The following is a 57,671-nucleotide window of genomic DNA, read 5'->3' as shown; positions in this document are numbered from 1 at the left end:
GCCGCCGCCAGGGCCCCTGCGGTGTAGGCCACGAAGGTCATCGGGTAGAACTGCAGGCGCAGTGCCTGCAGCCAGCCCCCCAGCTTGAAGGCCGCCCGTTCGCGCAGGCTCTCGCGGCCATGCTCCAGGCGCAGCCCTTCCTGTCGTGCGCGCTCGAGCCACGCCTCGCGCTGGCGGTCATCGGCCTCGCGTACCGAACCCAGCATCAGCGAGCGCACCGGGCGGATGCCGCAAAAGCCCAGGGTCGCGCGCGCCATCGCGTTGATCCCCGGCTGGCGATACAACAACTGATGGATCAGTACCGGGGTATCCATCGTGGTAATCAGCTGTGCGGAGCGTCCCTGCAGCAGCCCCTCGTATCCGGTGCCGCCCTCGCAGCTGCGAAAGGCAAACTCGGGCGTCATCACGCGATCGAGAAAGCCCTTGAGCAGCGCTGGCATGGTGCCCCACCAGGTGGGAAAGACGAATACGAGATGATCGGCCCAGGCGACCAGTTCGCGCGCCGCGTCCAGATCGTCTTCCAGCGGCTGCTGATTCGGCGAAGGCGTGTGAACGTGCGGGTCGAACTCGAGATTCGCCAGCTCCAGGGAGCGCACTTCCGCCCCGGAGGATCGGGCCCCGTCACGGTAGGCCTCGGCCAGCGCGCCGCACAGGCTGTCGGTACGCGGGTGGCCCAGGATCACGAGCACCTTCACGCGAGGTGGCTCCCGGAAAGGGCCTTGCGACCGCTACGCCCCGGAACAGGGCACGTGGTGCATACCGGGTTGCCTCCCTGCATACTCGAAGTCCTCCGAACCCCGTCTCTGATCATGCCCACGATCGAACACCAGGCACACATCCGCGCGGACCAACCCGATGTATTCGCCCTGATTACGCGGGTCGAGGAGTTCGTCCATTACAGCGAGGCCATCGAAACGATAGCGCGCGTCGGGGAGGCCCGCTACCGATGGGTCGTCCGCATCGCCGGCATTCCCCTGAGTTTCGATGTCGAGATCACAGAAACGGAACCACCGGAGCGCTTTTCCTGGCAATCGCTGACCGGCGTGCAGAATCGCGGCACCTATCACCTGACACCCGCGCAAAACGGCACGACGATCCACCTGCGTCTGGAGTACGAGCTCGACAATCCGCTGCTCGAAGAGACCGTCCGCCAGGCGGCCAAACCACTGATCCAGACCCTGAGCCGCGAGATCATCGACAACGTGGAAGCGGAGCTGCAGAAGTCACCGGGAAAAGGCATCGATCAGGAGGGTCCGCGCCCGGATCGTTAGACCCCGGTAGCGGACAGGCTCAACAAATAACGCTGCTGGTCCGGGCTCTCGATCGCGCCGGGGCGCGCCCCGCGCACCATTGCGATGGCCTCCTCCGGCGCGAGGCCCCGTTCGATCAGCGTCAAGGCCGCAATCGTCCCTGCACGACCAAACCCGCCACCGCAGTGAAAAATCACCCCTTCGCCCGCACGCAGCCGACGGTGTACCTCGGGGCCGACTTCGCGCCAGCGCAGCTCCCAGGGGCGATCCGGCGCCGCCATGTCACCGATCGGCAGGTGCAGCCACGCCATCCCCGCCGCACACACGGCCTCGCCCAGCTCGGGCACACCCAGCTTGTCCAGTTCATGCCCCTGGTTCAGCGTGACCAAGGCCGTCGCTCCCCAGTCCCGGATCGCTGCCAGATCCGCCGCCAGGTCCCGCTGACCACCGGGCGCCTCCGGCTCGCACTTGCCGGGGCAAAGCGTCATCCCGATCGTTCCGCCTTCGGGCAGGCTCACCGTGCCGATCTCCAGGGAGCGTGCGGGATTGTCGCTAGTCTGAGTCATCAAGCCTCTCTCAATCGTCCGGCGCCAAGGCCAGTCGTTCCGATCTCGGGCCCGCAAGGGCCCTTTCTGCGAACCAACGCCGCATCTCCCAATCCTACCGGTATGGACACCCCGTTACTCATCCTGGGCCTCCTGCTGATCGCCAGCCTGGCCGCATTCTTTACCGGCGTACTGCCCTATCCCATCGGATGGATCATCCTGACCATCGCCTTCATCGCACGCTTGCTCTTTCTGGCCGGCCGATAACATCCTTGCTGAAGCCGCGATGGAGAGCGCCCGCGATGTCTGAAGCCCGCAAGATGCCGGTACAACTGATCAGTGTGGACGCGGTGGTCGACGCCGCGGACCGCCTCGCCCGCCAGATCCTGGACAGCGGCTTCCGGCCGGACACGATCGTCGCCATTGCCCGTGGTGGCTTCATGCCGGCGCGATTCCTGTGCGACTTCCTGCAGGTGCACAAGCTGCTGAGCCTCAAGGTGGAGCACTACACCTCCGGCGCCCGCAAGAAGCAGGCCGCGGCCGTGACGGTGCCGCTGAGTGGTGATGTCCGCGGTGAACGCGTCCTGCTGGTGGACGACGTCAACGACAGCGGCGATACCCTGGCCGCGGCACGCCCGCATCTGGAGACCTTCAAGCCCAAGGCCGTGCGTACCGCCGTGCTGCACGAGAAGACCACGACCACCTGTCCGGCGGACTTCCGCAGCCACACCGTCCGCGAGTGGCACTGGCTGCTCTATCCCTGGGCGGTCGTCGAGGACGTCGGCCAGTTCATCCAGCAGATGGACCCGCCGCCCAGCCACCGTGTGGAACCGATCGAACGCCTGCGCCTGGACTACGGCCTGGAACTGCACCCCGGCGAACTCGATCGCGTGATTCGCTACCACAGTCTCGAGATCCGCTAGGCCGAACACCGCTATGGGGTTAAGGGCACCGGCCGAGGCCTCCTATTTTGCTCAGACCCGCCCGTTTTCCTGCCCTCTCGGGCCTACACTCCAGGACAGTTCAACTGCGTACTGACCGGAGGGCCCATGCGTTTTCGGGACCGTACCGACGCCGGCCGGCGGCTGGCGCAAGCGCTAAACCGCTTCCGCGGTCAATCCGGCGTGGTGTATGCCCTGCCGCGCGGCGGCGTCCCGCTCGGGGCCGAGGTCGCGCGGCACCTGGATATGCCGCTGGATCTGCTGATCCCGCGCAAGATCGGCCACCCGTTTCACCCCGAATACGCAATCTGTGCGGTCCCGGAACACGGCGAGCGCGTCTGCAACCCCCGCGAGGAGGAGCGCATCGACCCGGAATGGCTGGAGCGGGCCGAGGCCCGCGAACGCGCCGAGGCCCGGCGACGACGCGAACTGTACTGCACCACGCCCGCCCCGGACGTCGCTGGCAGACTGGCGATCATCGTCGATGATGGCATTGCCACCGGCCTGACCATGCGCGCAGCCATCCGCGACGCCCGGCAACGCCACCCCAGCCAGATCGTCGTCGCGATCCCCGTGGCCCCGGCCGACACGGCGGAGCTGCTCGAGACCGAGGTCAACCACGTGGTAACCCTGGACCGCCCGGTGTACTACCGGGGCTCGGTCGGGTCCTATTACGAATCCTTCGAACAGACCTCGGACGACGAGGTGATCGACCTCCTGGCCACCGCCCACCGCTCGCGCAAATCCGATGTCTCGCGCTGAGCAACACGATGTGACCCTCGCCCTGGACGGGCGTCCGCATCAGGGGATCCTCGGCCTGCCGGAGACCCCGGCCGGGCTGGTTGTGTTCGCGCATGGAAGCGGCAGCAGCCGCCTCAGCCCGCGCAACCACCAGGTGGCCCACGTGCTGCAGGCGGCCGATCTCGCCACGCTGATGTTCGACCTCCTGACCGAGACGGAGGATCGCACCTACGAGAACCGGTTCGACATCCCGCTGCTGGCCCGTCGGCTCGTACAGGCCTGCGAATGGGCCGCTTCGCAACCCCGACTCGCAGGGCTCCCGATGGGCCTGTTTGGCGCCAGCACCGGGGCGGCGGCGGCATTACAGGCGGCCGCGGCGGCCCCCGATACCATCCGCGCCGTCGTCTCCCGCGGCGGCCGCCCGGATCTGGCGGGCGAGGCCCTGCCGCGGGTGGCGTCACCCACCCTGCTGATTGTCGGGGGCGACGACACCATGGTGATCGAGCTCAACCGCCAGGCGCAGTCCCGCATGCAGGCCACCTGCAGGGTAGCGATCATCCCGGGCGCCACTCACCTGTTCGAGGAACCGGGCACCCTGGAGCAAGCGGCCGATCTGGCCACGGACTGGTTTACCCGGTGGTTGAATCCCGAATAGGGAGGGCCGGGTTTCCTTCCAGCAGCACCTTCAATTGGTCCAGGTCCTTCTCCACCGCGCACCGGTCCGAATCAAACTGCTCGTCGGACATCCCCGGCTGCCGGAAAAGGCTGAACACCAGCTCGCTCCCCTCGCCGTTCGGCAGGACACGCATGGGGTTGTGAACGATCACGCCCGAGGGGAGCTCGACATCGTGATCCATCACACCGAGATCGTTGGGCGCCGCAAACCGTACCGTCACCCTCCCAACGGGCCCTTCCACGACCCACGCATCCCCCTCCTGTCGAACCTCCGAACGCGCGAGCCCCTCGGCCCATAACGGGAGATTTCTCGGATCGGAGGCAAAGGCATAGACATCTGCGGGAGTGCGCGCGATGGATACGGTCAGGTGCAGCACCTCGGCCATGCTGGGCCCGCAGGCGTCCATTTCACCGGCCCTCAAAGGCTCGAACCAGGGCCGCGATGTCGAACTTCTTCATCTTCAGGAACGCCTGCGTGATCCGGGCCAGCGCCGCGGGATCACCGGGCTGCATCATCTCGTCCAGCACCGCGGGGACGATCTGCCAGGACAGGCCGAACTTGTCCCTCAACCAGCCGCATTCCACCTCCTGCCCGCCATCGGCCGTCAGCTTGTCCCAGTAGTAGTCGATCTCCTGCTGCGTATCGCACTTGACCATGAACGAGATCGACTCGTTGAACGGGACCAGCGGACCTGCACTGATGGCCTGGAACTCCTGCCCCAGCACGAAGAAGGTGACGACCTCCACCGAACCGGACGGGGTGTCTTCCAGGGTGACCGAGCTCTCGACCCACGAGTTCTCGAAGACCGAGGCGTAGAACTCGGCCGCCTCCCTGGCCTGACGCTCGAACCACAGGTGCGGAACGAGTTTGTGCCGAATGGTCGCCATCGCGTATCTCCCGCAAGGGCCGGGGCCTACTACTCTGACCTTACTCCCACGTGTTGGCTCCCTGCTCGAAGCCGCCCCGATAGGGACTGCCGACACAAAAACGATGCCCATTAGGGAGACACTGACTGAGTGGCGCATTCGCGTTGGTACCCCAGGTTTTCCGAGACCAGGCGCGCCGTGCAGCGGGTAGTGGTTCTACCCGCAAGCGGCGCAACGCCGGATCGGGGTACCTGGGGTGCCAACCCCGGAGGGGCTCGGCCGCTTTTGCGCGCGCACGGCGTTGCGGTTCCCTTGTGCAGAATGACTGCACGGCAGTCACCGCGCCTTGTTCGCACGCAAAAGCGACTCGAGCGCGAATGCGCCACTCAGTCAGTGTCTCCCTCAGCGCCTGCATCACCACCCACTCTGCATGGCGCGCCACCACGGTTGCGCCCAGACTCTGCAAACGCGCGACCTCCGCCTCGACCGAGTCGGAGTCGATATCCAGGTGTGCGCGCGGATTGTGATCCACGCGCTGGATGATGACCTGCACTTCCCCGGGCGGCGTGACGAGCTGGATAAAGCCGCTGGCCGCATCGAAGTCCTCGGGCATCGGATAGCCCAGTGCGCTGGCCCAAAAACGCGCCTCGGCGGCCAGATCCTCCGTCCGGCAGTCGATCACGATGTTTCCGAGTCGGCTCTTGTGCATGGTGTCAGGGGGAACACGGCACTCGCGTGCCCCCAAAGACCACCTTCGGTTCGGGAGAACACACTGACGTGCGTGCCCTCCCGCCCCGTTAGCGCGGCTTGCAGGCCAGGCCGAACTCGAAGGTATGGATCTTGAAGCCCTCGGGAAACGCGGCCTTGAGTCGGCGCTCGAACTCGGCGTAGATCTCGGCCTTGTGCTGCTGCACGTCCCAGTCGCGGCTGTCGCAGTCGACCCCCTCGACGTCCAGCTCCATGTTCAGCTCCAGATCCGGGGCCATTTGCAGTCGGATTGTCGGCATCTCGGTTCTCCTTGCGTTTCGCGGGCCCTACAGGACGGGCACCAGCAGCAGCGCCATGATGTTGATGACCTTGATCAGCGGATTGATCGCAGGGCCCGAGGTGTCCTTGTACGGGTCGCCCACCGTGTCGCCGGTGACCGCCGCGTGGTGGGCCTCGGAGCCCTTTCCACCATGGTGTCCATCTTCAATGTACTTCTTCGCGTTATCCCACGCCCCGCCACCGGCGGTCTGGGAGATCGCCACAAACAGGCCGGTCACGATCGTTCCGATCAGCAGCCCGCCCAGCGCCTCGGTACCGAGGAACACACCCACCAGTACCGGTACCAGCACCGGCAGCAGCGAGGGCAGGATCATCTCGCGGATCGCCGCGCCGGTGAGCATGTCCACGGCACGGGTGTAATCCGGCTTGGTGGTGCCCTCCATGATCCCGCTGATCTCGCGGAACTGGCGCCGCACCTCGTTCACGATGCCCGAGGCCGCCCGGCCCACGGACTCCATGGTCATCGCCGCGAACAGGAACGGGACCAGCCCCCCGATGAACAGGCCCACGATGACATTCGGGTTACTGAGCTCGAAGTTGTGTACACCGCCCGTGTGGCGCACCAGCTCGTGGGTGTAGTCGGCGAACAGCACCAGGGCCGCAAGCCCGGCCGAGCCGATCGCATAACCCTTGGTAACCGCCTTGGTCGTGTTGCCCACCGCGTCCAGCGCATCGGTGGTCTCGCGCACCTCGGAGGGCAGATCGGCCATCTCCGCGATGCCGCCTGCGTTGTCCGTAATCGGCCCGTAGGCGTCCATCGCCACGATGATCCCGGTCATCGACAGCATCGTGGTCGCGGCGATGGCGATGCCGTACAGGCCGCCAAAGGCATAGGCCACCAGGATCGCCGCGCAGACCGCCAGCACCGGCGCGGTGGTCGCCTTCATCGACAACGCCAAACCGGCGATGATGTTGGTCGCGTGGCCGGTGGTCGAGGCCTCGGCCAGATGGCGGACCGGGCGGAACACCGTGGAGGTGTAATAGTCGGTAGCGACCATGATCACCCCGGTCAGCACCAGGCCCACCAGCGCCGCGCCATACAGTCTCATCGCCGCGCCACTCTCGATGCCCATGCTGGTGGCCAGCGCGTTGTCCGGCACCAGCACCAGCGTAATCGGCAGGAAGGCCACCGCGGCGAGCCCGCCGGAGACCATCAGGCCCTTGTAGAGTCCCTTGATGATCTCGGAACCCTGCCGCGCCTTCACCGCGAAGGTACCGATGATCGAGGCCAGGATCGCCCCGCCGCCCAGCACCAGCGGATACACCGAGGCCATCAGGCCCAGCTCGGGGATCAGGAGGGTCCCCAGTATCATCGTCGCGATGATGGTCACCGCGTAGGTCTCGAACAGGTCTGCGGCCATCCCGGCACAGTCCCCGACGTTGTCGCCCACGTTGTCCGCGATCACGGCCGGGTTGCGGGGATCATCCTCGGGGATGCCCGCCTCGACCTTGCCCACCAGGTCCGCTCCGACATCCGCGCCCTTGGTGAAGATGCCACCGCCGACACGCGCGAAAATCGAGATCAGCGAGCCGCCCAGTGCCAGCCCCACCAGCGGCGAAAGCCCGACCTCGCCACCCTCCGGTGCAAGCCACCAGAGCACGGCAAAATAGCCTGCCACCCCCAGCAGCCCGAGCCCGACCACCAGCAGGCCGGTCACCGCGCCCCCGCGGAAGGCCACGTCCATCGCCGCTTCCAGCCCCGACTTCGCGGCCGCCGCAGTTCGCACGTTGGCCCGTACCGCCACATGCATGCCAATAAAGCCCGCCGCACCCGAAAGCACTGCACCGATCAGGAACCCGATCGCGGAGCCCACGCCGATCACCAGCCACAACCCGATGAACAGAACCACCCCGACCACTGCAATGGTCGTGTACTGCCGCTTCATGTAGGCCGATGCGCCTTCCTGCACGGCCCGGGCAATGCGCTGCATCTCCTGGCTCCCCTCCGACTTCGAGAGCACCCAGCGGATGGAAAACAGACCATAGGCCAGCGCAGCAACGCCGCACAGCAGCGCAAATACGAGGCCGAAAAATGGCATGGACATGGACTCCCCCTTCGATACGTCGTGACACAAAACATCCGGGGCGTCGGGCACCCGCGGCGGCCGACAAGCAGGCTGTCGACGCGACACGGCCGCCCGGCGCGAATCCGGGCATCCGGTTTGTGCTGCCGTCGCGCATCCGCGCGACCGTCGAGGCGCGCGGCCACCGCTGGCGCGGGGCGTACAGCCTCGACAAACGTATCGGGGGATGGTGGGTCTGGCCGCAGGACGGCTCGAAGGAAGGACCGCAAAAACCCCTTACAATGCTAGGGAACTTACGTGGTGACTTGCAGGTCGTCAAGCACGATGGGTGCAAACACGCGTGTGTTCGGCACCTTACAGACCCTGGACCGGGGCATACCCGTGAGGTGAACTTCATCGGCCGCAGGCGAACGAATAGGTGAAAATCCCGTAAGATCGTTGACTTACAAAACAAACCGATCAACCAGGCGTTTCGATGACCAGTGCCACACCCATCAAGGATTGTTACTTCTGCCGCGTCGCGGCCGGACTGGCCGATCCCCTCATCTACGAGAACCGCTCGTTCGTCGCCCTGTTCGACACCAACCCGGTCAACCCGGGGCACGCCCTCGTCATCCCGCGGCGGCATGTGGTTTCCCTTTTCGAACTCAACGAGACCGAACAGTCGGACTACTTCGACGCCATCCATGGCGTACGCCAGGTGATCGAGTCAACCGACCTGGCCAGCCTGTACCGCAGCATGCTGGTCCGCGAGGACCTGAGCGAGCGCCCAAAGGACCATATCGAAGGCGTGCTGGAACTCCCTTTTCTGGGCAATCCACCCGATGCCTACACCGTCGGCAACAACGACGGCCGCATGGCCGGGCGGAGCATCGATCACCTGCACGTAATCCTGCTGCCCCGCTACGAGGGCGACGTGGAAGACCCCCGTGGCGGCATCCGCAACGTGATCCCGGATCGAGCGAACTACCACCGACACGCCCACCCGGGCGTTCGCGCCGACCGCGCCTGACCCAGCCACTCGATCCGCCCGTACCATGCGACAGGGGCCCGCGCCCCTGATGGTCAGTCCGGCATAACCGACTTACCGGCTGGATCAAACACCCACCTCTCCTCGCCCAGGCGAAATACCAGCTTCCCGTCGACCCACTCGACCACCTCGTAGTCTCGATGCTCTGGCTCGCGGCCCTCATGCTCGGGGGCACGCACCGGGATCGTGTTCGCTTCCACCGAGTCACCCAGCGATTCGCGATCCACGACCGTCAGCGTGCGGTCCCCGGCAGGCCCTTCCTGCGCGAACACCACATGGCGCCCATCGTCGCTCCAGGGGCCGATCGTGACGCGGCCCCCGTACTGAAACGCCGCGGGGCTCGCCTCGCCGCTGTCCACTCTTACCAACCAGCCGCCGCTGTGAGCGGCACCGCTGGTAACCACCGCCACCCAGGCATTGTCCGGGGATGCGTGGGCCTCCCGAAACCGATTCGTTGCTCCGAAGGCGTTCTGCTCGTCCACCTGGATATCGCCGGGCAGATCTTCAATGCCAAGGAGCGTGGTGCCCTCCACCGTCCGAACAGACTCCTCACCAATGTCCAGCGGCGCGAGCACCGACGCCTCATCGGCCTCTGACGGTTGATCCTCCTCCCCCGACGGCACGCAACCACTGGTCACGATCAGCGTGACGACGACGCCCGCCGCGAGCCAGGACGCGATGCGTCGAACAGAGCACCTATGTCCGAGCCGCAATGCCCCCGCACCCGATCGCTCCGCCAGCGCATCCTCTCGTTCTCGAATGTTCACCGGACCTCGCATCACTCCACCATCGACGCACACCTGCATCCGGGTCAAACCGCCCATTGCGGCTAATGCCCAAGCCCGGAGCACGTTGTCACGTGTACCCCAGACAGGCCCGCCCGCCTTGTTTACAGGTGCGGAATGTGCCGGCAGCGGCTATCTTGTTATCGCGGGACAGGGCAGTCCCGCTGTCGGGCCGGCTGTCACGAGCCCGAACAAGCAACCGCAGGGGGAGAACATGCCAGGGAAATGGATCGTGGGCGGCCTTGCCGTGGTCGCCGCGGGTATCGGCTACTACCACTACGAAATCCGCCAGGTCGAACAGAAGCTCGACGATATGGCGCAGATGCTGGAGCCGCTCGGCACACTGCACTACGCCGGGGTGACTGTCGGCCTGGGCGGCGATCTGCACGTCAACCGGCTCCTGTTCGAGCCGCGCAATACGGCGATCGGCCGCATGCGGGCCGATCGCATCACCCTGGAAACCGGCAACCTGTGGCAGCTCCTCCGGCTGCGCCACACCCTGGATGCCCGCCGTCTGCCCCGGCAACTGGGCTTTGCGGTCAACGGCCTGACCCTACCGCCCGGCCTCGCCACCGGCGCGCAGGACGGCATCCCGGCCCTGTGGCTGGACACCGCCGGCTGCGGCGCCTACCACGCGGCCCCTGCGGACGACCTGCTGGCTGCCCTCGGCTATCGCGACATCCCGCTGGACATGAGCATCCGCTACCATCTCGAGGAGGACCAGAACCGCCTGACCGTGCACAGCACCTTTGGCATGGGTCCCCTGGGTCTGGGCACATCCACCGCGCATTTCAACATCCAGGCCGCCTCGAATCGGGCCCGTGACCTCGCGCCCGCCCTGATGGCCACCTCATTGCAATCCATGACCGTGGATTACGAGGACCGCGGGTACTATCCCGCCCTGATGGAGCTCTGTGCGGCCGAGATGGACATGGAGCACCGGGACTACCTCAAGCACCACCAGGCGGCCTGGGTCGAAGCCTGGGAACCCCTCGGCCTGCAGCCGGGGCCGCTGATGATCGAGGCCTATGGCCACTTCATCCAGGAGCCTCGAGGTTACTCCGTGCGCATCGGTCCGATCGACAACCCCGCCCTGCTCTGGGCCGGCCTCGACTCCCCGACGCAGTGGCTACGGCAGGTCGAATCCAGCCTGAGCGTGGCCGGCCGGCCCTTTGGGCGCGTCGACCTGCGCCAGGTCACGCCACGCCCCGGGAGGCTCGCCGCGACACCGAACGCAGGATGGAACGCCACGCCGGCCCTGCCATCCGATTCTGCCCGCCACCCGCATTCGGCGCGGGACCCGGTGATCGCGTTGAACGCACTGGGCGACCACATCGGCCGCAACCTGCAGATCACCCTCGCCGACGGTCGCGCCCGCAACGGCGAGCTGCTCGAGATCGATGAGGGGCATATCCGCGTACGCCGCCGCATCGGCAGCGGCTACATGGTGATGCCGATCGCCCTGACCGACATCAGCGAGGTACGGCGCCTTCGTTGATGCTTTCCCCGCGGCAACACGCGGACCGCACCGGAGCAAGACCTCGACGTTACGAGGTGGACGCATCCCCTTCGCGGATGACCTCGATCAACGCATTCAGGGCGTCGCTCGCCGTAAAGATACCCAAAAGGCTCCCGTCTTCTTCATTGACGATAACGCTGCCGATCTTCTTCTCGGACATGGCATAAGCCACCTCGTCCAGGGGCGTGGCTGCCGACACCGTCAAGGGGTCGGCTGACATGATATCGGACACGCTAACCTGGCCGATGTCCTCTATCGGCAAGCCCATCACGATGCTCACATCCCGGTCGCTGACCAGCCCGACCACCGACCCACCGCGGACCACCGGAAGATGGCGGACCCCATGCTGTTCCATCAATGCCCGAAGATCAGCGATCGTCATGTCTTCGTTCGCGGTGATCGGGTCGGGGGTCGTGAACTCTTCCACCGGCACACTCTTCGACACCATGGCTCCATCTCCTGTCCTCGTCGCAAGCCAGCAGCTCCGGCTCGCCTCCATCTCTGAATCTAGCAAATCTCCGCAAGCGGTCAGGCCATGAGGTTTTGCTGCGGCTACAGGTCCGATCCCGTTATCTGTTCGCCGTTGCTCATGGATGTCATCTTCTTCGCTCTTCATCGGTTTCCAATCGACTGCCATTTCTCATGCGATCCAGAAGACCGAACTCGGCTATAACTCATTGAACGGCCTCAGAACAGGGCTGCAAACCCATTAACCGCACCGGTGCAACAGGAAGGTGGCAGGCACATGCGTTATCTCGCCCTGGCGGCAGACTATGACGGAACCCTCGCCTCGGATGATCGGGTTTCGGAGGACACCGTTCGTGCCGTCGAACGGCTCAGAAAATCGGGACGACGGGCGATCCTGGTCACCGGGCGGCGGGTGGATGACCTGTTGTCAGTCTGTCCTTGTGCGCGCCTCTTCGACCTGGTCGTGGCGGAAAACGGCGCCATTGTCTACAACCCTGCGACCCGGGAGGAAGCGCGTTATGCCAACCCCCCGCCGAAGCTGTTGCTCAAGGGTCTCCGAGAGCGCGGCGTGGAGCCCCTGGAGATTGGGCAAGTGGTCGTCGGGACTCAGGCAGCACAACGAGCGGCCGTGCAGGACGTGATCTGGGAACTCGGACTGGAAGCACAGGTGATCGCCAACCGTGGCGCCCTGATGGTCCTGCCGGCCGGCGTCAATAAGGCCAAGGGACTGGAGCGTGCGCTGCGCAAGCTGGGGCTTTCGCGTCATGAGGTGGTGGGAATCGGCGACGCCGAGAATGACCACTCGTTTCTGGACTTGTGCGAATGCTCCGTGGCAGTCGCCAACGCAGTGCCGTCCCTGAAGGCGTCCGCCAGCCTGGAGACCGCTGGCGAGAACGGGAACGGCGTCATCGAACTGATCGACGACTTGATCGCAAACGATCTGCGCCGGCTGGACAGCCGGCTCGAACAGCACCTGATCCCGCTCGGCACAGCGGCAGACGGGAGGCTGATCAACCTGTCGCCATTCGGGCACAACATGCTGGTTGCCGGGCCCTCGGGCAGTGGCAAGTCCACGTTCGCCGCGGGCATCATCGAGCGGTTAATCGAGAAAGACTTCCAGGTCTGCATCGTCGACCCGGAAGGCGACTACGGAACGCTGGCCGACGTGGTGGCACTCGGCAACCAATGGCGTGCTCCAGCCGTCACGGAGATCCTCTCGATCCTCGAGGATCCGAAGATCAACCTGAGCATAAACCTCCTTGGCATCCCGCTTGGGGACCGGCCCCAGTTTTTTGCGCAACTCATCCCCAACCTACAGGCCATGCGCGCACGCACTGGTCGGCCACACTGGCTGGTGCTCGACGAGGCCCACCACATGCTCCCCGATACATGGGGGCATACCGGATCCGCGTTGCCGAAACGGATCGGCGAGAGTGCCCTGGTAACTGTGCATCCAGAGCATGTCGCATCGGAGATTCTGGCGCCGGTCGACATTGTCATCGCCATTGGATCTTCACCCGAGGAGACACTCGCCAAGTTCGGGCGGGCCACGGGCAGAACGGTCCCGTGGTCCGACAGCCTGACACGAGAGCCGGAGCAGGTGATCGCCTGGTTTATCGATGACCCCCCGTTCGCCATGCGCCCCATGCCCGGGCGCGCAGAGCGCGTGCGCCATCATCGCAAGTATGCCGAGGGCGACCTGCGGTGGCACAGCTTCTATTTCCGAGGGCCCGACAGCCGCCACAACCTGAAGGCACAGAACATGGCCATCTTTTGCCAGATCGCCCAGGGCATCGACGAACAGACTTGGCTATTTCACCTGCGCCGCGGTGACTATTCGCGCTGGTTTCGGCACGCGGTCAGAGACGAGTTCCTGGCGGATGAGGCACAGCGCGTCGAGCAGCGCACCGACCTGGCACCGGCACAGACGCGCCAGATGATCACCGAACTGGCGCAAGCCCGCTACACCCTGCCGCCATGAGCCGGCGGGACGGCCGGCGCAAGCGCACCACCAGTCGCGTCAGGCTCGAGCACGTCAGGTTTCTTTCCAGACAGGCGCTCGGGATCCGGGAATGCTGCGCTCGCAATCGTATAACTGACTGTTTGTTCTTGCTTCCCCTTGGTTGGCATGGGCTTCGCTTGGGCCGTGTCGTCGGGCGTTGGTGGCGGATTGGAGCCGCTCAAGGCCTGGCCAGCCAATCCAGGGAACCTATTGATGAAACGCGCCCACAATCACAGCCGCTTCCTCTTCTTCCTTGTCGGCATTGCGCTCGCCGCCTCCGGCTGTGGCCAGCCAGACGAAGCCGATGCAGCCAATGCGGCGGATCCGGAGGATGCAGAGGAAACCCGCAGCCTCGGCCCGCCCAACCCCTATCTGAAGAACCTGCCCGAACTCGAGCAGGCGCGCTTCGATGAATCCGCGCAGTTACAGCAGGAACTGCGACAGATGCAGGCCACCGACTGGGAGCAGGCCGAAGCGTTCCGCAGTCACGTCGCCGAAAGAGAACGGCAATGGGACGAGAAGATCTCCGCGTACGTTCACACGAACCTGGTGGGACAAACCATCCCATTGACGCCGATCGACGCCAGGCCATACACCGTTGACGAGCTCAGGATCGAAGGAAGAAGGCCCATGCCGTTCAATCACCTGATCCTGACCGGAACAGCCACGCTGACGCAGGACCTGACCGAACCGGACAGCGACGAACCTGCCCCGCCAGCCTTCACCCTGAGGGGGCCGCCGATCATCGGTGCGGGGGATTTCCTGGATCACCGAGGCCAGACGCTTACCCTGTTCGTCCAGGCAGCGGACCTGGATGGCAACAAGATCCCCGCGATCAAGGCACGACTGACATCGACCGGGACTGCACAACGCGAAGAGCTCGTCGCAGGCAAGACGTTCGAACTGCAGATGAGTGTCGACCGGAGCGACGTCGCCCGACTGCGCAGCTTCGGCCAGTTTGTGGAAATCACGCGAGAAGAATTCGACGCCAGGTGAACGCGCGCCGACATGCTCGTTGCGGGTCGCACCAATACACGGGCGCCCTCTTCCTACGCCGGATCACTGGACGGCAACACGGGCTGTTGGGCTGACCAGAGCCCCGCACTCGACGGGATGGGTGCCCGATCCACATACACCGGCTGTGCCGGGGAGCCTGTACCGGCTCTTCCTGTGCCAGCAGAGCAACTGGTATAGCCCGATGCCGCCTCTCGCAGCCCCGCCAAGCCCTGCCACTCCGGCAAGCCCACCGCCTGAACGGTATCCACCCGATTTGACTATTGCGCTGTCCCGCGCCAACCCTTGCCGGAGTCCTTCCGGAAACCTTGGCAGGCGGCCCCCATGACCGAGACCTCGGACATACGCAGAAAGGGCTTCATCGCCCACATGGCGACCGTCTTCATCAATGCCCTCAACGACAACTTCTTCCGGCTGGTGGTCATTTTCATCGCCATCCGCCAATTCGTCGCCGAGGGGGAAGGCACCTTCTACTACAGCCTGGTCGGCTTCGTTTTCCTGCTGCCATTCGTGCTGTTCTCGCCCTGGGCAGGCTATATCTCGGACCGCTACAGCAAGAAGGCGGTGATCGTCACCACGCGTCTGGCCGAGGTCGCGGTACTAATGGCCGCCGCGCTGATGCTGATCACCGAAAACTTCACCGGCTTGTTGGTGACGACCTTCCTGATGGGCCTGCAGAGCACGTTCTTCAGCCCGTCCAAATTCGGCATCCTGCCGGAGATCGTGCGCTACCAGCAGCTCTCGCGCGCCAACGGGCATATCCAGCTGTGGACGTTCCTGGCCATCATCCTCGGGACAGCTCTGGCCGGCTTCGTGATGGAGTTCGCCCGCGAGGACCTGTGGATACCGGCTGCACTTGTCGTGGCACTGTCCATCACTGGCCTGGTGACAAGCCTCTTCATCACCCCGACCGTGGCCACCGACAACCCCGCGCCGTTCCGACTCAACCCGTTTGCGACGATCGTACAGTCCATCAACGAGATTCGCCCGCATCGAGTCCTGTTCCTGGTGATTCTCGGCATCGCGTGGTTCTGGGCGCTGGGCACGCTGTACCAGCTGAACGTTCCCCTGTTCGCAGAAATCCACCTGGAGCTCGGCGAGCTTGCAACCGGCATCATCCTGACCACGCTGGCGCTGGGCATCGGTGCCGGCAGCATCCTCGCCGGCTATCTCTCGCGTGGGACCATCGCCATGCACCATGCCCCGGCCGGAATGATCGCCGCAGCCCTGCTCAGCGCACTGCTGTACTTCGCCGCCGACAGTTACCACGCAACTCTGGTGCTCATGGCCCTGCTGGGCGTCGCCTCCGGCTTTTTCATCGTGCCGATCACGGCCTACCTGCAGGGCCACAGCCCCGCCGAGCGACGCGGCCGCTTCATCGCCGCCAGCAATTTCCTCGCGTTCGCCGCGATGCTGGTGGCCCCGGTACTGTTCTGGCTGCTCACCGGCCCGGCAGGCATTACACCGGCACTGGTCTTCGTGACCGGCGGGCTGGCTTCGCTACTCGTCGGCCTGACGGCCTGGCGGCTGTATCGCCGGCACCAAGCAGAAGCGAATGCCTGACACCGCCAGACATCGGCATCGAACTTCGAACATCTGGCCCTGCCGGTTCTTCCAGTCAGCGTGACCCGACCTCATTCGTGCTTACCGCGTCGCACAGCAGGTGCTGGCACTTTCCGCCGGCCTTGACCAATCTCACCGTATGGACACGGAACAACCCTTGCGCCTCCACCTGCCGCCGGAACGGTCGCCCCCGCGGCGTAGCCGCCTGATTTCAGCCGTGCTGGCCCTGGCGGTACTCGGCAGCGCGTGGGTCCCGGCGTCTGCCCTCGAGTACGGACCACTGCCTGAGCGAATCGAGGACGTAACCGCGGGCATCGAGCGCACGCCTCTGGATGCCGAACCGATACGGCTGGACTCCGATCAGCAAAACGACACCGTCATGGTCCGGGTGGACGCCATCCTCGACCATCCCTTCCATCAGGTGTCCCAGGAATTCCACTCCGCGGCCGTATGGTGCGACTCCCTCTTCCTGCATATCAATGTGAAGGCCTGCGTCCACCACGGGGACGGCGAGCGGTCCGGCATCGAACTCTACATCAGCAGAAAGCGCTTCCAGCGCCCGGAAAACGCCTATCGGGTGGACCTGGACTTCCGGGTGCAGATCGCCGAGGAGGACTATCTGGCCGTGAAACTCGCAGGGGACCGGGGGCCCTACGGCACCCGCGACTACCGCATGACCCTGGAGGCCGTACCTCTGGATGCCGAGCGGACCCTGATCCACGTTCGGCATGCCGTTGATTACGGAGCCCTGGCCCGGGGCTTCCTGAACCTCTATCTCCGCTTCGGCGGCGGGGATCGGGCCGGCTTCACCGTGGTGGGGGAGGATGATGCCGGAAGGCCGATCTACGTCGACGGTCTGCAAGGTGTCATCGAGCGCAACGTGATGCGCTTCTACCTGGCATTCCAGGCCTATCTGGAGAGCCTTGAGGTCGCGGAAGAGGATCGTCTGGCGTTCCGCATGGCGCGCTGGTTCGAACTTACCGAGCGCTATCCCGAACAGCTGCGGGAGCTGGACCAGGACACCTACCTCCGGCAGAAGGAGATGGAATGGCGCGAACAGGAGAGGCTGCAGACACAGCGCGACCACCGCAATTGATCCTCCATCCGCCTCCTCGGGCTCCCTGAGGACAACCTATTGAGAGATCGCACCTAACGCTGGAGCTCCATGTGGATCTCGATCGTGCGCAGGAGCTGCTGGCGATCGATCCAGCCGATGGCTCGACCGGATTCATCCATCACCGGGATCTGATTGAGGTTGTGTTCGCTCATGACCTGCAGGATCTCCTCCGCCTTCGTGTCGGGCGCGACACGGCTCAGCGCATCCACGGGGGTCATGATCGCGGCGATCCGGGTGGTCGGCCACCGCTCCCGCGGCACCTTGCGGCTGTCGCTGAGGGTCACCAGTCCCTGAACCCGCTCCGCATCGCCCACCAGAAAGGAGCGGCGCCCACCCGGCAGAACAAAACGGTCAATCCACTCCTCGACCGATACATCCTGGCCGACAAATGGCGGATCCGGGTTTGCCAGATCCCGCGCACGGACATCCACCAGCCGCTCGCGCATGTCATACATCCGCCCCTGCATCTCGGCCATGTTCAGCAGGAACCAGGCGATCAGCATCACCCACAGGCCCCCGATCAGGTTGCCCAGCACCACGACGTTCCAGAAGGCGAAGCCGAACAGGAGGTAGGCCACCATCCGCCCACCCCGTACTGCGGCCTCGATGGCCCTGCGCGGGTCGCCCGTCAACTTCCAGATCACTGCCCGGAACACCCGCCCGCCATCCAGCGGAAAACCCGGGATCAGATTGAAGATGGCCACGATCATGTTGATCAGCGCGAGCCAGCCCAGCGCCACCGGTACCGGCTCGAACCAATCCGCGGTGAGCAACGCGAGCCACCAGAAGAGCAATGCCAGGGCCGCACTCACCGCCGGCCCGGCAATCGCTATCCAGAACTCGTCCTCTGCCCGCTCGGGGTCTCGCCCCATCTGGGCCAGTCCCCCGAAGATGAACAGGGTGATGGACTCCACCGGCACACCACGCCGCAGCGCTACCATGCTGTGGCCCAGTTCATGGGCCAGGATGGAAGAAAAGAACAGCAGGGCCGTCACCGCCGCGGTGCCAACCGCCATCGCCAGGCTCCACTCCGGATACTGGTGATAGAAGCCGGTGCTCATGCTCGCCAGCAGCAGGATCAGGATGAAGATCCAGCTGATGTGGATCTGAATACGGATGCCACTGACATGGCCCAGGACTAGGACGGTCTTGAACATTCTTTGGCTCCTTGCATCACAGTACCGCTACCGGCCAGCGTGACCGGTGCCGCCTCACTCGACCGGGCTTCTGACGTGCCGACCGGCCCTGTGAAACGCCCGTCCGCCTCGATTCCCGGCCCCACCGCGGACCCCCGCGCGGTCTACCCCATCCATCCTCTGTGACCGCTACTGACTCAATGCTCCTGCCGTGGCGCCTTCGGCGCACTGGAGGCCACGCTCCCCGCCGCCTCCGTCCTGGAGGCATTGATCGCACGCTGGAACACCCAGCTCTTGATCTCGCGGATCTGCTCCACCATCGTCCGCGACAGCGGCACGGTGTTGATCACGTTGCGGATCACGTCGCGCTGGTTGAACACCCGCCCCTCCTGGTAGGCGTCGATACGCGCCGACTTCACCGCCTGTTCGATCTCCGCCCCGCTCCAGTCCTCGGTGCTGGCGGCCATGTAGTTCAGGTTGAACTCCTCGATGTTGCCACCGTAGCGCTCGACATGAATCCGCAGGATTTCCTTGCGCTCCTCTGCCTGTGGCAGGTCCAGGAAAAACAGCTGGTCGAACCGACCCTTGCGCATCAGCTCGGCCGGGAGCTGATGGATGCGGTTCGCGGTCGCCGCCACGAACACCCGGGGCGACTTCTCCTGCAGCCAGGTTAGAAAGCTCGAAAAAATGTTCACGTTACCGGCGCTGCCCGGTGCCTGGCTGTCGAAGCCAAAGGCGTTCTCCAGCTCGTCCACCCACAGCACCATCGGCGCGATCTCCTCTGCAATCCGCGTCGCCCGGGCAAAGGCATACTCCGGCGTGCCAAAGCTGCCGGACAGCACCAGGCTCATGTCCAGGCGCACCAGCGGCAGGCCCCAGGCGGTCGCGATCGCCTTCGCCGCCATGCTCTTGCCGCAGCCGCTGACCCCCATGAACAGCACGCCGGCCGGGAGTGGCACGTTGTCGCGCCAGGCCTTCTCGGTAAAGAGGTCCGCGCGCGTGCGCACCCACTCCTTCAGGTTCTCCAGCCCGCCGATGTCGTCCAGCGAGCGCTGCGGCGGGTAGAACTGCAGGCAGCTCTCCTTGCGCAGGATCTGGCCCTTTTCCTCCTGGATTTCGGCCAGCATCTCGGCCTCGCCCATCGGCTTGCCGCCAAACAGCCGCGCACTCAGGTGCCCGACCTCGTTCAGCGACAGCCCGCGCATCCCGGCCGCCACGCGAAATAACTGCTCGCGCGGGACCCCGGACGCGCCGCTCGCGGCCTCCAGCTGCTCCAGCACCTCCTCCTCCGACGGCAGGTCAACCTCGATCAGGAAGACCTCCTTCTTCAGGATCTCCGGCAGCTTCAGCAGCGGACAGCTGAGAAACACCACGTCGCGGCTGTTCTTCAACCGGTAGTACAGGTCGCGCACCCCGCGGACCAGCGCCGGGTTGCCCTCGAACCCGGTGGGCAGATCCTTCAGCAGCACCATGCGCGGGCCTTCGGTGCGCCCCTTCGCCACACGTGCCACCGCCTCCAGCGGATCGGTCGTCAGGGCGTCGGGGGCATCGCTGTCGAACCCTGTACCCGCGGACCACACTTCCAGGTGCCCGTCCTCGCCGTAGTACGAACGCGCGACCGCCCGCAGCAGCCGCTCCATGCGGTCCTCGTCCCACCCTTGCAGGTAGAACACCGGATAGTGCGACTTGAGCCCGCGCAGGATCTTGCGCGCCGTCTGATTCTGAAGCGCCGTTGCCATTCACTCCCTCCGTTCCCAACACCGGCTCCTGCCTGCGAATGCCACAGACCCGTGACGCCCATGTTGTCGACTTCCCCGATCCGGGTCCACGCATAGTTTGAGCGATGCTGCGTGCCCCGTTCGCGCATGCCCCCGGTTCTCTTGCCGCGCCCGGCAGCTCCAGCCCCCCCTGCTATGATGCCGGAAGCAAAGGGGGGCCCATGAGCAGCAAGATCATTGAAGTCGTCGGCCCGGCCGGGCATCTGGATACCGTACTGGGAATCGCCGACGGGCTGGCCATCGATGTCCTCTGGCACGGGGTGGACGAAAACCGTGACCGCATGGCCGTGCACATGCTGGTCAGCACGGATTACCGCCAGCGCCTGCTGGACGACCTCTATCGTGTGCTGGGCGCGGTCGAGACCGCGCGCATCCTGGTCCTGCCGGTGGAGGCGGTCCTGCCCGACCCGTTGCAGGACTCCACTGCCGACGATAAGGATGCTGCACGCACCGGCAAGAAGGCCCGCGCCATCTCGCGTGAAGAGCTCTATACCAACGTGGCCGGGGGCGCCGACCTCACCGGCCAGTTCGTCCTGTTGACGGTGCTGTCCACCATCGTCGCGGCCATTGGTCTGCTGGAGGACAACGTGGCCGTGGTGATTGGCGCGATGGTTATCGCTCCGCTGCTGGGTCCCAACCTGGCACTGGCGCTCGGGACCTCCATGGCCGACACGCGGCTGATCGGACGCTCCCTGCGCACGAACGTGGTGGGACTCGGCGGGGCCATCCTGATCGGGATCCTGCTCGCCACTGTCATGTCGGTGGACGTCGGCGCGCGCGAACTGCAAATGCGCACCCAAGTCGGTCTCGACTCGGTCGCTCTCGCCCTTGCGTCCGGAGCCGCCGCAGTGCTGTCGCTCACCACCGGCCTGCCCACGGTTCTGGTCGGCGTGATGGTGGCCGTCGCCCTCCTGCCGCCGGCTGCTACCGTTGGCATCATGCTCGGCTCCGGCGAGTTCTCCGCCGCCTACATGGCCTTCCTGCTACTGGCGGTCAACGTGGTGTGCGTAAACCTGTCGGCCAAGCTCGTGTTTCTCTATCAGGGCGTGCGCCCGCGCGGACGCGCTCAGCGGGAGGCCGCTGCGCAGAGCATGGCCGGCTATCTGCTGCTTTGGGCCGTCACCCTCGCCCTGCTGGTGTTTCTGATCCTGGAAGCCGACATCACACTGTAGGCCGCTCCAGCCTCATCGGCATCTGAAACACGATAACCCGCTGCATTCAAAGTCTTTATTCAGAACCAACGCCTCCAAAGGGGGAGGCATTGGTCGTCCTTTTCTGGGTGCGCCCGCCCGTTTCATGCCTGCCCTGCTACAACCTTGCTTCTGGTTTAACTCATGCTTGCCCCGACCGGACTTTCTGGCATTCTGACAACATGGAGCGTGATCACTCGCCTGGCCAGGGGGCATCGATGGCGTATGAAGATCAGGACCCGTTCAACGCGCTGATCGTCGACAACGCAGCGGTCTGGATCAATTCACTGGATGTGGACGGCCGCATCACCTTCTGGAACCGTGCGGCCGAACAGATCAGCGGCTACTCCCGCGAGGAGGTGCTGGGGCACGACCGCGTGTGGGAATGGCTATATCCCGATCCCAACTACCGCGAGGCGGTCTTTGCCCGCGCGTGCCAGATCATGGAGCGGGGCCAGGGCCTGCAAGGGTTCGAGAGCACGATCCGCACCCGCACCGGCGAGGACCGCACCCTGGAGTGGCACTCCGAGCAGCTGTTTGCCGCGGACGGGCAATTGCTTGGAGCAAGCGCGGTCGCCGTCGACATCAGCGACCGCCGCCGGCTGGAGGCGGCCCACGATCGGCAGTATCGCCTGCAAGGCATGATCGCCGAGATCTCCGCCGCACTGATCAACATCACGGCCGGAGACGTCGACCGGGTGATGGAAGAGAGCCTGGCCCGACTGGGAGTCTTCTTCGGCCTCGGGCGCGCCTACGTGTTTCGCTTCGACCTCCCCGCCCATCAGATGAGTCTGGTCAACGAATGGTGCGCCCGCGGCGTACAGCCCTACCGGGAGCACCTTCAGGCGATTCCTCTGCAAGAACATAACTGGGTCACCTCACAGGTCCTCGCAAGAAAGGTCGTGCACGTGCCAGACGTCGACGAACTGCCGGCGGAGGCGGCGGTGGAACAGGAGGAGTTCCGCCGTGAGGAGATCCGCTCCCTGCTGCTGATCCCCCTCGTCAGCGACCAGAACGCCTTCGGCATGCTCGGGTTCGATGCCGTAGAGGCGCCGCATTGCTGGACCGACGACCAGATCACCGCGCTGCGGCTCGTCGCCGACATGATCGCCGGCACCCTGGCACGCAAGCAGGTGGAGCAGGAACTGGCCCGCCAGGCGCGCGTGGACGGGCTGACCGGCCTCGCCAACCGACGCGAGTTCGACCACCAGCTCGAGCGGGAATGCGCTGCCCGGCGCGAACGCTCCCTCTCGCTGTTGATGATCGATATCGACCACTTCAAGCCGTACAACGACGCCTTCGGCCACCAGGCCGGGGATGACTGCCTGCGGGCAGTCGCCGACGTCATCCGCTCGGTACTGAACCGCCCCGCCGATGTCGGCGCCCGCTACGGTGGCGAGGAATTCGCCTGCGTATTGGCCGACACCAACCCCGAGGGCGGGCTGCGGGTCGCCGAACGCATCCGCGAGGCGGTGTACGGGCTCGACCTGAAACAACCCGACACCGACGAAGGACGCGTCACCATCAGTATTGGCGTGTGCAGCGTACACACCCGGTGGCCCGTGGAGCCCAGGGCCCTGCTGCGCCAGGCGGATGAGGCGCTCTACCGCGCCAAACGCGCCGGCCGCAACCGGGTCGAGACACTGACGCTACCCGAGGCCTCCTGGTAGCGCGGGCACGCCCCTCGCCGGGCGGCTCGCTCAGCTCGCGAAGGTTCGCATCGGGGTCGCCCCAGGTGCCGCGCACATGACCCGAGCGCAGCCACCGCTCGATAGGCGGCAAGTCGTAACTCGTGACCGCGTGAAGCCCGACATTCATGACAACTCCCCCGCAATACTCAGCCAATTGGAGCTGTCCGGATTGTTCGGCTCCAGGGCTCCACAGGCGCCGGGACCATGACTTCAGCGGAACGCCCGTTCTCCTTGCCACGTCCTGCAACTCGGGCATCTTCTTGGCGCAATCATGGGTGCCCCCTTCGTCGCCCTTCTTCGGTTCGTAAATCATGCGACTGCGCGGGCGTTCCGGATCCAGGCGTAATCGCCCCGCTTCCCGCGCGAACTGCTATAAAACAAGCAAGGGCGACATCCCGCCCCACCCGCGCCAGCAGTCGCGCTGACTGGCAGGCCCTTGCCCTACTCTCGCGGCACAGGGACTGCCGCCAGACAGACACTGCAGCGCAGCACCGTGTCGACGGACTCGGCCGGAAACGCCTGTCCGCATCGACTCCAATCGCAAGGAGCAGGACAGAATGGCTACCGGTACAGTGAAATGGTTCAGTGACGAAAAGGGCTTCGGTTTCATCACCCCCTCGGATGGTTCCAAGGACGTATTCGTGCATCACAGCAATATCCAGGGCAGCGGCTTCAAGACCCTCGCCGAGGGACAGAAAGTCTCCTACGAGGTAGAACAAGGCCCGAAGGGCCCGAGCGCGACCAACGTGATGCCCGAAGCGTAGGCACCAGTTTCTGCAAACGCCCAGAAAACAAGGCGTAAAGGGCCAGCTCCTCCGCGCGTAGAGGCAATCGGGCCTGGCCCCGAACAGGGCAGCCCGGGAGAACGCCTCAGCAGGTCATCGGTGTCCGGGTCGTGTCCTGAGCAAGCAGCGTTTCCCTGGAAACCATGCGTGGCCGTTTTTAAGGCACGAGCCCGTGCCATCGGCCGCGACCACGGCATCCTCGACTAACGGGGACAAAAGTCTGGTCCGGCATCCCGCCCGGTTTCCTCTTCGTCCTGCGCGCCGTGCTAAAACTCATGGGTGCCCTCTTCCTGGGCATCGCTCCGACCCATTCAATGTCTGATAGCGGCGCCACCGGACGGCCCAAGCGACCTACAGCCACCCCTGCCCCAGGCACACGCGCAGGAGCCCAGCCGCCCTGGACGATGCGGCGCCGGACACACCACTCAGCGAGCCAAGTCATGGGTGCCCCCTACTTCGCCATCCCCCTTCTCGACTGGTTTCCCGAGATTCTCCCAACGTTACCGTGGTCCGACCCCGTCATTAATGCGTGTGGCACGAGATGCCCCCTTGGCACGGCCTCGCCGCGTGCGCGCCCCTACCGATTGTCTTCGGCCGCGGGCTCCCCTCCCAGCTCCCCGAGTGCGGCCTGAAGGGTCTGCACGATCTCGCGCTCATTCTGGCCGCAGGCATCGACCGAAATCGGCTCGCCAATGATCACGCGCACCCTCTTGCCAGGCCGCGGGAAGATCCGACCCGGGGCCATCACCTCGCGTGTACCCTCAATCCATATCGGCACCACCGGCACGGGCTGTGCTGCGAGCACCAGCCCGATGCCGGGCCGCAGGCGCTGGAGACTGCCGTCCGGGGAACGCTGCCCTTCCGGAAACCAGACTAGGCTGTGGCCGCGCCGCACCGTGGCGGCGGCCTGCAGGAGACTGCGCCGCGGTGCCGCGGCGGGATCGACCGGCAGAATGCGCGCGACGCGGCTGAACGCGCGGGAGAACCGGTTGGAAAACAGATAGGCCTCCAAGCCCGCCCAGTACAGCGCTTCCAGGTGTCGCGTGCTGAACGCCGGCAGCAACGCCAGCGGGTCCACGAAGCTCAGATGGCGCGGTGCAAGGATATGGGGACCCGCATCCGGATCGGGGAGTCGGCCCCGCACCTCCACGCGCATCAACAATCGGCTCAGCAGCCGCGCACCTCCCAGGAGCAGACGCCCGGCCACCCGGCCGGCCGTCCCCGGCGGCTCCAGAGCACTCTGCTGAGCAGGATCGAGCAAAGACTCGGGATCCTGGAGCTGCTGCTTGAGCTCCCCTCGCCCTTCCTTCGCCTCCGCGGCTCCGGCCGCCTCCTTCAGCAGGTCGCGCACCGTCTCCACGCGCTCGATCGCCGAATCGTCGAGGTCGATGCCCGCGCGGTCCTCCAGCGCAAGCGTCAGATCCACCCAGTTGAGCGAATCGATCCCGAGTTCGTCCGCCAGCATGCTGTCCGGCGTCAGACGCAGGTCATGAAACCGTTCGGCAAGATAGGCCCATGTCTGCTCCGCTGCAGGATCCGACAGCAGCTGCTGGTCTTCCGGCGCCCAGGATTCGGGCGAAACCGGCTCCGGCAGCGCCTCGGAGACCGTGTCCTCCCGGCCCAGCTCCTCGAACAACTCTTCCAGCTTGTGCCGACGCAGCTTGCCCAGGCGCGTGCGCGGCAACGGGTCGAGCGCAACGCGCACCGTGCCCGGGCGATGATGGCTTGGCAGTTCCTTCGCCGCCCGGTTCACCGCCTCCCTCAGGCGCTTCTCGAGATCGTCGCCGGTCACCTCGCGCAGCAGACCCGATTCGGGCACAACGACAGCGGCCAGGCGATCTTCGTGCGCCAGAATACCGGCCTCGCGTACGTCCTTGATCGTCTTCAATGCATCTTCCACCCGTTCCGGATCAACGTTCTCGCCGCCCGAGAGGACGATCATCGAAGATTCCCGCCCGAGCAGGTGCAGGTAACCGTCATCGTCGATCTCGCCGGTATCGCCGGTGCGGAACCAGGCGTCTTCCTCCAGGACCTCCTGGGTCTTGTCCGGCAGGTTCAGGTAGCCGGAGAACACGTTCGGCCCGCGCGCCATCACCTCGCCACGCCCGTCGCCAGACTGCGAATCGTCGATCTTGAGCTCGACTCCGGGCAACGGCAGACCGGCGGCCTCGATTTTGAGCCGATCCGGCGGGTTGTAGGTCAGGATCGGGGAGGTCTCGCTGAGGCCGTAGCCGGTCGCCACCTCCCAGCCCAGCGCCTGCAGGTTGCGCGCCAGCTCCGGATCGAGCGCCGACCCGCCAGCGACGACCAGCCGCAGGCGCGGGGCCAGGCGACTGTGCAGGCCCTTCAGCAGCCTCCGGCCGAGGTTGAGACCGAGCCGGCGGCGCGCCAGCCTGGAGACACCGATGATCCGCCGGAACACGAACGCCGCCAGCCCGCCGCGCCCCGCGACCCGATCTTCCAGGGCCTGCCACACGGCCTCGTACAACCGCGGCACCCCAAGCATCACCGTGGCCTCGCCCTCGCGAAGCGCGCGCACGATCTGCGGACCCACCAGCGAGAACGGCACGATGATGGTCGCGCCCAGGGTCAGCGGAATCAGGATGCCCACGGTAAACGGATACACATGGTGAAACGGCAGGGGCACCAGAACCCGATCGCGATCGTCCGCGAGTTCCTGGCCGCACAACGCCTCCACGTTGCTGCTCAGGTTGGCATGCGTCAGCGGGACCCCCTTCGGCGGCCCCGTGGTGCCGGAGGTATAGAAGATCGCCGCGATATCATCCGGGCCCGCAACCGGGTCTGCCGGCGCCTTCGCGAGAAGCCCCTCCCAGGCATCCGCAGCATCGGCGTCCGCATCGAACCGGTAGATGCGTACCTCGCCAAGGGCCTCGGGGAGCCGGTCCCTGAGCTTCGTGGTGGTAAAGATGAAACGCGGTGCGGAATCCGAAATCGCGTGGTCCAGGTCCTCGCGCGGCATCTGAGTATCCAGGGGCACCAGGACCGCCCCGGCATTCATCACGCCCAGGGCCGACACCACCCACTCGGCGCTGTTGGGAGCCAGGATCAGGACCCGGTCGCCCTGCTCGACTCCGGCCTGCTGCAGCCCGGCCGCCAGGCGCCCCGCCCGTTCGAGCAGTTCCCCCCGAGCGAGGGCATCGGAGCCATCGCGGCTCATGGAGACGACTGCGTCGTGGTCCTCGCGAACGGAACGGGAAGACAGCAGTTCCCCGATGGTTTGCGCACTCATCCTGAACTCCCCTGTACCGGAGCCGGCTCCCCCCGCCAGGCCGTGAGGCGGCGGCACGGTAGCCTCGCCAGCAGGGCCTCGCGGTGTCCATCACTGCATCGTCGAGGCATGATTCGCCGTCTCTGTCATCCCCTCGAGTCTGGGAGCATAGAACACAGAGGAGGATCCCGAGTTTCACAATCCCCGTTCTGGCCGGGCTGACGAGTGCGCCAGGTCCTCAAGGCCCCCGCGCCTTGATGACGCCGCAGAACAAGAAATCATGGATGTCCCCTTCTGCCCGCCACCGAACAGAAGATTCGTCCACTCATGCAGGAACTCGTCACCGGCGAACCGGCCGAGGAATAACCGCCCGCGCGGGACCGGCCGGCCCTGTCCGGGGCACGCCCCCGCCTTCATCCCTTCAGCGCCGCGATGGCCCGAACCGTGTTCTCCTTCACCGGGCGCGGGCGCTCGGGGCGGAAGCTGCGGATGTACTCCACCAGCTCCGGCCCCGTCAGCACCGGCACCGACAGCTCGCCCGCACGCCCAAGCGACACCTCCGGGTGCGTGAACAGCACGATCGGCTGGATCCAGCGCTTGGCCTTGCGGCCCTTCAGGTACTCGCTCAGTAGCCACACCTGCTTCTTCACCTGCCGCACCGGGTTGCGCATCTGCTTGGTGTAGCGGCTGCCGCGCCGCCCGGTCTTGCTCACCGTCCATCGCGAAGCCTGCTCGTCGCAGTCGATGGCCCCGCTGTTGTGCTTCACCTCGATCACGAACAGCGCCTCCGGCCCCACCACCACCAGATCCGCCTCCGCCACGCCGGTACGCGAGCGTTCATCCGGCAAATCCACCTGGTTGAAGACCGTGAACGAGCCGGGAAGCTCCGCCAGGTACTCCAACGCCGCATCTTCGCCCCGCGCACCCGCCTCGATGACCGCGCTGCCGCCAACCAGGCCCACCAGCGCGACCACCCCTGCCAGTGTGATCAGGCCCACCAGCGGATGCACGAAGAACCCACCGAGCGCGACCGGCAACCCCAGGAGCAGCACCAGGTTGCGCCCGCGCCTCTGGATCGCCTTCGACTCCTCAGTCAGACGGTTTGCGGTGACGTAGCGAGTGTCTGCCATTAGCGTTGGGGTGTTGAGGACTTAAGGTTCGGGTGTTCGACGGCCATCCATCAGACCATGCTCGGTGAAATCCACAGACGCAACACGCTCATCCGCGTTCGTGGCCAAAGAACCTCATTCCAGGCCTCCAACAGCCCCGGCTGCCGACCCTCGAAAACTTGCCGAATTTGCCACGATTCGTGCTCCGCTCTCTCAGGATCGTGCTTGCACGGGGTCGGGGTTGCCTGTCTCAGGGGGTGCCAGAGACTCCGGTGTTGCCGGACTTTTCGGCTGCGGGCTGCCCCGGCCCGTACTGGTCGACGATCGCCTCGATCTCCTCGCGGGTCAGGGTCTCGTGCTCTTCCAGCGCGCGGGCGAGGGCATCCAGGGCGTCGCGGTGATGTTCCAGCGTGGCGCGGGCGTTGCCCTCAATCTCCTCCAGCAGGTCGCGCACCTCTTCGTCAATCAACGCCGCGGTGGTCTCGCTGTGTTCGCGCGGGCGCGCGATCTCACGCCCGAGGAACACATGCTCCTCGCTCTGCGGCAGCGACACCGGCCCGACGCGCTTGCTCATGCCCCAGTGCGCCACCATCCGCCGCGCCAGCTGGGTCGCCTGACGCAGATCGTTCTCCGCCCCGCTGCTGACCTCGCCGAACACCAGCGACTCCGCCAGCCGCCCGCCGAACATCACGCCGATCCTGTCGCGCAGATAGGACTCGTTGTAGGTGTGGCGTTCCTCGTCCGGCACCTGCGAGGTCACGCCCAGGGCGAACCCGCGCGGGATTACCGTGACCTTCTCCAGGGTGTCGGCATGCGGTAGCAGATACGCCAGCAGCGCATGCCCGGATTCGTGATAGGCGATCACGTGGCGCTCGCGCTCGGAGATCTTCTCCTCGCGCTTCTCGCCCAGCATGATGCGGTCGCGAGCATCGAAGAAACAGGCGCGATCCACCTGCTTCAGACGGCGCCGCCCCGCTAACAGCGCCGCCTCGTTGACCAGGTTGGCAAGCTCCGCGCCGGAAAAGCCGATGGTCGAGGCAGCAACCTGGTCGAGATCGACGTCGTCCGCCAGCGGCACCTTCCGGGTATGCACGCCGAGAATCGACCGGCGCGCCTCGCGGTGCGGGTTTTCGAGGGTGATCTTGCGGTCGAAACGCCCGGGGCGCAGCAGCGCGGCATCGAGCACGTCCGGGCGGTTGGTGGCGGCCAGCACCACCACCGACTCCTCGTGCTCGAAGCCGTCCATCTCCGACAGGATCTGGTTCAGGGTCTGCTCGCGCTCGTCGTGTCCGCCGCCGACGCCGGCCCCGCGCGAGCGGCCGATCGCATCCAGCTCGTCGATGAAGATCACTGACGGCGCGTTCTCCTTGGCCTGGCGGAACAGATCGCGCACGCGCGAGGCGCCGACGCCGACGAACATCTCGATGAACTCCGACCCGGTCACGGTGAAGAACGGCACCCCGGCCTCCCCGGCCACCGCGCGCGCCATCAGCGTCTTGCCGGTGCCCGGCGGCCCCATCATCAGGATGCCGCGCGGGATGGTGGCCCCCAGGTCCTTGAAGCGGTCCGGCTCCTTGAGGAAGTCGATCACCTCCTGCACCTCGCGCTTGGCGTTGTCGCAGCCGGCCACGTCGTCCATGCGCACGCGACTCTTCTGCGGCTCCACTCGCCGCGCGATGGACTTGCCGAACTGCAGCGGGCCGCCGCCCACACCTGACATCGCCCGTTGTTGCATGCGAGACCAGAACCACACCAGCAGTCCAAGCAACAGCAGCAAAGGGAGAAAACCCACCAGCAGTGCCTGCCACCATGGCGGGTCCGCGGCCTCAGCCGAGATCTCCACCCCGCGGTCTTCCAGCTTGCGCAGCAGCTCCTCGCCGGTCAGCTCCGGGGTGAAGGTACGGAAGTGCCCGGGATCGTCGATGCCCAGGTCCTGGCGCCCGACCACAGTCAGCGTGCCCTGCACCTCGTGGCCGCGCATCTTCACCTCGTGCACCTGACCCTGGTCCACCGCGCGCACGAACTCGCTGTAGGTGAGTTCCGCTCGGTCCGGCTCCTGCACCAGCGTCAGGAGCTGGAACAGCACCAGTACGCTGATCGCGATCCACAGCACGAACAGCCACTGTGGCCGCCCACCCTTGTTGCCCGGGCCGTCCGGTTCGGGCCCACCCGGGCCGGGACCGAGGTCGGGGCCGCGACGCGGTGGCATGCCGCCAGGTGAGTCGCCGGGTCGCTCCCCGCGCGACGGCTCGGGCGAGCCTCGGTCTTCCCGGTCGCGGTCTTCCGAGTCGCGATCGTCCCCGCCGGGGTGTCCCGGCTCCTGGTCCTCCTGGTCCTCCCGGTCACGATCTCCGTTGGAACGATGGTCAGTCATCTCGTCCCTAGGGGGCGGACTCGCAAGCACGTCGGAGAGGATCATCTGGGTTCGTTGCATGTCCCGCGCACCCGGCATTCCCTTAAGCCTCATGCCTGAATGCATAGCGCGACTGGACGGCCTCGATGATGGCTTCATGGATGTCGGCTATGCGCCCCGCCCGATAGGCGTCCTCCAACTGACGGATTCGGGCGGCCAGGGGCCGATCTCCGAACACCCCCTCGATCCAGTTCGAAAAGTCGCGGCGCTGCAGGTGGCCATGGAACCGCTTGGGCTCCATCCACGCCAGCGTGTCCACAAACTCCTTAAGCGTATGGGCGCGCTGGCCTGACGGGTGGCCGTCTGTCGAAAACACAAACGCGTGATGCGCGGCCACCGGGACATCGATGTACTTCATGCGATGGCGGACGTGGGGTGTCAGGCGCTCGGCCAGACGCATGATCCGCAGCCGGCCTTCGGCCTCCTCTGGCCCCGGCAGGAGGGCGACCTCATTGACCGCCAACCCCGCCAGGAGGCTCTTCCATTCCTCCAGATCCACCGATACCCGGGCGGCCCTTGCCAGGGCGGCCACTTCCTCAGGATCGGTCGCCCTCGAGACCAGCATGACGTCGGCCACCTGCAGGACATCGGGGTGCAGCTGTGATGCCCGATAGGTCACCATCGTGCAGCCTCCCGCCCCCACGTCCAGCAGCGACATGGCCTGCGGGTCGCAAAGAAAATAATGCGCCTCATCGACCAGTACCCGATGCGGCAGCCCGGTACTGTGGCGCACCACTTTGATCTCCGGAAGAATGTCTCTGAGGTAATCGAGCTTTTCCAGATGAGAAAGCTGCGACAGGTTAAGGATGACGCTGCGGTCCGGATACCGCAGCAACCGCGTCAGCTCATGCGGCTTGGGCGGCGGATCATCGCCGCCGGTCATCAGCACCCGGGGCAGCCCCTCCAGGCCGGCATAATCGCCTTCAGGGTCAACGATGCACAGACTGTAGCCATGCAGGATCAGCTGCTCGCACACCAGACCGGCCACCCATGACTTTCCGGATCTCGGATCTCCGCTGATAACCACGTTCCGACCCGACACCGCCAGCGACACGTCATTGCCGCCACGCGTCGTTCCCAACACCAGTCTTCGACGGGGATAGCCCGAGCGGAGCGTGTCCGGCCCCTCCAGAATTGCATCGATGTAGTCGGCCACCGCGGCCGGCCCTTTGCCCGGCAACACCTCGTCGGCGATCGACTGGAGCGCGGCACTGCCCCACTCGACCGCCACTCCGACCTCGGCGCTGCGAAGCAACTCATGATCGTTCTCCGCGTCGCCGATCGCCAGGACGTTATGAGGAGAGAGGCGAAAGGCCTCAAGGGCGACCGCAAATCCCGTGGCCTTGCTGATCGCCTGGGGCAGGATCATCATGCGCCCGCGATTGAACAGGATCGCCAGCGGTAGCTCGAGCCGCCGGATCAGTTCCAGGGCCTCGGGGGCAGCGGACGCGGCGGCCTCCACCACAACCTCGCCGCACTTGAACTCGACGCTGCGCTCACTCAATCCATCGAGAAACGCCGGCGGCGGCGGTTCGTGCAAGGCCGTCGAGCGCCCGCTCCGGGGAAAGGTGATTACTGCGCCGTTTTCACCGACGACCGCTTCGGCGAAGGTGAGATCGCCAGCTAAATGCCGCAGCTCACCAATAATCCGCCCCGTAACGATCAACACCACCAGGCCAGCCGAACGCGCACGCTCCAGCGCCCCGCGCACGGCAGGGTTCAGCCGCCCGTCCTCGGCGATCGTCCCATCGTAATCCAGGGCCAGGGCTTTGAGTTTCATGGGGTTGCGGAACCATAGACCGAATCCGAGGGAACACCCGCCTGACAGACGCATGCAAACGAGAACGGAGAGATCGGAAACGACCCAATCATCTCTTCATCCCTCGGTACCCCGAACACATGGGAGGGAGGCATTCGTGCCTCGCCATTATGTTTCCAATGTAGACGATGCCGCGCTTCAGTGCCGGTCCGGGCCGGTGATCCTGGCCCCCATGTTCACCGCTTGGGACGGACCAGGGAGAAGGGCGTCGATGTCCCCTTCTTGTCTGGATAGATCCCTTGCGCCCGGCCGCGTACGGCCCAGCGGAGATCGGAAACCGCTCCGTGCCGCGCAGCGGAAACGAAACAAAACATGGGTGTCCCCTTCTTCCGGCACGGCACGGGTCCCCGAGATGCCGAACAGCTGCGCTCGCGCTTCGAACGCGAGCCCCTCCCCGACGACGGCTCGGGGCACCCCCCTGTCCCCCTGACCGTCTCGATCGGCATCGCGAGCCAGATCCCAGAGAGCCCGGAAGCGCTGGACACGCTGCTGACCCGGGCCGACGATGCCATGAGCACCGCCAAGCGTCATGGCCGCAACAAGGTCGTCCTGGCACCATCACAACGATACTGACCGCCCATTGAGTACGCCCTGCACCCGCCCGGCTCGTAACATCAAGAAATTCTAGTTGCCCCCTACCCTAGGTGGTTCCCCGGCCTGGCTCGGCTTGTCGGCCGGCCCGGGGCTGGCACAAACTGCCTGTATCGCCCGCCCATCGAGACCCGACGCGTTGGCCCGCCTGCTCATCCCCATCGTCGCCCTGCTCGCCTCCGTCACCATCCTGGTGATGGGCAGCGGCCTCATGGGGACGCTAGTCAGCACACGCCTGAGCCTCGAAGCCATCGACCCCCAGCTCAAGGGGCTCATCATGTCCGCCTACTACATCGGGCTGGTCATCGGAGCCCAGCAGGGCGACTGGGTAATACGGCGCACCGGCCACATCCGCGCCTTCGCGATCTTCGCGGCGATCGCCACCGTCGCGATCCTCCTCCTGGGCCTCCATGTTGACGTCTGGGCCTGGTTCGCTCTGCGCGTGGTGATCGGGTTCTGTCTCGCAGGCGCCTACCTGGTGGTCGAAAGCTGGCTCCATGCCCGCACGGAGAACCGAACGCGCGGTCGAGTCTTTTCGGTCTACCAGTTTCTCGCCTACCTGGGGCTGGCCGCCGGCCAGCCCCTGCTCAACCTCTACGAACCCGTCAGCACCGAACTCTTCATGGTCGTGGCGGCACTGTTTGCCCTCTGCCTGGTGCCAGTGGCCCTGACACGCACAGGGATGCCGCAGGACACCCCTGGCCACAAGCGCATGAAGTTGCGCCAGGTGGTGACCGCCTCGCCCCTGGCGGCAACGGTCTGCGTCGCCGCCGGACTGGTCAGCGGCGCCGCCTTCACGCTGACGCCAGTCTTCGCCCTGCGCATGGGCCTCGACATCGCTGGGGTATCGCTGGTCATGACCAGCCTGATTCTCGGTGGAGTGGTGCTCCAGTGGCCGATCGGCTACTTCTCGGATCGCTTCGGCCGCCGGACGCTGATGATCGTGGTCGGTGGTGGCGTGGCACTGATATCGCTCGCGCTCGTCGCCACCATCGGCGCTGTCCCGCTCTGGGCCATACTCACACTTACAGGGGTGTTCGGCGGGCTCGCGTTCACCCTTTACCCGCTGGCCGTCTCCCACGCCAACGATGTCCTCCAGCCCAACGACTTCGTGGCAGTGACCGCGGCCCTGCTCTTCCTCTGGGGCCTGGGGGCCGTCGCGGGCCCGATCCTCGGCGGGTGGGCCATCGCCTTGCTGGGCGGGCCCGGGCTGCTGGCCTACATGGCCACCATCGGCGCGCTGGTCGCACTGATCGCATTGCTGCTCAGGCGCGACACGGCCGAGGCCCGAGAGCCCTTCCGCACCCTCACCCGCACCACCCCGGTGATCCACCATCTCGACCCGCGGGCGCTGCCCCAGACCGAAGGCGAGGCCGAGGAGGAAGCTCGCACGCAAGCGTCAGACAACCCGCCGCCGAAGGGCCCACACGGTCACTCACCTTCTTCGACAGAACAGCGGGGACAGGGCGGTTTTGGTGGCACGGGACCTCCCTGAGGCCGAAGACTCAGCAGATACTCGTGTCATCCATTGCGGGTGGGTCGACGCACCATTCGGCGTCCTCAAACTCGCCGATGACCCGCACATCCACGCAAGCCGCCTGCTCTGCAATGATGCGGCGCACGTGGTCCGGCTGGTCCGCCTCCATCGCATCGCGCTGGCCCTTCGAGTCCCAGTGCGCGATGGCCAGCAGTACGTGCGGATCGCCAATCTTCCGGTGCAATCGGGTGCCACGAGCACCTGGGGCCTGCTGGATGATCCGGCTGGCCCGCACCCAGGCATCCGCATACTCCTCGGCGGTACAGCCGGGCCGGAGATGGATCTCGAACACAAAGATCATCCGCCCCTCTCCGCAGTCAGCAAGGCCATGCGGTCGCAGCGATGCGTTACCGGACGGGTCAGTCGTGGAAGATGATGCGCGCGCCGGCGGGGTCGATATCGACGCGACAACTCGCGTACTCGCAGGCGTCCGCAATGTCGTTCAGCTTGGGCATGTCGTTGAGCTCGGCCAGCTTCCGCACCAGGCCTGCACCCTCGCAGCCGCGCTGCATTCCGCTGTCCGGGTCCGTCTTGCACCCAAATTCGCTGCCATCCACCGACCAGTCCATACCCGCTGGCATCATCAAAACCACCGGCTCCTCGTGCATCACCTGGAATTTCACCCTTTCCGCGTTCCGTCCGTCCTGCCAGTCCACGGTCGGAATGTTATCGCTGGCCATGAGGTCACTCCTTCCCGGTATCCCGGGCGGTCTTTCGGCCTTCCCTGTGACGCTAGACGGCTTGCCGACAATGCTCAAGCAACGACGCCCCGTTATTGGGCCTCGCGAGCTCATATCGAGACGAAATCACGGCTGTCCTCTTTTCTTCCGCAGGCGGTCCGTCCTTCACCCCCCGCGCACGTTCACCAATAGCCCGGTCCCGCCAGTAGACGAACGCCCAAACAGGGGTATGCTGCAAGCATGCCCCCGGCCGTCGCCCGCAATCGGCGGCGCCCGGGATTCATGTACCCGCAAGGCACCGGGGCACATCCCGCACTACCCGGCAGCGTGCGCCGAGTCCAGCCGCCAGGTGCCGTCACCAGGAGCCACACCATCATGGGCATGGCCTGTTGTGCACCGCACGGCGCGAACGCCGACATCAACCCCTGCCACTGTGGCGCGGCCCATACCCAGGCGGCCCTCCGGCGCATCGAGGCCGACCTGAACCGGCGCCAGTTCCTCGGCGGTGTCGCCGCCGTACTGGGCATGTTCGCGGGCTTCGGCCTCGCCCCGCGCGAGCTCAAGGCCGGCGCGCCCGGGCAGCCGCTGCTGCTCACCCACCTGCGGCTGTTCGACGGCGAGACCCTTTCGCTGCGCGAGGACGTGGACATCCTGATCGAGGACGGCCGCATCGCCGCGCTGCCCCGGCGCGGCGAGGGCCCAACCGGTGCGCGCGCAATCGACTGCGGCGGGCGCGCGGTCATCCCCGGCCTGATCGACGCCCACTGGCACAGCACGCTGGTCGGGGTCAGCCAGATGACCGCCATGACAGCGGACATCGGCTTCCTGCACCTGATGGCCGGGCGCGAGGCCGGCGCGACCCTGATGCGCGGCTTCACCACCGTGCGCGATCTCGGCGGCCCGGCCTTTGGCCTGAAGATGGCCATCGACCGCGGCGCGGTGGCCGGCCCGCGCATCTTCCCCTGCGGCGCGATGATCTCCCAGACCTCCGGGCACGGCGATTTTCGCCAGCGCCACGAATTGCCGCGCATGCCCGGCACCCCGCCGAGTTACATCGAGAGCAGCGGCGTCGCCGCGATTGCGGACGGCGTGGACGAGGTGCTGCGGCGCACCCGGGAACAGCTGATGCAAGGCGCCAGCCAGATCAAGATCATGGCCGGGGGCGGCGTCTCCAGCCTGTACGACCCGCTGGACACCGCTCAGTACCTGGAAGAGGAGATGCATGCCGCCGTGCGCGCCGCTGCCGACTGGGGCACCTACGTGTGCGCCCATGTCTACACGCCGCAGGGCATCCAGCGCGCAATCCGCGCCGGGGTGCGCTCCATCGAGCACGGCCAGCTGGCGGACGAGGAGACGGTGCGCATGATGGCGGACGCCAACGTGTGGTGGAGCATCCAGCCCTTCCTGGACGACGAGGACGCCAACCCGAAAACGGACCCCGTCTCCCGGGCCAAACAGCTCCAGGTGAGCGCGGGCACCGAGCAAGCCTTCGAACTGGGCCGCCAGTATGGCGTGCCCATGGCCTTCGGGACCGACATCCTGTTCAGCCCCGAGGGCGCCGCCAGCCAGGGCCGCCAGCTGGCCAAGCTGACCCGCTTCATGCCCCCGCTGGAGGCCCTGCACATGGCCACCGGCGCGGCCGGCCAACTGCTCGCCCTGTCCGGCGACCGCGCCCCCTACCCCGCCCGCCTCGGCGTGATCGCCGAAGGGGCCCTGGCCGACCTGCTCGTGGTCGATGCCGACCCGGCGGCCGGGCTGGACTGGCTGGATGCACCCGACGACCACCTGCACCTGATCATGAAGGGCGGCGCCATCGTCCGGAACAAACTGGACCGCGCTGAATAGCTCAATATCCTTCGGTCTGCCTGAAAGTCGATTCTCGGGTGCACCACCAATCGCCCATGGAGGCATGCACGAATTATGGAAAGAATGTTCACCAGCAGCCGGCTGCTGGTACTGGTGACGGTCGTGGTCAGCACCATTGCGGCTCTCCTGCTGTATGCCGCCAACGTATTCATTGTGTTCAATATCTTGGTCGATTTTGTCCAGCAGGTGCCCAGCACGGTCGATGAGGGCAAGAGCCTGGCGGTGAGGTTCCTCAAGGTCCTCGACATGCTGCTGATCGCCGTGACCTTCCAGATCATCGCGGTCGGCTTGTTCCGGCTGTTCATCAACCCGGATTCCCGCGGAAAAAGCAGCTTGCTCTCCGTGTTGGAGATCCGGCATTTCCATGACCTCAAAGTCACGATCATTCAGGTCGCGATCGTGATTCTGGTGGTGCTTTTCCTGGAGCAGGCAGTGGAGGTTGGCGCATCTCTGGAAACGCTCTACTACGGCCTCGCCATCGCGGTGATCATCGCCAGCGCCGTGTTTGCGTTCCGTAACATGACCCATGGCGGGGACTGACTCACCCAGCGCTTTAACCGTGCAGGGAAAATTATGGGTGTCCTCTTCTCTCCCGCAATCAATACCTGGCACTGCGGATCACGGTTCATGGCGCTTAAACCACTCGAGGATGAGCTCCAGGCGTTTGACCAGGTTCACCGGAGTGCCGTCCCGGGACAGGTTGTGGCCTTCGCCATCAAATACCGCCAGCTCGGTCTCCACGTCGTTGTTGAGCAGCGCGTAGAACCACTCCTGGCCCTGTCCGATCGGCGTGATCCGGTCATCGGTAGAATGGATGATCAGCGTCGGCGTACTCACCTGGTCGGCGTACTTGAGCGGTGAACGTCCCCAGTAATAGTCGTAGTTCGTCCAGATCGTGCCGCCAAACTCGGCATTCATCCGTGCCGGCACGTAGTCCTGGGTGCCGGCCTCGGAGATCCAGTTGGAGACACTGCGCTGGGTGACCGCCGCGCGGAAGCGATCGGTCTGCGTGGTGATCCAGTTGGTCAGAAAGCCGCCATGGCTGCCGCCGGTCAGAAACAGGCGCTCCTCGTCAATCCAGTCGAAGCGCTCCAGCGCCGCGTCCAGGGCCCGCATGTTGTCGCGATAGTCGACACCACCGTAGTCCTGGTACACCGAGGCCTGGAACTCGTGGCCATAGCCGGTCGAACCCCGATAGTTGGTGAACAGCATCGCGTAGCCCGCGCCCGCGATCATCTGAAACTCGTGGAACCAGCGATGACCCCACATATGCGCCGGGCCGCCACGAATGTTCAGTACCAGTGGCCAGTCATCGCCGGCGTCGAATCCTTTGGGCCGCAGCAGGAACGCATCCACCGTACGGCCGTCCTCGACCTCGTAGCTGAAGCGTTCCAGCTCGGTCCGGTACCGCGACTCCAGCAGAGTGTCGTTGAAGCCCGTCAGGCGTCGCGACTCGAACCCGTCACTGTCGGCGACGTGCACCTCCGGCATCCGGGTCTCGTCTTCGACCAGCAGGGCCAGAGACCCGCCGTCGGCGGCAAAGTCGATATCGCCGAGAGCGGCTTCGTCACCGAGGACCACCTCGCTGTCACCATCGGCTTCCAAGCGCATCAGTGGGCGGCTGCCGCGGAAGTCCGCCCATACCAGGGGACGATCGAACCCCTCGGGCCACCAGGCCTGCGTGACGGAGAACTCCATGCCATCGTGCAGTACCTTGTGGTCGTCGTTGCCGATCCCGATGCGGTGCAGTTCCACGGGACGAAAGCGGTCGGACTGATAGAGGAAGGCGACCTGGCGCCCGTCGGGCGAGAACAGTGGGTCGGTGGCACGCCCGTCGGGCGCGGTCAGCTTGCGTTCCTCACGGCTTTCAAGGTCGAGAAGGTAGATGTCCTGATTGAAGCTGCCGTCGTACTCGCCGCCGCTGCGATCGGTATTGAACGCCAGGAAGCGACCATCCGGTGAAACCGTCGGGTTGTTGTAGTTCCACTCGGCGTCCCCTGCCAAACGCTCGAGTTCGCCGCTTGCCGAATCCAGCAACCACAAGGTGCGACGACTCTCATCCAGCCAACCCTGCGACTCACGACGGCTGAGCGCGCGCGAGTAGACCTTCACATCCGCCTGCGGTGCATCATCCCCCTGCTCTTGCTGCGCGGGATCTTCGACGGCCGGGTCGATGGTCAGGGTTACGACCAGGTGCTGACCATCGGGCAGCCATGCAAAGTCCGAGATACTGCCCTGTTGAATCTCGGTGATGGCATGGGCTTCACCACCGTCAACAGGCATCAGATGGATCTGGGCGTCCTCGTCGACGGTTCTCAAGAAGGCCACTTGCCGCCCATCGGGAGAAAAGCGGGGATGACGATCGGACTCACCCTGGGTGAACGGGCGTGCCGATTCCGAGCCATCGGCTGGCACCATCCAGATACTCGATTCCCGATTGCGGCGTTCATCGTCCACGCGACTGCGCACGAAGGCGACATGGCCCGCATCCGGCGAAAGCCGCGGCTCGGTCGCGAACACGAAGTCGTAATAGTCGGCGGGCACCATCGGCTCCGGCGCCTCCGCCCATACCGACGGCGTGTAGAAGAGGACGATCAGCAACAGTGTTCGGGTCATGGAGTCCTCGGGGGAAAGGAAATGCGCCCGAGTTTGCCGCAACGAGATCATGGGTGTCCTTTTCTCCTCGAAGAACTCTGGCGAGAAGACCAGGCAGTAACGGCCGTTTTTCGGCAACTGGTGCGCCAGCATCAACGCGTCGATGTCGGCCTCCGAGAACCCGGCTAAAGCGAACAACGCGTCATGGTCGATCATGCCTGCACCCGGCCGCGCCTGCCCCTGACTGGCCTCCTGTATGCATCGTTCCTGACTGTTCGCGTCCCCTGAATAAATCAACGTGCTGACGGAAACGACCTGTTTGCAAAGCTCCGGGCGAGCCGCACGTTGCGCTACGGTCGCGAAGCAGCGCGAACGAAGCTGGCTTGCCCTCGTTCCTCGCGAATTCAATGGCGCGACCGAGACACTGTCCGGCGAAATCAGATAACAGGACTTTTCCGAAGCAATCTGCCGGGCCAGATCCAGGTACAGGTATTCCCTGGCGTCAGGCTGTGAAGGGAACAATACCCGTGCATCGGGTTCCCCAACCCAGCCACAGCCGGCCAACAAGACCGGGCCCGCCAGGTACATCGTGATGTGTCGCCACGTCATCCGATATATCCCATGGGGGCTCCCTGCCGGTGTCCCAGGAAATCAAGGGTGGCCACGCCTTGTGCTTCCGACCGGGTTAATCGTCATTCTCAAGTCGCAAGAGATCATGCGTGGCCTCTTATTTCCGCTGTCAACCTTCACAGCGAATCAGAGGCGCGGATTCCGGCGGCCCAGGCTCCCCGAATCTTGTGCCTTGGAAGACGAGCCGAAAAACGTGGCGAGAAGCATGCGCGTGGAGATCGCGATCAGCACCACCCCCAGTAGCAGCATGCCATCGACCACCCAGCCGTTCTCGAACCACGGCAGGAGCGGATCCGAATTTCCGAGTCGTTCCGCCAAGCCGAGTCCCAGCAACATCGCTCCGGGCGTATGCACCATGAAGGCAAGCCGCATCGCCCGCGCCCGGTCATCCTGCCTCGGCACCACATCGTTTCCATGCCGCGAATCGGACTCGTGCCCAGCGCCATCAGACTCCTGCCCCGCGACGTGGGTCACCAGAGGGTCCCGCCTCGGGTTCAAATTCGTCTCCTGCGTTGGCGATACGGACGGGTATCGCCGCACGAACATCCGACCAAGACCGGCGGGAACGACCACAAACCCCAGAAACAAGACCGTCAGCGCCATTCCCATCGACGGGTCGCCACCGGCGATAGCCCAGCCTGCAAAGAGCACAACAACGGGCAGAATCAGCGTTGCGAGGGCGTACCGCACCCGAGGCCCCAGTGCGGCCCGCCTGGCGAGAAACAGGATTCCCAGTGCGACCAGCACTGAGGGGATATACAGAATCAGTAAAACCATGCGCGCCTCCATGCGTCGCTTATCACTACTATTGGCCCGAGTCCGATCAGGCCTATTAATCCAGGGACAGAAGCCGAGCCCACAACTCCTTCTCTCAGCCAGCCCCGTGATCGATCCGGGGGCGCGTCCTCGCGCAGTGACAAAAAGCCGTGAAAGTCGTCCTCAGGTTTAAAAAGCTTTAACGAGCGGGAGCAGGTGCGCCCCGCAACAGCCCTTCGGTGCTCAGGTCCTCGTCGAGCTCTGGCCAGTGAATTCCGTAGCCTCCGGCGGAGATCTCCCAGATCCGTAGCTGAGCGGGCGTTGCGTGCGCGAGGCGTGGGTACCACTCCAGCGGAACCGAGATTCGGCGGCCATCCATCAGGCCAACCACCAAGTCATGCTCGGTGAAATCCACCGACGCAACACGCTCATCCGCGTTCGTGGCCAAAGAACTCATTCCAAGCCTCCAACCGCTCCGGCTGCCGACCCTCGACAACCCCCCGAATCCGCCGCAATTCGTGCGCCGGAAACCCCATATTCCGCGCCAGTGCCACACGGCGCAACCGGAACTTGGCCGAGCACTTTCCACGGTCCACATGCACATACGGCGGCTCGTCCGGCTAATGGCTGAACCAGTAGAAGCGGTAGGGTCCACCCCTGAACACCGTCGGCATCCGCGCCTCCCCTGAAACCGAAATGGTTCAGCGACAACCGGCTGGCGCCAGAAACATCCGGCCCGATATCCCCACACCCTTGATGCTGCGACGGCCGAGCTGCTTCACCGCCTCGCGAAAACGCTCGACGTGGCCCAGGGCCGCTACATGGTGCGACCTCTGCCCCCTTCCGACATGGCGCAGGAAATGCACTGGATCGATCCGCAGGCGTTCCAGGATCGGCGGAATGGATTCCGGGATCGCCCCGCGCTTGTCCTCGCGGATCGCGCGCCCGGTCCAGTCCACCAGCTCCAGGTAGTCCTCCGTGGTAAACACCACCGCATTGCCATGCGGATCGTCGCCTTCCCGCCCCAATACCGTCAGGCGAGGCTCGTCTCCCTCGCACGCCGGACCTTCATGCCCCTGATCCTTACGAGCCAGTGCCCGAATACGCTGCTGGATCGACGTGAAATCGGAAGCCTCGGGCGTATCCGCCATCCCGGCGCGCACCGGGTTCAGATCCACGTAGCTCATGCAGGTCAGCACCGCCGCGTCGTCCAGCAGCGCCTGGCTCTTGTAGCGGCCTTCCCAGAAGCGGCCCTTGCAGCCATCCTCTGCATTCGCCCGCCGCGCCAGATGTTCGTTCAGGCTGCGCATGAACCAGGACAGGTTCTGCAGCCGATCCCGCCACTTGGCAATCTGCACCTGCGCCCGCTCGCGCTCCGCGACCGTCTTCGTCTGCGCCGCCCGATAGCGGGCTACCAGCACCGGCAGCGAGAACAGCCGCTCCCAGCGCTCCATCACCTCGTCTTCGCGCCAAGCCGCCGCCCGATCCGCATCCAGCCGCACCACCAGGTGATAGTGGTTCGACATCACCGCATACGCGCAGACGTCCACGGCAAACACGCCCTGCAGCTCACGCAGGCGCTCCAGCACCCAGCCACGCCGGTGCTCGTAGTTCTTGCCCGAATAGAAATCCTCGCCACACAGGAACGCGCGGCGAACACAGCGACAAATACAGTGGTAATACGGCGTCGTCTCGACCGAGACGAGCTCCTTCCTGGCTCGCGTCATCTCCGGACCCTCCCTGGTCCATGCACTCCCCTGAAACCTAGACAGCCCACCTCAGACCGTCAAGAAATCATGGGTGTCCTCTTCTTCCTGCGGCAGCTCACGCAGACGCTCCAGCACCCAGCCGCGCCGGTGCTCGTAGTTCTTGCCCGAATAGGAATCCTCGCCACACAGGAACGCGCAGCGCACACAGCGACAAATACAGTGGTAATACGGCGTCGTCTCGACCGAGACGAACTCCTTCCTGGCTCGCGTCATCTCCGGACCCTCCCTGGTCCACGCACTCCCCCTGAAACCTAGACAGCCCGCATCAGACCGTCAAGAAATCATGGGTGTCCTCTTCTTCCTTCACCAACCTAGACAGCCCGCCTCAAACCGTCAAGAAATCATGGGTGTCCTCTTCTTCTTCCGGAACCAGCTAAACCACCCCTGACCTCAGCCACCTGCGCGCTGGCTCAGCGGGAAATCATGGGTGTCCCCTTCATTCGTCAGCACTCCCCCTGAAACCTAGACAGCCCGCTTCAGACCGTCAAGCAATCATGGGTGTCCTCTTCTTTCTCCTGCAGCTCACGCAGGCGCTCCAGCACCCAGCCGCGCCGGTGCTCGTAGTTCTTGCCCGAATAGGAATCCTCGCCACACAGGAACGCGCGGCGAACACAGCGACAAATACAGTGGTAATACGGCGTCGTCTCGACCGAGACGAGCTCCTTCCTGGGTCGCGTCATCTCCGGACCCTCCCTGGTCCATGCACTCCCCCTGAAACCTAGACAGCCCACATCAGACCGTCAAGAAATCATGGGTGTCCTCTTCTTTGCGCTGGTCCCCTGCTTATGGCACCGGTGCGTGATATGCCAGACATGGCCTGGCAAGTGATGGCGATTCGCCCGTGGCATGGCTTCCCTCCCTGGAAGGCCCATTTCCTAGTCAAAATGGCCGCGATAAGCTCGAATTACACCCTTTCTCGACCATTTTCCTTCGATCTTTCCGCGGGTTACCGTGGTCCGACCCCGTTATTTGCAGTCGATAAGCTCCAATTACACCCTTTCTACACCATTTTCCTTCGATCTTTCCGTGGGTTACCGTGATCCGACCCCGTTATATCTTGGGTCTCCTTCTTCATCCCAAGAAATCATGGGTGTCGTCATCTTCCCCGTATCAACGCCAACCTAATAGCCTGAGTAAGTCGATTCAATCTAATCTCGCCGCCACGTGGCTGTGGCCCATCAAGTAAACTCCCAAACTTTCGAATTCTCCGTTCAGCCTTATTAGGTCCTGCATAACGTAGCGCGTAAACAATATTCGCCCGCAAGGCCTCACGAATATCCACCATATACTCTTCTCTACCACATGATAATGACTCAAATACCCGATTGTAGTACTCATGCAATACACTTGGTGAAACAGATTCAACCGCACCAGCAAGAAACTGAGATGCCACAACTACGCCGGAACGCAAATCAAGCGTTTTGCTTCTGAACGCCTTTATTGCTAATTCAGCCGCCTGAGACACATTATTTGGTGTGAGACTCGCTGCCCACAAAACATCAGTAGCCGAAAAACTTGTAAAGCTATGTCGACGTTCCAACTTATTCAGTATAATCTGTGAATATTCCGGTCCCGAGATAACCCCCTCATCTCGCATAACCATCAAAATCGGTTGCAACCAAGAAGTCGCCTCAACGCCCATACCTACAGCAAGGGCTCTAAACCCTCCATCCTCCGCCACAAGTATCGCATTTCTTTCAAGGGACAATAAAATTGCATCACTGCACGCTGACCCGATATGTTGTTCTAGGCTTAGCTGTTGCTCGGTCACGGCTTCTGGCCCAATAACAGGCACGACATCGCAATAATTGTCAATAAACTGCATTAGATCATTGAGCAACTTACTGCGATCATCAAAGAATGCTTTCGGTACATTCTGGTAACACAGTTGCCCATCGATTTCCGATGCAACGCCAGATGGCTCCATTTTGCCATGAACCCGAAGAATCTCTTGCAAGCTCTCTTTTGTAGAAGAAGCCACCAATGGCTTACCAAGAACTTGCACGCTCTCATAAAGAACACCAAGCGTGTGCAATTCTACAAGCGCTGTAATATCAACAACATACGCCTTGTCTCGTCTTTCTATCTGTTCTTTTATACCATCTCGCTCATCGCGCAGCCCTGAACTAACAAATAAGTCATATTTTATATATGGCCACTCCAAGAATAGACTGACAATATCTGTACCCAATGCTTTAGCCAACATCTGGAGTGGTAGCTTTTTATCGGCATATATACCAAATACATACTCTACGCGTTCCGAACGTTTCTTTAGTGTTTCGAGAATTGGTGTAAAATCCAACTCGCCGTCAGATTTCTGTACATTGACACTCCAGATAGGTCCAGCTGACGAAGCGTTATCTGCCACTACCCCTTGGGCGATCGACAAGGCAAACGTGAACATGCTATCGATCTTCGTAATTTTCCAATGCTTCGTAACAATACCAATATCGAGCTCAATCTCATCCCCAACCTTTCGGTCCAGAATTCTTTTCGCCAAGTCGGAATCTTCAGATATACATTGGGCCCACCCAGATCCTTGTATTTCCTTAGGCTCAATGACTACGGTCTTGACATCATTTCCTGATTGCAGGCAAACAACACAACAAACGCCCACCCTCTCAATTCCACTTAGACGATCGAGATCATTTGCTAACAACATCAACAGCAAAAAATAGCCCGCAACCTCCGAGTCACCTGGCTTTGCCCTGAACAGACGGTATACCCTTAATAGAGCACTGTCCTGATAACCCAGCTCCATTTCATATTTTGCAATTTCTATCTCGTTCTGCTCAACAACGGGAGCGTATGTCGAATTAGTTTCTAAATACTCGTGCAACTCATCGAGCTTCTTCTTCCGATATAGTGTTGCTATGTAACCGAGCGCGATATACGAATCTGAAGGACTATCGCGAAGCTCGCGCGATAATATTTCCTCTAGTTTGTCGAGGTCACCCGTCGCGCGAGCAAGATTCGCCTCTATACGCTTAAAAACCGACTTGGCCCTAACATCCGGCGAGAGCTCATCTAAAACCGTCGATGCTTTAGCTCGTTGGCCTGATTTTATGAGCGAATCGACATATCGTTTCGTAAGGTAGTCATCGGACGGCGATTCTATCAGGAGTCTATATGCCTTAGATGCATCAAAGTATTCATCAAAGTCATAGAGAACATCTGCAATCTGAATTATTTCAATAGAAGTAGCGTTTTCAGGAAGTTTTCGGCATTCCTGTAAGAGCCTGTCACGCTCCGCAAGGTCGCCTTGATCGTCGAGCATACGCACATAGAAAGAAAGCAAGGATGGCGATGATGTTATTCTTTGCCAGTTTTCTTCTGTCACCCTCAATGCAGCTGATCTATCGCCCCCTTTCCACATGGCGCACAGCTCCAGCCCAAACAAGTCTTCTTTTTCACGGTCGTTGAGGCCTTTTAACTCCAACTCATGAGCTATCGCTTCGACCCAAACAGAGTCTCCTGTATTGGCTCCAGCCTCGGCGATAGAAAAAAGAAGCGGCTTATCGAGCCTCTCAAGTATGTCATCCGTTAATCCATGCAGAGCATCCGTATCTCCTGCGTCTTTCAGCTCTCGCACCTTGTACCAAATAAAAGCATCATCATCAGGATGCATAGACGATGCTAACGCGATGATCTTGCCCTTAAGGCGATCATTACCTATTAGCTCAGCCGCAAACGCCAAGTTATGCGCGAGCTCCGTGAAAACATTTTTGCTCTGAATCCCATTGAGAAGTGATACAACATCTCCGAAGCAATCAAACGCCTCAGTTAGGGCCTGTAGTTGCTCAGATGACAGTTGCTTATAATGTGCTTTCACCACATCGGATGTCGCCCAAGACAAAGCTGCTGCAAGCATGGCCCGCTTTGCATCAATCGATGATTTGTCTTTTTGAAACGAAGCTCTTGCAAGGTGATAGGAGTCTTTGTGGCTCTTTTCGCGCGACCTTAGATCTGAAAGAACCAAAAGAACCGATTTGTCGTTTCTCAGTTCAGACGCAAGCTCAGACTCCTCAATAGGTCTACCCATCAAGCTTTTCGCATTTATGTGCAACGCGCATATAATTCCACTTTTTGGGTACCCGCGAACAGCGGCCTCTGACTCTGCAAAAGCGGCACCCAAGTCTCCTAACAAAAAGTACGCCCTAATTTTATTTGCAACAGCCTTTTCTTCATTTTTCGATAGGTCGTATGCAATCAGGTATTGTTTGGCAGCACCCTCCCTATCGCCGCAGGCGAGCAAACAAGCGCCTTGATTTGTGTGCCATCTAAAACGGGTATAATCATCTGATCCCTGAACTTCATCGCTAATTGTCTCTAGTAAATTGTGCGCATCCTTAACTTGACCAGCATTTATTAAATTGCTCGCTTTATCCAGTTGCTTGGCAAGCAGCTTATTTATTTCGTCGCCTTTCGAGAACGGTGAGTTCTCGAGTAGATTTTCTATTTTTGCTAAGCGCTGCTCATTTTGAGAGTAACGGGAAATTAGCTCCTTGTTATCCTTGCTGGCTTCCTCTTGCTGAATAACCAAGCTATGGAGCCCATCCTCCAAGGCCTTAGAGTGCGAACTTTGCCTGGCACTGATATCCCGGGCAAGCTGATATGTTTCTTCGATTTGACGATTGTTGATTACTTCTTGAAGGATTGACTGAGACTTCATGGACTCTAGTATCATCTCGAAGAAGTCCGCGAGCTCATCTTTAAAGCCCGATTCCGACGAGAATAATGCTATAGCAGGTAAAGCCTGACCGACCCCGTCTAAATTCGGTTTTTGATTCCTGGTTAGATACTTCAGTATTTCAGGGCACGCGTGATTTTCAATAAACGTTTTGTCAAAGAACGGTTCAGATTCTTCGCCGTATTTCAGCTGGAATTTATTAAATGCCTGCTCTATAGATTCTTGCAAAGCGTTTTTGACGGCCCATTCGTTGTCTTTTTCTGCGGCCGCATCGGCTAGCTTCCCCCATAGCCAGCTAACTGCTGTCCCAACTGCTATTTCAACTACCATTAGATAGTGACCTTTCTCATTAGTCGATCTAACTACTTATAACCGGCGGCATAGCCATGCACGGTTAATGGATAGACGCGGAGGTTGACTCATGGCGACAGGGAGTCGCGCCGACAGAGAGCGACGATTCTGCGATTGATGCCGGCTTGTGTCGATTTCTTATGGGGTACGAAATGGCGGCACGCTGGGCCTGGCGCTTCGGTCCACAAAAAAGGGCGCCGTCTCCCGGCGCCCTCTTCTGTTGCTTCATGGCCATTTCCCTGGCTCCGCTTCGTTGGGCCTCGGCCTCGCCGCCTCAATCCCAGCTCAACGCCCCACCCGTCTGATACTCGGTGACCCGCGTCTCAAAGAAGTTCTTCTCCTTCTTCAGATCAAGCACCTCGCTCATCCACGGGAACGGGTTATCAGCCCCCGGGTACAGCTCGGCCAGGCCGATCTGGGCGCAGCGGCGGTTGGCGATGAAGTGCAGGTATTCCTCGAACATCTGGGCATTCATGCCGAGCACGCCGCGGGGCATGGTGTCGCGGGCGTACTGCGCCTCCAGCTCGACGGCATCCGAGATCAGGGTGCGCATCTCGTTCTTGAAGTCTTCGGTCCACAGGTGCGGGTTTTCGAGCTTGATCTGGTTGATCACGTCGATGCCGAAGTTCATGTGCATGGACTCGTCGCGCAGGATGTACTGGAACTGCTCGGCGACACCGGTCATCTTGTTGCGCCGGCCCATGGAGAGGATCTGCACGAAGCCGACGTAGAAGAAGATGCCTTCGAACACGACGTAGAAGGCGATCAGCTCGCGCAGCAGCTTCTGGTCCGCCTCCGGGGTGCCGGTGCGGAAGTTCGGGTCCGCCAGGTGCTTGGTGAACGGCAGCGCCCACTCGGCCTTGGTGGCCACGGAGGGCACCTCGCGGTACATGTTGAAGATCTCGCCTTCGTCCAGGCCCAGGGATTCCACGCAGTACTGGTAGGCGTGGGTATGCAGCGCCTCCTCGAAGGCCTGGCGCAGCAGGTACTGGCGGCATTCGGGGTTGGTGATGTGGCGGTACACGGCTAGCACCAGGTTATTCGCCACCAGCGAGTCGGCAGTGGAGAAGAAGCCCAGGTTGCGCTTGACGATGGTGCGCTCGTCCTCGGTCAGACCATTCGGGTCCTTCCACAGGGCGATGTCCGCGTTCATGTTGATTTCCTGCGGCATCCAGTGGTTGGCGCAGCCGTCCAGGTACTTCTGCCAGGCCCACTTGTACTTGAAGGGCACCAGCTGGTTGAGGTCCGCGTGGCAGTTGATGATCTTCTTGTCATCCACGCGGATGCGCTCGGCACCCATCTCCAGGTCTTCCAGACCGGTGCCGGTCAGGGCGTCTTCGTTCGGCTCGGCCAGCGGCTGGCCGGCGTTCTCCGGCTCCGGCGAGACGCTGGGCGCGGCGCCGGCGGTGCTCATCAGGGCTTCGTTCTCCTGAAAGCCCATGCCGGGGCGGACGGCGGGTTCTTTCTGGCCTTCGCCTTTGATGGCTGCGATCGGATCGTCCCAGGAAAGCATAGTGTCCCCTCTTCTTTCGGTGGCGGCCCGGCGCGGTGGCCGGGCCTTTTGTTCAGTGCGTTGTGATCAGTGCGTGGTGCGTATTCGGTGCCCGTGGGCGGGGCCGCCTTACTGGCAGGCCTCGCAGTCCGGGTCGAGGATGGAGCACGCCTTGGGTGCTTCCGGCTCGGCCGCCTGCTGGCCGCCGGAGACGGCGTTCAGCTTGTTGGCGCGCGAGGAGTCGGCCACGGTGCTCTTTTCCACGTGGGTCGCGCCCATGGAGCGCAGGTAGTAGGTCGTCTTCAGCCCGCGCACCCAGGCCAGCTTGTACAGGGCGTCCAGCTTGGGCCCGGAGGGCTCGGCCATGTAGAGGTTCAGGCTCTGCGCCTGGTCGATCCACTTCTGCCGGCGCGAGGCGGCCTCGACCAGCCAGCGGGTATCCAGCTCGAACGCGGTGGCGTACAGGGCCTTGATGTCCTCCGGCACGCGGTCCAGCGGCTGCACGGAGCCGTCGTAGTACTTGAGGTCGTTGACCATCACCTCGTCCCACAGCTCGCGGTCTTTCAGGTCGCGCACCAGGTACGGGTTGATCACGGTGAACTCGCCGGACAGGTTCGATTTGACGAACAGGTTCTGGTAGGTCGGCTCGATCGACTGGCTGACCCCGCAGATGTTGGAGATGGTCGCGGTCGGCGCGATCGCCATGGTGTTGGAGTTGCGCATGCCGACCTTCTTCACCCGCTTGCGCAGCTTGTCCCACTCCAGGCGCTGGGTGGTGTCCATCTGCAGGTAGTCGCCGCGGGTCTCGGCCAGCTTGTCGATCGAGTCGATCGGCAGGATGCCCTGGCTCCACAGGCTGCCGGGGAAGCTCTCGTAGCGCCCGCGCTCCTCGGCCAGGTCGGTCGAGGCCTTGATCGCGTAGTAGGACACCGCCTCCATGGAGGTGTCGGCAAACTCCACCGCCGCCTCGGAGGCATACGGCACGCGCAGCTTGTACAGCGCGTCCTGGAAGCCCATGACCCCCAGCCCCACCGGGCGGTGGCGCAGGTTGGAGCGCCGCGCCTGCGGCACGGAGTAGTAGTTGTAGTCGATCACGTTGTCGAGCATGCGCATGGCGGTGTTCACGGTCTGCTCGAGCTTGGGCAGATCAAGCTCGCCGGCCTCGTTCACATGCGCGGCCAGGTTGATCGAGCCCAGGTTGCACACCGCGATCTCGTCATCCGAGGTGTTCAGGGTGATCTCGGTGCACAGGTTCGAGCTGTGGACCACGCCGGTGTGTTGCTGCGGGCTGCGCAGGTTGCACGGGTCCTTGAAGGTCATCCACGGATGGCCGGTCTCGAACAGCATGCCGAGCATCTTCCGCCACAGGTCGACGGCCTTCATGGTCTTGTGCACGCGCAGCTCGCCGCGCGCGGCCTTCTCTTCGTATTCGCTATAGCGCTTCTCGAACTCGGCGCCGACCAGGTCGTGCAGGTCCGGCGTCTCGTTCGGGGAGAACAGGGTCCAGTCGCCATCCTCGGCCACGCGCTTCATGAACAGGTCCGGGATCCAGTTGGCGCTGTTCATGTCGTGGGTGCGGCGGCGGTCGTCGCCGGTGTTCTTGCGCAGCTCGATGAACTCCTCGACATCGATGTGCCAGGTCTCGAGATAGGCGCACACCGCACCCTTGCGCTTGCCGCCCTGGTTCACGGCCACGGCGGTGTCGTTGGCGACCTTGAGGAACGGGACCACGCCCTGGGACTTGCCGTTGGTGCCCTTGATGTGGGCGCCCATGCCGCGCACGCGGGTCCAGTCGTTACCCAGGCCGCCGGCAAACTTGGACAGCAGCGCGTTGTCGCGGATGGCGCTGTAGATGCCGTCCAGGTCGTCCGGGACGCTGGTCAGGTAGCAGCTGGAGAGCTGCGGGCGCAGGGTGCCGGAGTTGAACAGCGTCGGCGTGGAGCTCATGAAGTCGAACGAGCTCAGCAGGTTGTAGAACTCGATCGCGCGCGCCTCGCGGTCGATCTCGTTGATCGCCAGGCCCATCGCCACGCGCATGAAGAACGCCTGCGGCAGCTCGAAGCGGGTGCCGTCAGAATGGATGAAGTAGCGGTCGTACAGGGTCTGCAGGCCCAGGTAGGTGAACTGCAGGTCGCGCTCGGGCTTGATCGCCGCGCCCAGCTTGTCGAGGTTGTAGCGGGTCAGCTCGCTGTCGACCAGCTCCAGGTCGGCGGCGCGCTTGATGTAGGCGCCGAAGTACTCGGCGTAGCGCTCGGCCAGCTGGGCCTGGGTGGCCTCTTCCGGACGGCCGTGCACGAAGCTCAGGGCCTCGCGGCGCAGCGCGTCCATCAGCAGCCGCGCGGTGACCTCGGAGTAGTTCGGCTCCTTCTCGATCATCACGCGGGCGGCCATCACCAGCGCGGTGGAGACGTCCTTCTCGGCGACGCCGTCGAACAGGTTGCGACGCGCCTCGGTCAGGATCTTCTCGCCATCGACTTGCTCGATGCCGTCACAGGCCTCGGCGACGACCGCCTGCAGGCGCTCCTCGTCCAGCGGGGCCTGGGTGCCGTCGGCGCGGGTCACGTTCAGGGCCGGGGCAATCTCCTGCTCGTCCAGGCCCTGCTCGGCGGCCTCGGCGGCGCGCTTTTGCGCCTGCTGTTCGCGGTAGATCACATAGGCCCGCGCGACCTTGTGGTGGCCGCCACGCATCAGGGCCAGTTCCACCTGGTCCTGAATATCCTCGATGTGCACCGTCATGCCCTGGGTGCCGGCGCGACGGAACAGGCTGTCCACCACCTGCCCGGCGACCTCCTTGGAGATGTCGTGGATGCGACGGCTGGCCGCGGCATTGCCGCCCTCCACCGCGAGGAAGGCCTTGGTGACCGCGACCTCGATCTTCGAGGCGTCGAAGCCGGTGACCTTGCCATTGCGGCGGATCACCTGGTGCTGGCCCGGGCTGGTGGCCAGGACCTCGGCCGACGGCTCGGCTTGCGGCGGGTACTGGATGCCCTCTTGGGCTTCGGCGGTCTGGGTGTCGCTGTACATGGTGGCGGCCTCACGCGTAACTGTGGGTAATGGACGTGAAGTACTATAGATCGGGGATCCGGAAGTGCATAGACACAATATCTTGTGCCTCCCACCCGAATAACCCCGCGGACAACCCGTGGGCAAGCTGTGGATAAAAACGCCAACCCGGCACTCTGTCGCCATTCTTTGCGCGTTCGCCCGGTGGTGGATAAATCGGCCTTGTTGTGATCGTTCGGGCCAATCATCAGCAAACTCGAACATGAAAATGTTTTATGGCCCGCGATTACCGAATCGGTATCCGTCGATGGGTCTTCTCAAGGCCGACTCCGGGTGGACCCTCGCGCGGGGTGGCGGTGTTGGACAAAGCCCCGCCGGGTACCAATAATCCCCGCCTTATCGAACCAGATTCCGCGCGGCCGGGACGACCGGCCGCGCCAGCCGTATTCATCGAATCGACAGGGAGTACCGCATGAGCGACGCCAAGGACCCATCCGACAAGAAGAGCAAGAAGGCCGAGAAGAAGGACGCGCCCAAGGCCGCCGTTGCCACCGGGGCCGTTCAGGCGGCCGCGGGTGCCGTATCGCTCTCCAGTGGCGGCGAGACCGCGCCCAAGACAAAGAAGGGCGGCGAGAAGCAGCCGCGCCACTGCCCGCTGCTGATCCTGGGCTCCGGCCCCGCCGGCTGGACCGCGGCCGTCTACGCCGCGCGCGCCAACCTGAACCCGGTCGTGATCACGGGCCTGGAGCAAGGCGGCCAGCTGATGACCACCACCGACGTGGACAACTGGCCGGGCGACAACGACGGCGTGCAGGGTCCGGAGCTCATGCAGCGCATGCAAAAGCATGCAGAACGCTTTGATACGGAAGTGATCTTTGATCACATCCACACGGTGCACCTGAAGGACAAGCCCTATCGCCTGGTCGGCGATTCCGGCGAGTACACCTGCGACGCGCTGATCATCTGCACCGGCGCCTCCGCACAGTATCTGGGGCTGGAGTCCGAGACCACCTTTGCCGGCAAGGGTGTCTCCGCCTGCGCCACCTGCGACGGCTTCTTCTACCGCAACCAGAAGGTCGCGGTGATCGGCGGCGGCAACACCGCGGTCGAAGAGGCCCTGTACCTGTCCAACATCGCCTCCGAGGTCGTGCTGGTGCACCGCCGCGATGCGCTGCGGGCAGAGAAGATCCTGCAGGACAAGCTGTTCGAGAAGGAAAAGAACGGCAACGTCACCATCGAGTGGAACCACACCCTGGACGAGATCCTCGGCGACGACTCCGGCGTGACCGGCATGCGCATCAAGCACGCGCAAAGCGGCGATACGAAGGACGTCGAGCTGATGGGCGTGTTCATCGCGATCGGCCACAAGCCGAACACCGACATCTTCAAGGGCCAGCTGGACATGGAAGGCGGCTACATCAAGGTGCAAAGCGGCCTGGAAGGCAACGCCACCGCGACCTCCGTACCGGGCGTGTTCGCCGCCGGCGACGTGATGGACCATGTCTACCGCCAGGCGGTCACCTCCGCCGGCACCGGCTGCATGGCCGCACTGGACGCGGAGAAGTACCTCGAAGAGAACGGCTGAGTCGTGAGCGCCGAGGGCGACACCCAGGCAACCCCGCCGGAAGAACACGCCGAGCGCATCGAGCTGCGCGACGGTCTGGCCGACGTGGACCCGGCCGCCTGGGACGCCCTGACCGGCGGCACCGAGCCGTTCCTGCGTCATGCCTTCCTGGAGGGCCTGGAGCGCCACGGCTGCCTGGGGCGACAGTTCGGCTGGTTCCCGCAGCATGTGCTGATCTTCCGCGAAGACGAGCTGGTCGCGGCCGCGCCCGCCTACGCCAAGACCAACAACTACGGCGAGTTCGTGTTCGACTTCGCCTGGGAGAGCGCGTGGAGCCGCCACGGGCTCAACTACTACCCCAAGCTGGTCGTCTCCGTGCCCTACACCCCGGCCACCGGGCCGCGCCTGCTCGTGCACCCGGAGGCGCCGGACTTTGATCACCTGCGCACCCTGCTCGTGCGCGCCCTGGTCACCCGCGGGCGCGAGCTGAACGCCTCGGGCGTAAACATCCTGTTCCCGAATGCGGACGACCTCGACGTGACCCGCGAGATGGGGCTGGCCGAGCGCATGGGCTGCCAGTACCACTGGAGCAACGCGGACTACGGAAGCTTCGACGACTTCCTGGCCGCGCTCAGCTCGAAAAAGCGCAAGAACATCAAGCGCGAACGCCGCCGCGTCAACGAGGCCGGCATCGAGTTCCGCACGCTGACCGGGGCCACCGGTTCGCCCGAAGACTGGGCGCGCTTCCACCGCTTCTACGTCGACACTTTCGAGAAGCACATGGGCATCCCGACGCTGTCGGAGGCCTTTTTTGTGGAGACGGCGGCGGCGCTGGGCGACCAGGTGGTGCTGTTCGAGGCCCGGCGACCCGGCGAGGCGGGGGACGACGAGACCATCGCCGCGGCCCTTTGCTATCGCAGCCACGACACCTTGTACGGGCGCTTCTGGGGCTGCACCGAGGAGCTGGCCGATCTGCACTTCGAGACCTGCTACTACCAGGGCATCGCGTTCTGCATCCGCGAAGGCCTGGCCCGCTTCGAGCCCGGCGCCCAGGGCGAGCACAAGATCCCGCGCGGTTTCCTGCCCACGCCCACCTACTCCGCCCACATGATCCTGACCGAGGGCTTCGACCAGCCCGTACGCGACTTCTGCGAACGCGAAGCCCAGCTGATGCGCACCCAGTGCGAACGCCTGCACGAACACTCGCCCTACCGCCACGTCGAACCCGACGATGACCGCCCCTGAACCACCCACTGTAGGAGGCCAGCCCCCTGACCGATGGGGCCTATCCCCGCGCCCAATCGCGCAGAGGGCTGCGCTCCTACGGCCGGCCCAGCCTGTAGGAGGCCAGCCCCCTGGCCGATGGAACCTATCCCCGCGCCCGATCGCGCAGAGGGCTGCGCTCCTACGGCCGAGCCAACCTGTAGGAGGCCAGCCCTCTGGCCGATGGAGCGCCACCCCATGACCGGCGGCCCGCAGATCACGCTGCCCTGGCTGGACCCCGAGCACCCGGAGGCGCCGTTCCCCGACCCGGGGCATGCCCTGCGCGACCCGAATGGCCTGCTCGCGGCCGGCGGCGATCTTTCCGTGCCGCGGCTGCTGAACGCCTATCGCTCCGGCGTGTTCCCCTGGTTCGAGGCCGGGCAGCCGATCCTGTGGTGGAGCCCGGACCCGCGCGCGGTGCTGGAACCGGGACACTTCCGGATGCACCGCAGCCTGAAAAAGGCGATCCGCAATCGCGGCTACACGGTCAGCTTCGATCGCGCCTTCGAGGCGGTGATCGAGGCCTGCGCCGGGCCGCGCGAGTACGCCGCGGGCACCTGGATCACCGGGAGCATGCAACAGGCCTACATCGCGATGCACCGCACGGGGCACGCGCATTCGGTGGAGGTCTGGGACGGCCCGCGCCTGATCGGCGGGCTCTATGGCGTCGCCGTGGGTCGGCTGTTCTGCGGCGAATCGATGTTCTCGCGTGAGCGTGATGCCTCCAAGATCGCGCTGGCCTGGCTGTGCCGCCACCTCGTCGCCTGGGGCTGGCCCCTGGTGGACGTGCAGATGGAGACCGAGCACCTGCGCAACCTCGGCGCCATCACCCTCCCCCGGCGCGAGTTCATCGCACGCATCCGCGAGATCGCGCACGCGCCCGAAGTACCCGGGCCCTGGCGGGTCGATCCTGCCCTGAGCCCACTCGACCCTGACTGGAACACCACCCCGTAGCACAAGTGTGGCCCAAGCCCCTTGTGGGAGCGGGCTTGCCCGCGAATGGCTTTTACCCAGTTCCGACGCGGGCAGAGGCTTCGCGGGCAAGCCCGCTCCCACAGGCCACTGCCACAGCCCCCGCCCCCGTCACTGCGAGGAGGCGCAGCCGACGTGGCAGTCGGTTGGGGGTATCCCGGCGCCGAGGACTGCCTTGGGAGATTGCTTCGCGATGCACGCAATGACGGGATGGTGAAGCAACCGGGAGTCCGTATGCGCGTCACTGCGAGGCGCCGCAGGGGCCGGGGCAGCCTCCGAAACCGGGCACGTCACCCGGCGCGCCCTTGGCCCCCGTTGGGGGTGCTTTATACTCCCGGCCATTGGGGAACCGAACGGGAGATTTGGGGTGTGCAAGGCATATCAGGGGGACTGGCGGGCCATGGCGCTCAATGGGCTGCGCGCGGGCCTGCTGCTGGCGCTGGCCGCAATCACGGCGGGCTGTGCGACGCTGGCGCCATCGCCGCCGTCGGATCAGAGCAATATCTGCGAGATCTTCCGCGAGCAGCCGCGCTGGTACGACTACGCCCGCGACTCCGAACGCGAATGGGGCACGCCCATCGCCACGCAGATGTCGTTCATCCAGCAGGAGTCCTCGTTCCGCAGCCATGTGCGCCCGGATCGCGAACGCCTGCTCGGTGTCATCCCGTGGCGCCGGCCCTCCTCTGCCTACGGCTATGCCCAGGCGCAGGACCCGGTCTGGGGCGAATACCGCGAGGATGCCGGCAGCCGGATGGCACGGCGCACGCACATGAAGCACGCGACCGACTTTATCGGCTGGTACAACGCGCGCACCCAGCGCATCACCGGGGTCTCATTGAACAACCCCGAGCACCTCTACCTCGCCTATCACGAGGGCCAGGGCGGCTATAACCGCGGCAGTTACCGCAGTAAACCGCAGGTCCAGGCGGCCGCGCGCCAGGTCGCCCAGCGCGCCAACCGCTACGACTCCCAGTTGCAAAGCTGCGAGTCCGAGTTCCGCTGCCGCCGCTTCTACCAGTTCGGGCCGTTCTGCCGGCAGTAGCCATAGCCGAACGGAACGCGCTCAACCCCCGTCATCGCGAGCCGAGCGAAGCGCTCTCCCAACGCAGGCACCGACGTTGGGGCAGACCCGACAGGCTGCCGCGTCGGCTGCGCCTCCTCGCAGTGACGGGGG

The 57,671-nt window shown here is 64.0% G+C and carries 49 protein-coding genes and 1 pseudogene (1 of these 50 running past the window's edge); 22 read left to right on the top strand and 28 right to left on the bottom strand.

Annotated features, from left to right (window positions below; genetic code table 11):
* Window positions 1-695, bottom strand: the beginning of a protein-coding gene (locus G015_RS0109990; protein ID WP_018649457.1) for an NAD(P)H-dependent oxidoreductase. 829 nt of this gene lie to the left of the window's left edge; 695 of the gene's 1,524 nt are visible here — the first part of the coding sequence; its start codon is at window positions 693-695; its stop codon lies off the left edge, out of view.
* A gap of 114 nt (window positions 696-809) precedes the next feature.
* Here G015_RS0109990 and G015_RS0109985 point away from each other — a divergent pair, with 114 nt between their 5' ends.
* On the top strand, window positions 810-1,271 hold the full coding sequence (locus tag G015_RS0109985; RefSeq protein WP_018137590.1) for an SRPBCC family protein: 462 nt from the start codon (window positions 810-812) through the stop codon (window positions 1,269-1,271).
* On the opposite strand, the gene G015_RS0109980 is transcribed toward G015_RS0109985, so the two are convergent.
* Window positions 1,268-1,816, bottom strand: coding sequence for a cyclin-dependent kinase inhibitor 3 family protein (locus G015_RS0109980; RefSeq protein WP_020146639.1), 549 nt, complete (start codon window positions 1,814-1,816; stop codon window positions 1,268-1,270). The genes G015_RS0109985 and G015_RS0109980 overlap by 4 nt on opposite strands.
* A 102-nt stretch (window positions 1,817-1,918) precedes the next feature.
* On the opposite strand from G015_RS0109980, the gene G015_RS14330 reads away from it, so the two are divergent.
* The 4 genes from G015_RS14330 to G015_RS0109960 all read left to right on the top strand — a co-directional run bounded on the left by G015_RS14330 (window position 1,919) and on the right by G015_RS0109960 (window position 4,132).
* On the top strand, window positions 1,919-2,062 hold the full coding sequence (locus G015_RS14330) for a hypothetical protein (RefSeq protein ID WP_020146638.1): 144 nt from the start codon (window positions 1,919-1,921) through the stop codon (window positions 2,060-2,062).
* A 35-nt stretch (window positions 2,063-2,097) separates the two neighbouring features.
* Window positions 2,098-2,718: a phosphoribosyltransferase gene (locus G015_RS0109970; RefSeq protein WP_020146637.1), complete on the top strand. Its 621-nt coding sequence runs from the start codon at window positions 2,098-2,100 to the stop codon at window positions 2,716-2,718.
* Between the two features lie 126 nt (window positions 2,719-2,844).
* The gene (locus tag G015_RS0109965) at window positions 2,845-3,498 is read left to right on the top strand and encodes a phosphoribosyltransferase (RefSeq protein ID WP_018137586.1); all 654 of its coding nucleotides are present in this window, start codon (window positions 2,845-2,847) and stop codon (window positions 3,496-3,498) included.
* Window positions 3,485-4,132, top strand: coding sequence for a dienelactone hydrolase family protein (locus G015_RS0109960; RefSeq protein ID WP_020146636.1), 648 nt, complete (start codon window positions 3,485-3,487; stop codon window positions 4,130-4,132). Before G015_RS0109965 ends, G015_RS0109960 begins: the two co-directional genes overlap by 14 nt.
* On the opposite strand, the gene G015_RS0109955 is transcribed toward G015_RS0109960, so the two are convergent.
* The 5 genes from G015_RS0109955 to G015_RS0109935 form a co-directional block, all read right to left on the bottom strand.
* Complete coding sequence (locus G015_RS0109955) at window positions 4,107-4,559, bottom strand: SRPBCC family protein (RefSeq protein ID WP_018137584.1); 453 nt, start codon at window positions 4,557-4,559, stop codon at window positions 4,107-4,109. The two genes, G015_RS0109960 and G015_RS0109955, sit on opposite strands and share 26 nt — an antisense overlap.
* A 1-nt stretch (window position 4,560) precedes the next feature.
* Complete coding sequence (locus tag G015_RS0109950) at window positions 4,561-5,040, bottom strand: VOC family protein (RefSeq protein WP_020146635.1); 480 nt, start codon at window positions 5,038-5,040, stop codon at window positions 4,561-4,563.
* Between the two features lie 40 nt (window positions 5,041-5,080).
* Window positions 5,081-5,701 (bottom strand): VOC family protein, encoded by a 621-nt coding sequence (locus tag G015_RS0109945; RefSeq protein WP_018993821.1) that lies wholly within the window; start codon window positions 5,699-5,701, stop codon window positions 5,081-5,083.
* 115 nt (window positions 5,702-5,816) lie between these two features.
* Window positions 5,817-6,005: a hypothetical protein gene (locus G015_RS0109940; RefSeq protein ID WP_018137790.1), complete on the bottom strand. Its 189-nt coding sequence runs from the start codon at window positions 6,003-6,005 to the stop codon at window positions 5,817-5,819.
* 48 nt (window positions 6,006-6,053) lie between these two features.
* The gene (locus tag G015_RS0109935) at window positions 6,054-8,111 is read right to left on the bottom strand and encodes a sodium-translocating pyrophosphatase (protein WP_018137791.1); all 2,058 of its coding nucleotides are present in this window, start codon (window positions 8,109-8,111) and stop codon (window positions 6,054-6,056) included.
* 454 nt (window positions 8,112-8,565) lie between these two features.
* Between G015_RS0109935 and G015_RS0109930 the strand changes: the two genes are divergently transcribed.
* Window positions 8,566-9,102: an HIT family protein gene (locus G015_RS0109930; RefSeq protein ID WP_018137792.1), complete on the top strand. Its 537-nt coding sequence runs from the start codon at window positions 8,566-8,568 to the stop codon at window positions 9,100-9,102.
* A gap of 53 nt (window positions 9,103-9,155) precedes the next feature.
* Here the strand turns inward: G015_RS0109930 and G015_RS0109925 are convergent, their stop codons facing one another.
* Window positions 9,156-9,926 (bottom strand): hypothetical protein, encoded by a 771-nt coding sequence (locus G015_RS0109925; protein WP_028490920.1) that lies wholly within the window; start codon window positions 9,924-9,926, stop codon window positions 9,156-9,158.
* Between the two features lie 193 nt (window positions 9,927-10,119).
* Between G015_RS0109925 and G015_RS0109920 the strand changes: the two genes are divergently transcribed.
* Window positions 10,120-11,403: a hypothetical protein gene (locus G015_RS0109920; protein ID WP_038050180.1), complete on the top strand. Its 1,284-nt coding sequence runs from the start codon at window positions 10,120-10,122 to the stop codon at window positions 11,401-11,403.
* 49 nt (window positions 11,404-11,452) lie between these two features.
* On the opposite strand, the gene G015_RS0109915 is transcribed toward G015_RS0109920, so the two are convergent.
* Window positions 11,453-11,872, bottom strand: coding sequence for a CBS domain-containing protein (locus G015_RS0109915; protein ID WP_020146631.1), 420 nt, complete (start codon window positions 11,870-11,872; stop codon window positions 11,453-11,455).
* Between the two features lie 297 nt (window positions 11,873-12,169).
* Between G015_RS0109915 and G015_RS0109910 the strand changes: the two genes are divergently transcribed.
* From G015_RS0109910 to G015_RS0109895, 4 genes are all read left to right on the top strand, one after another.
* The gene (locus tag G015_RS0109910) at window positions 12,170-13,873 is read left to right on the top strand and encodes an HAD family hydrolase (protein ID WP_020146630.1); all 1,704 of its coding nucleotides are present in this window, start codon (window positions 12,170-12,172) and stop codon (window positions 13,871-13,873) included.
* A 234-nt stretch (window positions 13,874-14,107) separates the two neighbouring features.
* A complete protein-coding gene (locus G015_RS0109905; protein ID WP_018994896.1) occupies window positions 14,108-14,890 on the top strand; it encodes a hypothetical protein in 783 nt (260 codons plus the stop codon).
* 342 nt (window positions 14,891-15,232) lie between these two features.
* Window positions 15,233-16,471 carry an MFS transporter gene (locus G015_RS0109900; RefSeq protein WP_018174176.1) on the top strand — a complete coding sequence of 413 codons (1,239 nt, stop codon included), beginning with the start codon at window positions 15,233-15,235 and terminating at the stop codon, window positions 16,469-16,471.
* Window positions 16,472-16,628: 157 nt separating this feature from the next.
* A complete protein-coding gene (locus G015_RS0109895) occupies window positions 16,629-17,567 on the top strand; it encodes a hypothetical protein (RefSeq protein ID WP_018994894.1) in 939 nt (312 codons plus the stop codon).
* Window positions 17,568-17,620: 53 nt separating this feature from the next.
* On the opposite strand, the gene G015_RS0109890 is transcribed toward G015_RS0109895, so the two are convergent.
* Together G015_RS0109890 and G015_RS0109885 are read right to left on the bottom strand one after the other, a co-directional pair.
* Window positions 17,621-18,745: a site-2 protease family protein gene (locus tag G015_RS0109890; protein WP_018137800.1), complete on the bottom strand. Its 1,125-nt coding sequence runs from the start codon at window positions 18,743-18,745 to the stop codon at window positions 17,621-17,623.
* A 176-nt stretch (window positions 18,746-18,921) separates the two neighbouring features.
* Window positions 18,922-20,463, bottom strand: a complete 1,542-nt coding sequence (locus G015_RS0109885) for an AAA family ATPase (protein ID WP_018137801.1) — start codon at window positions 20,461-20,463, stop codon at window positions 18,922-18,924.
* A gap of 200 nt (window positions 20,464-20,663) precedes the next feature.
* On the opposite strand from G015_RS0109885, the gene G015_RS0109880 reads away from it, so the two are divergent.
* The 3 genes from G015_RS0109880 to G015_RS0109870 all read left to right on the top strand — a co-directional run bounded on the left by G015_RS0109880 (window position 20,664) and on the right by G015_RS0109870 (window position 24,147).
* The gene (locus G015_RS0109880; RefSeq protein WP_018137802.1) at window positions 20,664-21,674 is read left to right on the top strand and encodes a TIGR00341 family protein; all 1,011 of its coding nucleotides are present in this window, start codon (window positions 20,664-20,666) and stop codon (window positions 21,672-21,674) included.
* Window positions 21,675-21,910: 236 nt separating this feature from the next.
* Window positions 21,911-23,362, top strand: coding sequence for a diguanylate cyclase (locus G015_RS0109875; protein ID WP_018137803.1), 1,452 nt, complete (start codon window positions 21,911-21,913; stop codon window positions 23,360-23,362).
* 578 nt (window positions 23,363-23,940) lie between these two features.
* Entirely contained in the window at window positions 23,941-24,147 is a 207-nt protein-coding gene (locus G015_RS0109870) for a cold-shock protein (protein ID WP_018649446.1), read from the top strand.
* 598 nt (window positions 24,148-24,745) lie between these two features.
* Here G015_RS0109870 and G015_RS0109865 read toward each other — a convergent pair.
* From G015_RS0109865 to G015_RS0109850, 5 genes and pseudogenes are all read right to left on the bottom strand, one after another.
* Window positions 24,746-27,418, bottom strand: coding sequence for an AMP-binding protein (locus G015_RS0109865; protein WP_020146629.1), 2,673 nt, complete (start codon window positions 27,416-27,418; stop codon window positions 24,746-24,748).
* A 392-nt stretch (window positions 27,419-27,810) separates the two neighbouring features.
* The gene (locus G015_RS0109860) at window positions 27,811-28,527 is read right to left on the bottom strand and encodes a nuclease-related domain-containing protein (RefSeq protein ID WP_018993813.1); all 717 of its coding nucleotides are present in this window, start codon (window positions 28,525-28,527) and stop codon (window positions 27,811-27,813) included.
* A gap of 24 nt (window positions 28,528-28,551) precedes the next feature.
* Window positions 28,552-28,635 (bottom strand): annotated as a pseudogene (locus tag G015_RS14250) (DUF2442 domain-containing protein); the annotation flags it as partial.
* Between the two features lie 121 nt (window positions 28,636-28,756).
* Window positions 28,757-30,880: an ATP-dependent zinc metalloprotease FtsH gene (gene ftsH / locus G015_RS0109855; protein ID WP_018137807.1), complete on the bottom strand. Its 2,124-nt coding sequence runs from the start codon at window positions 30,878-30,880 to the stop codon at window positions 28,757-28,759.
* Window positions 30,881-30,962: 82 nt separating this feature from the next.
* Window positions 30,963-32,699, bottom strand: coding sequence for an HAD hydrolase family protein (locus G015_RS0109850; RefSeq protein ID WP_018174167.1), 1,737 nt, complete (start codon window positions 32,697-32,699; stop codon window positions 30,963-30,965).
* Window positions 32,700-33,050: 351 nt separating this feature from the next.
* Here G015_RS0109850 and G015_RS0109845 point away from each other — a divergent pair, with 351 nt between their 5' ends.
* Both G015_RS0109845 and G015_RS0109840 read left to right on the top strand, forming a co-directional pair.
* Complete coding sequence (locus G015_RS0109845) at window positions 33,051-33,311, top strand: diguanylate cyclase domain-containing protein (RefSeq protein ID WP_018137809.1); 261 nt, start codon at window positions 33,051-33,053, stop codon at window positions 33,309-33,311.
* A gap of 157 nt (window positions 33,312-33,468) precedes the next feature.
* Window positions 33,469-34,824, top strand: a complete 1,356-nt coding sequence (locus G015_RS0109840) for an MFS transporter (protein ID WP_018994888.1) — start codon at window positions 33,469-33,471, stop codon at window positions 34,822-34,824.
* A 10-nt stretch (window positions 34,825-34,834) separates the two neighbouring features.
* Here the strand turns inward: G015_RS0109840 and G015_RS0109835 are convergent, their stop codons facing one another.
* Together G015_RS0109835 and G015_RS0109830 are read right to left on the bottom strand one after the other, a co-directional pair.
* Window positions 34,835-35,167: an antibiotic biosynthesis monooxygenase gene (locus G015_RS0109835; RefSeq protein ID WP_018994887.1), complete on the bottom strand. Its 333-nt coding sequence runs from the start codon at window positions 35,165-35,167 to the stop codon at window positions 34,835-34,837.
* A gap of 58 nt (window positions 35,168-35,225) precedes the next feature.
* Window positions 35,226-35,546: a hypothetical protein gene (locus G015_RS0109830; RefSeq protein ID WP_018994886.1), complete on the bottom strand. Its 321-nt coding sequence runs from the start codon at window positions 35,544-35,546 to the stop codon at window positions 35,226-35,228.
* Between the two features lie 375 nt (window positions 35,547-35,921).
* Between G015_RS0109830 and G015_RS0109825 the strand changes: the two genes are divergently transcribed.
* Together G015_RS0109825 and G015_RS0109820 are read left to right on the top strand one after the other, a co-directional pair.
* On the top strand, window positions 35,922-37,391 hold the full coding sequence (locus G015_RS0109825) for an amidohydrolase family protein (protein WP_020146628.1): 1,470 nt from the start codon (window positions 35,922-35,924) through the stop codon (window positions 37,389-37,391).
* 84 nt (window positions 37,392-37,475) lie between these two features.
* Window positions 37,476-37,952 carry a YqhA family protein gene (locus G015_RS0109820; protein ID WP_018649441.1) on the top strand — a complete coding sequence of 159 codons (477 nt, stop codon included), beginning with the start codon at window positions 37,476-37,478 and terminating at the stop codon, window positions 37,950-37,952.
* Between the two features lie 78 nt (window positions 37,953-38,030).
* Here the strand turns inward: G015_RS0109820 and G015_RS0109815 are convergent, their stop codons facing one another.
* The 10 genes from G015_RS0109815 to G015_RS0109780 all read right to left on the bottom strand — a co-directional run bounded on the left by G015_RS0109815 (window position 38,031) and on the right by G015_RS0109780 (window position 52,719).
* On the bottom strand, window positions 38,031-40,028 hold the full coding sequence (locus tag G015_RS0109815) for a S9 family peptidase (RefSeq protein ID WP_028490919.1): 1,998 nt from the start codon (window positions 40,026-40,028) through the stop codon (window positions 38,031-38,033).
* 735 nt (window positions 40,029-40,763) lie between these two features.
* Window positions 40,764-41,414, bottom strand: a complete 651-nt coding sequence (locus tag G015_RS0109810) for a hypothetical protein (protein ID WP_020146626.1) — start codon at window positions 41,412-41,414, stop codon at window positions 40,764-40,766.
* Between the two features lie 178 nt (window positions 41,415-41,592).
* On the bottom strand, window positions 41,593-41,850 hold the full coding sequence (locus G015_RS0109805; protein WP_020146625.1) for a DUF2442 domain-containing protein: 258 nt from the start codon (window positions 41,848-41,850) through the stop codon (window positions 41,593-41,595).
* Complete coding sequence (locus G015_RS14370; RefSeq protein WP_304412326.1) at window positions 41,822-41,989, bottom strand: DUF4160 domain-containing protein; 168 nt, start codon at window positions 41,987-41,989, stop codon at window positions 41,822-41,824. Before G015_RS14370 ends, G015_RS0109805 begins: the two co-directional genes overlap by 29 nt.
* A gap of 105 nt (window positions 41,990-42,094) precedes the next feature.
* Entirely contained in the window at window positions 42,095-43,120 is a 1,026-nt protein-coding gene (locus tag G015_RS0109800; RefSeq protein ID WP_020146624.1) for a transposase, read from the bottom strand.
* Window positions 43,121-43,171: 51 nt separating this feature from the next.
* The gene (locus G015_RS0109795) at window positions 43,172-43,375 is read right to left on the bottom strand and encodes a hypothetical protein (RefSeq protein ID WP_020146623.1); all 204 of its coding nucleotides are present in this window, start codon (window positions 43,373-43,375) and stop codon (window positions 43,172-43,174) included.
* A gap of 263 nt (window positions 43,376-43,638) precedes the next feature.
* The gene (locus tag G015_RS0109790; protein ID WP_020146622.1) at window positions 43,639-43,842 is read right to left on the bottom strand and encodes a hypothetical protein; all 204 of its coding nucleotides are present in this window, start codon (window positions 43,840-43,842) and stop codon (window positions 43,639-43,641) included.
* Window positions 43,843-44,258: 416 nt separating this feature from the next.
* Complete coding sequence (locus tag G015_RS14100) at window positions 44,259-48,182, bottom strand: GreA/GreB family elongation factor (RefSeq protein ID WP_083925131.1); 3,924 nt, start codon at window positions 48,180-48,182, stop codon at window positions 44,259-44,261.
* Between the two features lie 295 nt (window positions 48,183-48,477).
* A complete protein-coding gene (locus G015_RS0109785) occupies window positions 48,478-49,716 on the bottom strand; it encodes a ribonucleotide-diphosphate reductase subunit beta (RefSeq protein ID WP_018137604.1) in 1,239 nt (412 codons plus the stop codon).
* A gap of 108 nt (window positions 49,717-49,824) precedes the next feature.
* The gene (locus G015_RS0109780) at window positions 49,825-52,719 is read right to left on the bottom strand and encodes a ribonucleoside-diphosphate reductase subunit alpha (RefSeq protein ID WP_020146621.1); all 2,895 of its coding nucleotides are present in this window, start codon (window positions 52,717-52,719) and stop codon (window positions 49,825-49,827) included.
* A gap of 451 nt (window positions 52,720-53,170) precedes the next feature.
* Between G015_RS0109780 and trxB the strand changes: the two genes are divergently transcribed.
* From trxB to G015_RS0109760, 4 genes are all read left to right on the top strand, one after another.
* Window positions 53,171-54,283 carry a thioredoxin-disulfide reductase gene (trxB, locus tag G015_RS0109775; protein ID WP_018649429.1) on the top strand — a complete coding sequence of 371 codons (1,113 nt, stop codon included), beginning with the start codon at window positions 53,171-53,173 and terminating at the stop codon, window positions 54,281-54,283.
* A gap of 3 nt (window positions 54,284-54,286) precedes the next feature.
* Complete coding sequence (locus G015_RS0109770) at window positions 54,287-55,507, top strand: GNAT family N-acetyltransferase (RefSeq protein WP_020146620.1); 1,221 nt, start codon at window positions 54,287-54,289, stop codon at window positions 55,505-55,507.
* A 216-nt stretch (window positions 55,508-55,723) separates the two neighbouring features.
* On the top strand, window positions 55,724-56,479 hold the full coding sequence (aat, locus tag G015_RS0109765) for a leucyl/phenylalanyl-tRNA--protein transferase (RefSeq protein WP_018994874.1): 756 nt from the start codon (window positions 55,724-55,726) through the stop codon (window positions 56,477-56,479).
* Between the two features lie 385 nt (window positions 56,480-56,864).
* Complete coding sequence (locus G015_RS0109760; RefSeq protein ID WP_020146619.1) at window positions 56,865-57,539, top strand: hypothetical protein; 675 nt, start codon at window positions 56,865-56,867, stop codon at window positions 57,537-57,539.
* Window positions 57,540-57,671 lie beyond the last annotated feature (132 nt).

The sequence above is a fragment of the Thioalkalivibrio sp. ALJ15 genome, from assembly GCF_000383695.1.
GTDB lineage: Bacteria > Pseudomonadota > Gammaproteobacteria > Ectothiorhodospirales > Ectothiorhodospiraceae > Thioalkalivibrio.
Note: the sequence above shows the minus strand (reverse complement) of the source record. Positions and strands in the feature narration are given on the sequence as shown.

What these genes read in the sequence shown, in the direction of transcription:
- G015_RS0109820 (WP_018649441.1), top strand. Translation starts at nt 37,476, where the DNA reads ATGTTCACCAGCAGCCGGCTGCTGGTACTGGTGACGGTCGTGGTCAGC.
- G015_RS0109805 (WP_020146625.1), bottom strand. Translation starts at nt 41,850, where the DNA reads ATGAGTTCTTTGGCCACGAACGCGGATGAGCGTGTTGCGTCGGTGGAT.
- aat (WP_018994874.1), top strand. Translation starts at nt 55,724, where the DNA reads ATGACCGGCGGCCCGCAGATCACGCTGCCCTGGCTGGACCCCGAGCAC.
- G015_RS0109980 (WP_020146639.1), bottom strand. Translation starts at nt 1,816, where the DNA reads ATGACTCAGACTAGCGACAATCCCGCACGCTCCCTGGAGATCGGCACG.
- G015_RS14100 (WP_083925131.1), bottom strand. Translation starts at nt 48,182, where the DNA reads ATGGTAGTTGAAATAGCAGTTGGGACAGCAGTTAGCTGGCTATGGGGG.
- G015_RS0109875 (WP_018137803.1), top strand. Translation starts at nt 21,911, where the DNA reads ATGGCGTATGAAGATCAGGACCCGTTCAACGCGCTGATCGTCGACAAC.
- G015_RS0109960 (WP_020146636.1), top strand. Translation starts at nt 3,485, where the DNA reads ATGTCTCGCGCTGAGCAACACGATGTGACCCTCGCCCTGGACGGGCGT.
- G015_RS0109920 (WP_038050180.1), top strand. Translation starts at nt 10,120, where the DNA reads ATGCCAGGGAAATGGATCGTGGGCGGCCTTGCCGTGGTCGCCGCGGGT.
- G015_RS0109830 (WP_018994886.1), bottom strand. Translation starts at nt 35,546, where the DNA reads ATGGCCAGCGATAACATTCCGACCGTGGACTGGCAGGACGGACGGAAC.
- G015_RS0109825 (WP_020146628.1), top strand. Translation starts at nt 35,922, where the DNA reads ATGGGCATGGCCTGTTGTGCACCGCACGGCGCGAACGCCGACATCAAC.
- G015_RS0109925 (WP_028490920.1), bottom strand. Translation starts at nt 9,926, where the DNA reads ATGCAGGTGTGCGTCGATGGTGGAGTGATGCGAGGTCCGGTGAACATT.
- G015_RS0109845 (WP_018137809.1), top strand. Translation starts at nt 33,051, where the DNA reads ATGGGTGTCCCCTTCTTCCGGCACGGCACGGGTCCCCGAGATGCCGAA.
- G015_RS0109930 (WP_018137792.1), top strand. Translation starts at nt 8,566, where the DNA reads ATGACCAGTGCCACACCCATCAAGGATTGTTACTTCTGCCGCGTCGCG.
- G015_RS0109955 (WP_018137584.1), bottom strand. Translation starts at nt 4,559, where the DNA reads ATGGACGCCTGCGGGCCCAGCATGGCCGAGGTGCTGCACCTGACCGTA.
- G015_RS0109940 (WP_018137790.1), bottom strand. Translation starts at nt 6,005, where the DNA reads ATGGCCCCGGATCTGGAGCTGAACATGGAGCTGGACGTCGAGGGGGTC.
- G015_RS0109985 (WP_018137590.1), top strand. Translation starts at nt 810, where the DNA reads ATGCCCACGATCGAACACCAGGCACACATCCGCGCGGACCAACCCGAT.
- G015_RS0109910 (WP_020146630.1), top strand. Translation starts at nt 12,170, where the DNA reads ATGCGTTATCTCGCCCTGGCGGCAGACTATGACGGAACCCTCGCCTCG.
- G015_RS0109865 (WP_020146629.1), bottom strand. Translation starts at nt 27,418, where the DNA reads ATGAGTGCGCAAACCATCGGGGAACTGCTGTCTTCCCGTTCCGTTCGC.
- G015_RS0109970 (WP_020146637.1), top strand. Translation starts at nt 2,098, where the DNA reads ATGTCTGAAGCCCGCAAGATGCCGGTACAACTGATCAGTGTGGACGCG.
- G015_RS0109815 (WP_028490919.1), bottom strand. Translation starts at nt 40,028, where the DNA reads ATGACCCGAACACTGTTGCTGATCGTCCTCTTCTACACGCCGTCGGTA.
- G015_RS0109870 (WP_018649446.1), top strand. Translation starts at nt 23,941, where the DNA reads ATGGCTACCGGTACAGTGAAATGGTTCAGTGACGAAAAGGGCTTCGGT.
- trxB (WP_018649429.1), top strand. Translation starts at nt 53,171, where the DNA reads ATGAGCGACGCCAAGGACCCATCCGACAAGAAGAGCAAGAAGGCCGAG.
- G015_RS0109860 (WP_018993813.1), bottom strand. Translation starts at nt 28,527, where the DNA reads ATGGCAGACACTCGCTACGTCACCGCAAACCGTCTGACTGAGGAGTCG.
- G015_RS0109915 (WP_020146631.1), bottom strand. Translation starts at nt 11,872, where the DNA reads ATGGTGTCGAAGAGTGTGCCGGTGGAAGAGTTCACGACCCCCGACCCG.
- G015_RS0109785 (WP_018137604.1), bottom strand. Translation starts at nt 49,716, where the DNA reads ATGCTTTCCTGGGACGATCCGATCGCAGCCATCAAAGGCGAAGGCCAG.
- G015_RS0109850 (WP_018174167.1), bottom strand. Translation starts at nt 32,699, where the DNA reads ATGAAACTCAAAGCCCTGGCCCTGGATTACGATGGGACGATCGCCGAG.
- G015_RS0109800 (WP_020146624.1), bottom strand. Translation starts at nt 43,120, where the DNA reads ATGACGCGAGCCAGGAAGGAGCTCGTCTCGGTCGAGACGACGCCGTAT.
- G015_RS14330 (WP_020146638.1), top strand. Translation starts at nt 1,919, where the DNA reads ATGGACACCCCGTTACTCATCCTGGGCCTCCTGCTGATCGCCAGCCTG.
- G015_RS0109835 (WP_018994887.1), bottom strand. Translation starts at nt 35,167, where the DNA reads ATGATCTTTGTGTTCGAGATCCATCTCCGGCCCGGCTGTACCGCCGAG.
- G015_RS0109965 (WP_018137586.1), top strand. Translation starts at nt 2,845, where the DNA reads ATGCGTTTTCGGGACCGTACCGACGCCGGCCGGCGGCTGGCGCAAGCG.
- G015_RS0109780 (WP_020146621.1), bottom strand. Translation starts at nt 52,719, where the DNA reads ATGTACAGCGACACCCAGACCGCCGAAGCCCAAGAGGGCATCCAGTAC.
- ftsH (WP_018137807.1), bottom strand. Translation starts at nt 30,880, where the DNA reads ATGACTGACCATCGTTCCAACGGAGATCGTGACCGGGAGGACCAGGAG.
- G015_RS0109810 (WP_020146626.1), bottom strand. Translation starts at nt 41,414, where the DNA reads ATGGTTTTACTGATTCTGTATATCCCCTCAGTGCTGGTCGCACTGGGA.
- G015_RS0109890 (WP_018137800.1), bottom strand. Translation starts at nt 18,745, where the DNA reads ATGTTCAAGACCGTCCTAGTCCTGGGCCATGTCAGTGGCATCCGTATT.
- G015_RS0109900 (WP_018174176.1), top strand. Translation starts at nt 15,233, where the DNA reads ATGACCGAGACCTCGGACATACGCAGAAAGGGCTTCATCGCCCACATG.
- G015_RS0109935 (WP_018137791.1), bottom strand. Translation starts at nt 8,111, where the DNA reads ATGTCCATGCCATTTTTCGGCCTCGTATTTGCGCTGCTGTGCGGCGTT.
- G015_RS0109795 (WP_020146623.1), bottom strand. Translation starts at nt 43,375, where the DNA reads ATGACGCGAGCCAGGAAGGAGTTCGTCTCGGTCGAGACGACGCCGTAT.
- G015_RS0109950 (WP_020146635.1), bottom strand. Translation starts at nt 5,040, where the DNA reads ATGGCGACCATTCGGCACAAACTCGTTCCGCACCTGTGGTTCGAGCGT.
- G015_RS0109790 (WP_020146622.1), bottom strand. Translation starts at nt 43,842, where the DNA reads ATGACGCGACCCAGGAAGGAGCTCGTCTCGGTCGAGACGACGCCGTAT.
- G015_RS0109880 (WP_018137802.1), top strand. Translation starts at nt 20,664, where the DNA reads ATGAGCAGCAAGATCATTGAAGTCGTCGGCCCGGCCGGGCATCTGGAT.
- G015_RS0109885 (WP_018137801.1), bottom strand. Translation starts at nt 20,463, where the DNA reads ATGGCAACGGCGCTTCAGAATCAGACGGCGCGCAAGATCCTGCGCGGG.
- G015_RS0109905 (WP_018994896.1), top strand. Translation starts at nt 14,108, where the DNA reads ATGAAACGCGCCCACAATCACAGCCGCTTCCTCTTCTTCCTTGTCGGC.